The sequence below is a fragment of the Streptomyces sp. WG7 genome (assembly GCF_049975785.1).
GTDB lineage: Bacteria > Actinomycetota > Actinomycetes > Streptomycetales > Streptomycetaceae > Streptomyces.
The window spans coordinates 1-54700 of record NZ_JBNGGE010000048.1; the positions used below are offsets into that span (position 1 = coordinate 1).

The 54700-nt window shown below is 71.5% G+C and carries 56 protein-coding genes and 3 tRNA genes (1 of these 59 cut by a window edge); 22 read left to right on the plus strand and 37 right to left on the minus strand.

Annotated features, from left to right (window positions below; genetic code table 11):
• Positions 1-2981 (minus strand): PAS domain-containing protein (locus ACP4J0_RS31735; protein WP_426602171.1); only part of this gene is annotated, 2981 nt, incomplete at its 3' end.
• 202 nt (positions 2982-3183) lie between these two features.
• A complete protein-coding gene (locus ACP4J0_RS31740; RefSeq protein WP_426602172.1) occupies positions 3184-3648 on the minus strand; it encodes an SSI family serine proteinase inhibitor in 465 nt (154 codons plus the stop codon).
• 168 nt (positions 3649-3816) lie between these two features.
• On the opposite strand from ACP4J0_RS31740, the gene ACP4J0_RS31745 reads away from it, so the two are divergent.
• Together ACP4J0_RS31745 and ACP4J0_RS31750 are read left to right on the plus strand one after the other, a co-directional pair.
• Positions 3817-3907 (plus strand) — tRNA-Ser (locus ACP4J0_RS31745).
• 206 nt (positions 3908-4113) lie between these two features.
• Positions 4114-4186, plus strand: a tRNA-Arg gene (locus ACP4J0_RS31750).
• Between the two features lie 77 nt (positions 4187-4263).
• On the opposite strand, the gene ACP4J0_RS31755 is transcribed toward ACP4J0_RS31750, so the two are convergent.
• From ACP4J0_RS31755 to ACP4J0_RS31815, 13 genes are all read right to left on the minus strand, one after another.
• Positions 4264-5490: a site-specific integrase gene (locus ACP4J0_RS31755; protein ID WP_426602173.1), complete on the minus strand. Its 1227-nt coding sequence runs from the start codon at positions 5488-5490 to the stop codon at positions 4264-4266.
• Complete coding sequence (locus ACP4J0_RS31760; RefSeq protein WP_385629851.1) at positions 5487-5690, minus strand: helix-turn-helix domain-containing protein; 204 nt, start codon at positions 5688-5690, stop codon at positions 5487-5489. Before ACP4J0_RS31760 ends, ACP4J0_RS31755 begins: the two co-directional genes overlap by 4 nt.
• Positions 5687-7078, minus strand: a complete 1392-nt coding sequence (repSA, locus tag ACP4J0_RS31765; protein ID WP_426602174.1) for a replication initiator protein RepSA — start codon at positions 7076-7078, stop codon at positions 5687-5689. The genes ACP4J0_RS31760 and repSA overlap by 4 nt, the downstream gene beginning before the upstream one ends.
• Positions 7075-7740 carry an SAM-dependent methyltransferase gene (locus ACP4J0_RS31770; protein ID WP_426602175.1) on the minus strand — a complete coding sequence of 222 codons (666 nt, stop codon included), beginning with the start codon at positions 7738-7740 and terminating at the stop codon, positions 7075-7077. Before ACP4J0_RS31770 ends, repSA begins: the two co-directional genes overlap by 4 nt.
• A complete protein-coding gene (locus ACP4J0_RS31775) occupies positions 7740-7934 on the minus strand; it encodes a hypothetical protein (RefSeq protein ID WP_426602218.1) in 195 nt (64 codons plus the stop codon). The genes ACP4J0_RS31770 and ACP4J0_RS31775 overlap by 1 nt, the downstream gene beginning before the upstream one ends.
• Before the next feature lie 5 nt (positions 7935-7939).
• Positions 7940-8122, minus strand: coding sequence for a hypothetical protein (locus tag ACP4J0_RS31780; protein ID WP_426602176.1), 183 nt, complete (start codon positions 8120-8122; stop codon positions 7940-7942).
• 94 nt (positions 8123-8216) lie between these two features.
• Positions 8217-8762, minus strand: coding sequence for a GGDEF domain-containing protein (locus ACP4J0_RS31785; RefSeq protein ID WP_426602177.1), 546 nt, complete (start codon positions 8760-8762; stop codon positions 8217-8219).
• A 3-nt stretch (positions 8763-8765) separates the two neighbouring features.
• The gene (locus tag ACP4J0_RS31790) at positions 8766-9083 is read right to left on the minus strand and encodes a SpdD-like protein (RefSeq protein ID WP_426602178.1); all 318 of its coding nucleotides are present in this window, start codon (positions 9081-9083) and stop codon (positions 8766-8768) included.
• 19 nt (positions 9084-9102) lie between these two features.
• Positions 9103-9258, minus strand: a complete 156-nt coding sequence (locus ACP4J0_RS31795; protein ID WP_386824561.1) for a hypothetical protein — start codon at positions 9256-9258, stop codon at positions 9103-9105.
• A gap of 14 nt (positions 9259-9272) precedes the next feature.
• Complete coding sequence (locus ACP4J0_RS31800; protein ID WP_031017547.1) at positions 9273-9461, minus strand: mobile element transfer protein; 189 nt, start codon at positions 9459-9461, stop codon at positions 9273-9275.
• A gap of 19 nt (positions 9462-9480) precedes the next feature.
• Positions 9481-10158, minus strand: coding sequence for a DUF2637 domain-containing protein (locus tag ACP4J0_RS31805; protein ID WP_426602179.1), 678 nt, complete (start codon positions 10156-10158; stop codon positions 9481-9483).
• A 73-nt stretch (positions 10159-10231) separates the two neighbouring features.
• Positions 10232-11572, minus strand: a complete 1341-nt coding sequence (locus ACP4J0_RS31810) for an FtsK/SpoIIIE domain-containing protein (protein WP_426602180.1) — start codon at positions 11570-11572, stop codon at positions 10232-10234.
• A gap of 2 nt (positions 11573-11574) precedes the next feature.
• Positions 11575-11907 carry a hypothetical protein gene (locus tag ACP4J0_RS31815; RefSeq protein WP_385642369.1) on the minus strand — a complete coding sequence of 111 codons (333 nt, stop codon included), beginning with the start codon at positions 11905-11907 and terminating at the stop codon, positions 11575-11577.
• A 161-nt stretch (positions 11908-12068) separates the two neighbouring features.
• Here ACP4J0_RS31815 and ACP4J0_RS31820 point away from each other — a divergent pair, with 161 nt between their 5' ends.
• From ACP4J0_RS31820 to ACP4J0_RS31830, 3 genes are all read left to right on the plus strand, one after another.
• On the plus strand, positions 12069-12863 hold the full coding sequence (locus ACP4J0_RS31820) for a GntR family transcriptional regulator (protein WP_426602181.1): 795 nt from the start codon (positions 12069-12071) through the stop codon (positions 12861-12863).
• Positions 12860-13525, plus strand: a complete 666-nt coding sequence (locus ACP4J0_RS31825; protein ID WP_426602182.1) for a YdcF family protein — start codon at positions 12860-12862, stop codon at positions 13523-13525. The genes ACP4J0_RS31820 and ACP4J0_RS31825 overlap by 4 nt, the downstream gene beginning before the upstream one ends.
• Positions 13526-14350: 825 nt before the next feature.
• A complete protein-coding gene (locus ACP4J0_RS31830; RefSeq protein WP_426602183.1) occupies positions 14351-14590 on the plus strand; it encodes a hypothetical protein in 240 nt (79 codons plus the stop codon).
• A gap of 480 nt (positions 14591-15070) precedes the next feature.
• On the opposite strand, the gene ACP4J0_RS31835 is transcribed toward ACP4J0_RS31830, so the two are convergent.
• Positions 15071-16393, minus strand: a complete 1323-nt coding sequence (locus tag ACP4J0_RS31835) for a hypothetical protein (RefSeq protein ID WP_426602184.1) — start codon at positions 16391-16393, stop codon at positions 15071-15073.
• Positions 16394-16751: 358 nt separating this feature from the next.
• On the opposite strand from ACP4J0_RS31835, the gene ACP4J0_RS31840 reads away from it, so the two are divergent.
• Entirely contained in the window at positions 16752-18239 is a 1488-nt protein-coding gene (locus ACP4J0_RS31840) for a peptidoglycan D,D-transpeptidase FtsI family protein (protein ID WP_426602185.1), read from the plus strand.
• Between the two features lie 70 nt (positions 18240-18309).
• Here the strand turns inward: ACP4J0_RS31840 and ACP4J0_RS31845 are convergent, their stop codons facing one another.
• The gene (locus ACP4J0_RS31845; RefSeq protein WP_426602186.1) at positions 18310-18663 is read right to left on the minus strand and encodes a winged helix-turn-helix transcriptional regulator; all 354 of its coding nucleotides are present in this window, start codon (positions 18661-18663) and stop codon (positions 18310-18312) included.
• A 215-nt stretch (positions 18664-18878) separates the two neighbouring features.
• Between ACP4J0_RS31845 and ACP4J0_RS31850 the strand changes: the two genes are divergently transcribed.
• From ACP4J0_RS31850 to ACP4J0_RS31875, 6 genes are all read left to right on the plus strand, one after another.
• Entirely contained in the window at positions 18879-19784 is a 906-nt protein-coding gene (locus ACP4J0_RS31850) for a DUF2797 domain-containing protein (RefSeq protein WP_426602187.1), read from the plus strand.
• Positions 19785-20086: 302 nt separating this feature from the next.
• Positions 20087-20824: a response regulator transcription factor gene (locus ACP4J0_RS31855; RefSeq protein WP_030403173.1), complete on the plus strand. Its 738-nt coding sequence runs from the start codon at positions 20087-20089 to the stop codon at positions 20822-20824.
• Positions 20821-22368: a sensor histidine kinase gene (locus tag ACP4J0_RS31860; protein ID WP_426602188.1), complete on the plus strand. Its 1548-nt coding sequence runs from the start codon at positions 20821-20823 to the stop codon at positions 22366-22368. The genes ACP4J0_RS31855 and ACP4J0_RS31860 overlap by 4 nt, the downstream gene beginning before the upstream one ends.
• A 14-nt stretch (positions 22369-22382) precedes the next feature.
• Positions 22383-23777 (plus strand): glycosyltransferase, encoded by a 1395-nt coding sequence (locus ACP4J0_RS31865; RefSeq protein WP_426602189.1) that lies wholly within the window; start codon positions 22383-22385, stop codon positions 23775-23777.
• Between the two features lie 330 nt (positions 23778-24107).
• The gene (locus ACP4J0_RS31870; RefSeq protein WP_426602190.1) at positions 24108-25598 is read left to right on the plus strand and encodes an MFS transporter; all 1491 of its coding nucleotides are present in this window, start codon (positions 24108-24110) and stop codon (positions 25596-25598) included.
• A 57-nt stretch (positions 25599-25655) separates the two neighbouring features.
• A complete protein-coding gene (locus tag ACP4J0_RS31875) occupies positions 25656-26414 on the plus strand; it encodes a TetR/AcrR family transcriptional regulator (protein ID WP_426602191.1) in 759 nt (252 codons plus the stop codon).
• Positions 26415-26734: 320 nt separating this feature from the next.
• Here ACP4J0_RS31875 and ACP4J0_RS31880 read toward each other — a convergent pair whose 3' ends face one another.
• Together ACP4J0_RS31880 and ACP4J0_RS31885 are read right to left on the minus strand one after the other, a co-directional pair.
• The gene (locus ACP4J0_RS31880; protein ID WP_426602192.1) at positions 26735-27205 is read right to left on the minus strand and encodes a PPOX class F420-dependent oxidoreductase; all 471 of its coding nucleotides are present in this window, start codon (positions 27203-27205) and stop codon (positions 26735-26737) included.
• Positions 27206-27214: 9 nt separating this feature from the next.
• Positions 27215-27631, minus strand: a complete 417-nt coding sequence (locus tag ACP4J0_RS31885; RefSeq protein ID WP_426602193.1) for an STAS domain-containing protein — start codon at positions 27629-27631, stop codon at positions 27215-27217.
• 209 nt (positions 27632-27840) lie between these two features.
• On the opposite strand from ACP4J0_RS31885, the gene ACP4J0_RS31890 reads away from it, so the two are divergent.
• A complete protein-coding gene (locus ACP4J0_RS31890) occupies positions 27841-28590 on the plus strand; it encodes an ANTAR domain-containing protein (RefSeq protein WP_426602194.1) in 750 nt (249 codons plus the stop codon).
• Between the two features lie 18 nt (positions 28591-28608).
• The gene (locus ACP4J0_RS31895) at positions 28609-29310 is read left to right on the plus strand and encodes an ANTAR domain-containing protein (RefSeq protein ID WP_426602195.1); all 702 of its coding nucleotides are present in this window, start codon (positions 28609-28611) and stop codon (positions 29308-29310) included.
• Between the two features lies 1 nt (position 29311).
• Here the strand turns inward: ACP4J0_RS31895 and ACP4J0_RS31900 are convergent, their stop codons facing one another.
• The 3 genes from ACP4J0_RS31900 to ACP4J0_RS31910 all read right to left on the minus strand — a co-directional run bounded on the left by ACP4J0_RS31900 (position 29312) and on the right by ACP4J0_RS31910 (position 33302).
• Positions 29312-30133: a YceI family protein gene (locus ACP4J0_RS31900; protein ID WP_426602196.1), complete on the minus strand. Its 822-nt coding sequence runs from the start codon at positions 30131-30133 to the stop codon at positions 29312-29314.
• Between the two features lie 108 nt (positions 30134-30241).
• Complete coding sequence (locus ACP4J0_RS31905; protein ID WP_426602197.1) at positions 30242-32788, minus strand: MFS transporter; 2547 nt, start codon at positions 32786-32788, stop codon at positions 30242-30244.
• A gap of 13 nt (positions 32789-32801) precedes the next feature.
• Entirely contained in the window at positions 32802-33302 is a 501-nt protein-coding gene (locus ACP4J0_RS31910) for a MarR family winged helix-turn-helix transcriptional regulator (RefSeq protein ID WP_426602198.1), read from the minus strand.
• 272 nt (positions 33303-33574) lie between these two features.
• Here ACP4J0_RS31910 and ACP4J0_RS31915 point away from each other — a divergent pair, with 272 nt between their 5' ends.
• Positions 33575-33772 (plus strand): hypothetical protein, encoded by a 198-nt coding sequence (locus ACP4J0_RS31915; RefSeq protein ID WP_426602199.1) that lies wholly within the window; start codon positions 33575-33577, stop codon positions 33770-33772.
• Positions 33773-34132: 360 nt separating this feature from the next.
• On the opposite strand, the gene ACP4J0_RS31920 is transcribed toward ACP4J0_RS31915, so the two are convergent.
• From ACP4J0_RS31920 to ACP4J0_RS31935, 4 genes are all read right to left on the minus strand, one after another.
• Positions 34133-35071, minus strand: coding sequence for an RNA polymerase sigma factor SigF (locus tag ACP4J0_RS31920; protein WP_426522989.1), 939 nt, complete (start codon positions 35069-35071; stop codon positions 34133-34135).
• A 293-nt stretch (positions 35072-35364) separates the two neighbouring features.
• Positions 35365-36303 carry an RNA polymerase sigma factor SigF gene (locus ACP4J0_RS31925; protein ID WP_426602200.1) on the minus strand — a complete coding sequence of 313 codons (939 nt, stop codon included), beginning with the start codon at positions 36301-36303 and terminating at the stop codon, positions 35365-35367.
• Positions 36304-36484: 181 nt separating this feature from the next.
• On the minus strand, positions 36485-36778 hold the full coding sequence (locus ACP4J0_RS31930) for a Dabb family protein (RefSeq protein ID WP_426602201.1): 294 nt from the start codon (positions 36776-36778) through the stop codon (positions 36485-36487).
• Entirely contained in the window at positions 36778-36954 is a 177-nt protein-coding gene (locus tag ACP4J0_RS31935) for a hypothetical protein (protein ID WP_426522992.1), read from the minus strand. Before ACP4J0_RS31935 ends, ACP4J0_RS31930 begins: the two co-directional genes overlap by 1 nt.
• A gap of 731 nt (positions 36955-37685) precedes the next feature.
• Here ACP4J0_RS31935 and ACP4J0_RS31940 point away from each other — a divergent pair.
• The gene (locus tag ACP4J0_RS31940) at positions 37686-38144 is read left to right on the plus strand and encodes a hypothetical protein (RefSeq protein ID WP_426602202.1); all 459 of its coding nucleotides are present in this window, start codon (positions 37686-37688) and stop codon (positions 38142-38144) included.
• Positions 38145-38207: 63 nt separating this feature from the next.
• Here ACP4J0_RS31940 and ACP4J0_RS31945 read toward each other — a convergent pair.
• From ACP4J0_RS31945 to ACP4J0_RS31960, 4 genes are all read right to left on the minus strand, one after another.
• Positions 38208-38292: transfer RNA gene (locus tag ACP4J0_RS31945), tRNA-Ser, on the minus strand.
• A gap of 79 nt (positions 38293-38371) precedes the next feature.
• The gene (gene tadA, locus ACP4J0_RS31950) at positions 38372-38803 is read right to left on the minus strand and encodes a tRNA adenosine(34) deaminase TadA (protein ID WP_426602219.1); all 432 of its coding nucleotides are present in this window, start codon (positions 38801-38803) and stop codon (positions 38372-38374) included.
• Between the two features lie 89 nt (positions 38804-38892).
• Positions 38893-39441, minus strand: coding sequence for a hypothetical protein (locus ACP4J0_RS31955; RefSeq protein ID WP_426602220.1), 549 nt, complete (start codon positions 39439-39441; stop codon positions 38893-38895).
• Between the two features lie 288 nt (positions 39442-39729).
• Positions 39730-40056 carry a hypothetical protein gene (locus ACP4J0_RS31960; protein ID WP_426602203.1) on the minus strand — a complete coding sequence of 109 codons (327 nt, stop codon included), beginning with the start codon at positions 40054-40056 and terminating at the stop codon, positions 39730-39732.
• Positions 40057-40232: 176 nt separating this feature from the next.
• Here ACP4J0_RS31960 and upp point away from each other — a divergent pair, with 176 nt between their 5' ends.
• Positions 40233-40868, plus strand: coding sequence for a uracil phosphoribosyltransferase (gene upp, locus ACP4J0_RS31965; RefSeq protein WP_426602204.1), 636 nt, complete (start codon positions 40233-40235; stop codon positions 40866-40868).
• A 42-nt stretch (positions 40869-40910) separates the two neighbouring features.
• Here upp and ACP4J0_RS31970 read toward each other — a convergent pair whose 3' ends face one another.
• From ACP4J0_RS31970 to ACP4J0_RS31985, 4 genes are all read right to left on the minus strand, one after another.
• Positions 40911-41528 carry a LytR C-terminal domain-containing protein gene (locus ACP4J0_RS31970; protein WP_426602221.1) on the minus strand — a complete coding sequence of 206 codons (618 nt, stop codon included), beginning with the start codon at positions 41526-41528 and terminating at the stop codon, positions 40911-40913.
• A gap of 297 nt (positions 41529-41825) precedes the next feature.
• Positions 41826-42122, minus strand: a complete 297-nt coding sequence (locus ACP4J0_RS31975) for a type II toxin-antitoxin system VapB family antitoxin (protein ID WP_003999914.1) — start codon at positions 42120-42122, stop codon at positions 41826-41828.
• A gap of 214 nt (positions 42123-42336) precedes the next feature.
• On the minus strand, positions 42337-42930 hold the full coding sequence (locus tag ACP4J0_RS31980) for an HhH-GPD-type base excision DNA repair protein (protein WP_426602205.1): 594 nt from the start codon (positions 42928-42930) through the stop codon (positions 42337-42339).
• Between the two features lie 24 nt (positions 42931-42954).
• The gene (locus tag ACP4J0_RS31985; protein ID WP_426602206.1) at positions 42955-43683 is read right to left on the minus strand and encodes a siderophore-interacting protein; all 729 of its coding nucleotides are present in this window, start codon (positions 43681-43683) and stop codon (positions 42955-42957) included.
• A gap of 82 nt (positions 43684-43765) precedes the next feature.
• Here ACP4J0_RS31985 and ACP4J0_RS31990 point away from each other — a divergent pair, with 82 nt between their 5' ends.
• The 5 genes from ACP4J0_RS31990 to ACP4J0_RS32010 all read left to right on the plus strand — a co-directional run bounded on the left by ACP4J0_RS31990 (position 43766) and on the right by ACP4J0_RS32010 (position 49948).
• Positions 43766-45898 (plus strand): penicillin acylase family protein, encoded by a 2133-nt coding sequence (locus ACP4J0_RS31990; RefSeq protein ID WP_426602207.1) that lies wholly within the window; start codon positions 43766-43768, stop codon positions 45896-45898.
• Entirely contained in the window at positions 45891-46523 is a 633-nt protein-coding gene (locus ACP4J0_RS31995) for a GNAT family N-acetyltransferase (RefSeq protein ID WP_426602208.1), read from the plus strand. Before ACP4J0_RS31990 ends, ACP4J0_RS31995 begins: the two co-directional genes overlap by 8 nt.
• Positions 46520-47011, plus strand: coding sequence for a cupin domain-containing protein (locus ACP4J0_RS32000; protein ID WP_426602209.1), 492 nt, complete (start codon positions 46520-46522; stop codon positions 47009-47011). Before ACP4J0_RS31995 ends, ACP4J0_RS32000 begins: the two co-directional genes overlap by 4 nt.
• The gene (locus ACP4J0_RS32005; protein WP_426602210.1) at positions 47008-47817 is read left to right on the plus strand and encodes an SDR family NAD(P)-dependent oxidoreductase; all 810 of its coding nucleotides are present in this window, start codon (positions 47008-47010) and stop codon (positions 47815-47817) included. Before ACP4J0_RS32000 ends, ACP4J0_RS32005 begins: the two co-directional genes overlap by 4 nt.
• Positions 47818-48121: 304 nt before the next feature.
• Positions 48122-49948, plus strand: a complete 1827-nt coding sequence (locus ACP4J0_RS32010) for a copper resistance protein CopC (RefSeq protein WP_426602211.1) — start codon at positions 48122-48124, stop codon at positions 49946-49948.
• 50 nt (positions 49949-49998) lie between these two features.
• On the opposite strand, the gene ACP4J0_RS32015 is transcribed toward ACP4J0_RS32010, so the two are convergent.
• From ACP4J0_RS32015 to ACP4J0_RS32025, 3 genes are all read right to left on the minus strand, one after another.
• Entirely contained in the window at positions 49999-50625 is a 627-nt protein-coding gene (locus ACP4J0_RS32015) for a hypothetical protein (RefSeq protein WP_426602212.1), read from the minus strand.
• A 735-nt stretch (positions 50626-51360) separates the two neighbouring features.
• Positions 51361-54255, minus strand: a complete 2895-nt coding sequence (locus tag ACP4J0_RS32020; protein WP_426602213.1) for a phosphotransferase — start codon at positions 54253-54255, stop codon at positions 51361-51363.
• Positions 54256-54374: 119 nt separating this feature from the next.
• Positions 54375-54700 carry the 3' portion of a hypothetical protein gene (locus ACP4J0_RS32025; protein ID WP_426602214.1) on the minus strand. 436 nt of this gene lie beyond the right edge of the window, so the window shows 326 of its 762 coding nt (coding positions 437-762); the start codon falls outside the window, past its right edge; the stop codon is at positions 54375-54377.

The following is a 54700-nucleotide window of genomic DNA, read 5'->3' on the forward strand; positions in this document are numbered from 1 at the left end:
TGCGCGGGGCCGGCGGTGGCCTCGGCGGGCTGGGGCGCGGCCGCGTGGGGTGCGGGTGCGGGCGCCGGTGCGGCCTGGACGGGCACGCCCGGGCCGGCGGCGTGCTGCGGAGGGACGGGGGCTCCGTGCGCGGGTGGTGCCTGCGCGGGAGCACTCTGCACCGGACCACCCTGCATCGCCGGCGGCGCCGCTTCCTCGGCCCACGGACCGGCCCCGGCCCGGCGACGCCGGCCCGTGGGCGCCTCGGCCGGGTGCGGCTGCGGCGGGGTGTGGTCGTCGGCCTGGTCGTGCGGTACGGCGTCGTGCCGGCCCTCGTCGGGCAGGGCGCCGCTGACGGGCAGGGCGTCACCGCCGGCGGCCGGGCCGGGTACCTGGACCTGACCCGGGGGCGTCGCCGCGGACGCCACGGCCTCGGCCGTCCCGTGCGGCTCCGCCTCGTCGGAGGGCCGGTCCGCGTCGGCGGGCGGGAGGGCGAACACCTGGCGCGGTGCAGCTTCCTGCGCGGCGGCACGCTCGTTCGCGGAGGCCAGGGCGCGGCGCCGGCGCCCGGTCGGCTGGGACGCGTCGGGCGGGTCCGCCTCACCGGCCTGCGCGGGCAGCGCCGGGGGCAGCGCCTGCTGCTCCCCACCGTCCCGCCGCGCACGCCGGCCGTCGGGCCCGGGCATGCCCTGCGGCGGTACGGTCCCGCCGAGACCGGTGTTGGAGGCCGCGGCCCCTCCGCCGTGCTCGCCGGCCATGACGACGGCGCCCTCGGACACCCCGGCGGCCGCCTCCTGGGGCATGCCCCCGGCGGGGGCACCGGCGGCCTCCGCGGGCCGCCCGCGCCGACGCCCGGTACCGCCGGACCCCTCGCCCGGCGTCGCCTGTGCGGGAACCGGAAGCGGGGCCGACGCCTGGGCCTCCTCCCGCACGGCCTGAGCCTGCGCGGCCTGAGCCTGGCCCTGAGAGATCTGCCCTTGAGAGTTCTGCTCCTGGGCGATCTGCTCCGGGACGGTCTGCTCCTGAGCCTGGGCAGCACGCCGCCTGCGTCGCCCGGTCGGTGCGGCACCCCCGCCCTCGGCACCGGTGAGGCCCCCGCCTGCGCCCTCACCCGCAGCGCCCGTGACCTCGCTCTCCAGGAAGGCGTCGACGGACGCCCGCCGAGCGCGCCGCCGTCCGCCACCGGGAGCCGGCTCCTGAACGGCCAGGGCGTTGCCCGCACCCGCGGCACTCGCGCCACCCGTCGCCCCCTCGACCTCGGCGGCCTGCGCCGGTGCCTGCCCCGGATCAAGGGCGAGGACCTGGGCCTGGGGCTGGCCCTGGGCAGCGACGGCCCCCGCCCCACCCCCGATCGGCACCTCCAGCACGTACGCGCTGCCGCTCATTCCCGGCACCTCGTGCGTCTGCAGCACGCCACCGTGCGCCCGCACGATCCCGCGCACGATCGGCTCGTGCACCGGGTCTCCCCCGGCGTACGGCCCGCGCACCTCGATGCGTACGACCTCGCCGCGCTGCGCCGCCGCCACCACGACGGTGTTGTCCAGGTAGCCGCCCGTCGCCGACACGGGCGAGTTGCCGGTGGCGTCGACGCCCGCCACGTCCGCGACGAGGTGCGCGAGCGCGGTGGCCAGCAGCCGGGGATCGACCTCGGCCTCGATGGGCGGCGCGTGCACGGCGAACTGCACCCGCCCCGGCCCGATCAGTTCCACGGCCCCGTCGACACCGGAGGCGACGACGGCGTCGAGCATCACCTTCGTACGGGAGAGGTTCTCGTTGCCGACGTCGAGACGCTGGTAGCCGAGGACGTTGTCGATGAGCGTGGTGATGCGTGAGTAGCCGGCCGAGAGGTGGTGCAGTACCTGGTTGGCCTCGGGCCACAGCTGACCGGCGTCGTCCGACGCCAGCGCGGCCAGTTCCCGGCGCAGCTCGTCCAGGGGCCCGCGCAGGGAGTCCCCGAGGAGGGTGAGCAGCTGCTCGTGCCGGGCGGCGATCGCCTCGTAACGGTCCTTCTCCCGTTCACCGAGCGCGGCGTAGCGGTCGGCGTCCGCGGCGATCTCCTCCGCGTGCTTCTCCCGCAGCTCCTCCAGCTCATCCGCGTGCTGCCGGCGCAGCGCGGTCAGCTCGGAGGCGTGCTCCTCGGCGAGTCGCTCCCGTTCCTCGACGTGCCGCTGCTCCGCTTCCTCGTGCTCCTTGACCAGGGCGTCGTAGGGGCGCCGGTCGGTGAAGGTCATGACGGCGCCGACGAGCTGGTCCCCGTCGCGGACGGGTGCGGTCGTCAGGTCCACCGGCAGCTGGTCGCCGCTCTTGGCGAACACCACCTGCCCGCGCACCCGGTGCTTGCGGCCCGAGCGCAGGGTGTCGGCGAGCGGCGACTCGTCGTACGGGAACGGCGAGCCGTCGGCCCGCGAGTGCAGGATGAGGGTGTGCAGCTCACGGCCGCCGAGGTCGCTGGCCCGGTAGCCCAGGATCTGGGCGGCGGCCGGGTTGACGAGGACGATCCGCCCGTCGGTGTCGGTGCCCACGACGCCCTCGGACGCGGCCCGCAGGATCATCTCGGTCTGCCGCTGCGAGCGCGCCAGCTCGGCCTCGGTGTCGACGGTGCCGGAGAGGTCGCGGACGACGAGCATCAGCAGCTCGTCGCCGGCGTAGCCGTAGTTGTCGTAGGCCTGCTGGCCGGTCTCCAGGTTGGCGCTGGTGACCTCGACCGGGAACTCGGTCCCGTCGGTGCGCCGGGCGACCATCCGCGTCGGCTTGGTGCGCGCCCGCGGATCGATGTGGTCCGGCCGCCTCATGGACCCGGGGATGAGCCGCGAGTCGAACTGCGGCAGCAGGTCCAGCAGCCCGCGCCCGACCAGCGCGGTGCCCGGAGTCTCGAAGGCCTCCAGCGCGATGGTGTTGGCGTTGACGACGGTGCCGTTCGCGTTGACCAGCACCAACGCGTCGGGCAGCGCGTCCAGTATGGCTGCGAGGCGAGCAGCGCCTCGGGATGGCCTGCTGCTCACGAGACGCTTCCCTCCTGGTTACCGCACTTGCCGACCGCCTGGGCCATCTTGCCAATCGGCCCGCAACGTGTCACGCGAGGGAGTCTAAGGGTTGGGGCCCGGCGGGCGGCGTGGGATGCGAGGGAGGTCGCACGGGAAAGTGAAGCAGAACGTGTGACCGAGTGTCCTGTGCGTCGCCTCCCGGCGCCGCACAGGACCGGTTTCACGACCGCCCTGCCGACCCCATGTCCGGCAGCAGCGGCACCATGCGGTCCCAGCGGGAGATCCCGCAGCCGTCGCGGCGGTCGTACGTCGCGTCGACGGGGCGTCCGGCCCAGGTGCCCTTGACGTGCGCGGTGGCGGGACCGCCGTACTGCATGGTGCAGACGCTGCCCTCCGGGACGGGGGCGAAGACGTCCTGCCCCCACCGTGTGTCGCGCTCGAGGACGGCACAGGCGCCGTCCGGGTCGGGGTGGCTGCCGCCGTGGGGGTTGCAGAACAGCTCGTACGTGCCGTCCGCGCCCGCGCCGGCGTCCCGGACGGTGACCGTCAGGTGATCGAAGCCCGGTGCCCCGCCAGCGGCGGCGGCGGCCGGGTGCGCGGCGGACAGGGTGGCCAGGGTGACGGCGGACAGGGCGGCGGCACCGAGGATTCGGGCGGCGGCGGGAAGGCGAGTGACCTGGAACATGACCGGACTAACGCGCCGGAGCGCCGGACGTTGCGCGACCGGGCCGTAAGGGCTTTGCCCTGCGGCCCGCCCGCCTAGTACCGTAGGGGTCGATTGGTGACAGCGAGCTCAACTGTGTCATCATCGGCACGCACCACTCGCGCTCGTACGCGAAGGGTGATGTTGTCTGGAGGCGTCGCCTAGTCCGGTCTATGGCGCCGCACTGCTAATGCGGTTTGGGTCTTAAAGCCCATCGAGGGTTCAAATCCCTCCGCCTCCGCACCGATCACCGAAGCCCCGGCCCCAGCTGGCCGGGGCTTCGGTGCGTCTTCCGGGTCCGTGTGGTGGCTTCGATGGATCGTTTCCGCAGGTCACAAGGGGTGCGGCTAACGGATTTCACATGACGGCGGCAGTCATGTAATGTTCTTCCTGTCGCCGCGAGCGGGCCGGAAGGAACGGGAGCGGCGGTAAAACTGAACAGGACAAGCACTCGTAGCTTAACGGATAGAGCATCTGACTACGGATCAGAAGGTTGCAGGTTCGAATCCTGCCGAGTGCACACAGGTGAGAGGCCCCGGAGAGATCCGGGGCCTCTTGCGTTTCAGGGGCGTACAGCAGCGAAGTACAGCAACCGCATCACCCGGTACCGCCCATCGCGTCCGACAGCTTGCCGATCGCGGCCCGCACTTCTTCCTCGCTCGCTTCGGCGTAGACCTCCATCGTCATAGCGATCTGCGAGTGCCGCAGGATGCGCTGTGCCACCTTCGGGTGCACCTTCAGCGCCACCAGGAGCGAGCTGCATGTGTGCCGGGTGTTCCGCAGCGGGATCACCCGCAGGCCGGCGCGACGAGCCCGCAGGGCGAACATCCGGGTCATGTTGCCCGGCTCGATCGGGGTGCCGTACTTCGTGGTGAAGACGAGATCATGACTGTTCTGCCAGAGCTCCCCCGCGGCCTTCCGGTCCCCGATCTGCTGAGCACGACGCATCCGCAGCGCCTTGAGGCAGAGCGCCGGCAGGGGAAGGAAGTCGTCGGAGTCCTCGGTCTTCGTCTCGCGGTGCAGGATCTGGCGTCCGGCGCGCTGGATCTGGTGATCCACGTACAGCTCACCCCGCTCGAAGTCGACGGACTTCCACGTCAGGCCCAGGACCTCACCGCGACGCAGGCCGAGGCAGAGCACCAGGACCCAGGCGGCGAAGAGGTGATCCTCCCGCGCGGCAGCGTCGGTGAGGAACTGGCCCGCCTCGGCGACCGACCACGGCTTGATGCGGCGGCGCCGGGGCTTGGGCACCCTCACCAGGGAGGCGACGTTCTTGCTGATCTCCTCCTCAGCGACCGCGTGCGTGAGAGCAGCCCGCAGGGTGTCCCGGGCGGCCTGGATCACGCGGCGGGAAGGGTATGCCTCGCAGCACTCCCCGATCGCACAGCACCTCTGACGGGAGAGCTCACGCTTCGAGTCCTTGCCCTGAGCACAGCACTGGCAGACGCCAGCCAACTTGGTCAGCCACTCGCGAACATCGCGGACCGTCAGGCGGTCGAGCCGCTTCGCACCGATGTGGGGAATGATGTAGAGCCGCACGGAACCCTCGTACGAGACGTACGACAGGGGAGCCAGGTTCGGCTTGACCACCGAGTCGAGCCAGTAGGAGAGGAACGCGGCTACCGTTCGGTGGCGTGTGGTCACAGGGCCGCGCTTGGCCTCTGCGTGGAGGGCGAGCCACTTCTCGTGGACCTCTTCCCGGGTCTTGCCGTAGGCGTACTTCCGAGCCCTCTTGCCGTCTGGCTTGGTCACCCAGACGTAGGCCGCGTACCCGTTCTTGTACGGGTAGATGGAGCCCTCACCGTTGCCGCGCTTGCCGCTCACGCCGCCTCCTCAGCCTGCGAGACGACGCGCTCCACGTACTCATCCACCCAGGCCGGGAGGATGCGCCGGTTGCGGCCGACCTTGACCGATCGGATCTCCCCGGTCAGGACGAGCATCTTCGTCTTGGACAGGCCGAAGTCGAGCATCTCGGCAACTTCCGCTGTGGTGTACCACTTGCGCGTGATCACAGCCGTGGTCATGTAGCACTTCCTTCCAGGTCGAGCAGGGCGGGTAGTTCCTCGCGGGCGGTTTCGCGGTTGTGCTGGATGTCGCGGCGGATGTTGGCGGCGAGCCAGGATTCGCCGGGGGTGTGGCCGTGGCCGGCGTAGGACCAGTGGGCGAGGGTGAGCGTGGTTGCTTCCTCACCGTCGGGGTCGGGCAGGCCGAGAACGGCGCGTTGCTGGGCGGCGCGGTAGTCGGCGCGGGTCTGGCGCAGTTCGCCGAGGGTGGTCGAGTAGCGCCGGGACTTGGTGGAGAAGTGGCCGCGGAAGCCGAGCATGTGGGCCCAGTCGCGGAGCTTGCGGTCCGGGTAGAGCGCGTGCAGGTCGAGGCAGGCCGCGATGAGCCGGGCCGGGTGGTCGGCGACGCCGAGAAGGGCCAGGGCCTCTTTGTTGCCGATGCGGCGGTCCACGGTGCCGGTGGTCTCGGCAGCCTTGGTGGCGTACTTGGCGACGTAGGAGGCAACGGCCTGTTCGGTGATGTCCTCGCCGTCCCCGAAGGCGCGGATCGGGCGTACGTCGAGCTGCGTGCCCCACCGAAGGGTGCGGGCCGGCTGGTCCCCGGACGCGTCCACGTCGACTTCCACGCGGGCGGCGGCGGCATGGATGGCGTCGGTGAGCAGGTCGAGGGTGGCCCACGCGGGCGGGGGGTCGTCCGGCCCGTCGGGTCCGTCGAAGCGGATCACGGCGTGGAAGTGCACCGCCCCGCGCTTCTGGTACTCGGCGACCTTGCCGAAGGACACCCGGGACTGCTCCTTCGCGTCCTTCTGCGTGAGCCCGGCGCGCTTGGCGATCTCTCGGCGCAGGTAGATCGTGAAGTAGCGCCACAGCTCGGAGGCGTGGTTGTTCCACAGCACGGCGCCCGCGTAGTCGTAGGCGTCCGCGTCGAGCGGTGTGCCCAGCTCGGGGGCGTCCTCGGCGTGGCGGGTGCCGCAGCGGCAGGGCCGGTTGCCGGGCCGATTGTGGACCGGGCCGAACGAGGGGGCGGTGAGGGTGGCGAACACCCGCGGGTGGTCCCGGATCGTGTGCGGGGTGCCCTTGGCGGGGTCGCCGACGAGGCCGGCGCGGATGAGGTGGTAGGTGTCGCCGGCGTAAGTCCAGGCGCAGGCGGGGCAGCGGGAGGCCCGCCGGTTGCCGCAGGCGAGGCGGAGCCGTCCGCCGGGTTCGGTATCGGTCGAGTAGGAGTGCAGGACCTGCCCGGTGGCGGCGTCGCGGGTGACCGTGGAGCCGGTCAGGTGGATGGGGTCGGAGCAGCCTCCGGTGCGGCGGATCTGGTCTTGGATGCGGTCGAAGCCGGGGGACCCGGCCAGCCTCAGCACGTCGGCGAGGGTGGCCGGGTCCAGGCCCGCCATGGTGGCGGTGTCGTTCACGCGGCGACCTCCAGCAGGGAGGCGTAGAGGGCGGTGCCGATGTGTTCGGTGTAGGCGGGCGGGATGCACTCGCGGATGCCGTCGCGGCTCATCCAGGGCACGCCCATGTCGTCGCGGGCTTCCTGGACGCCGGAGAAGTTGCCGACGTAGTGGGCGAAGTGCCCGGCGGCACGGGGGCGGCCCATCTTGGTCAGCGGCGCGGTGTGCCGCGGGTGGCGGGGTGTTGTGAAGGTGAACCCGCCACCGGTCTCGAACAGGCGGTGCCGGTAGGTGCGCATACCGAACGCGGCAGAGCACAGGGTCACCGGCTCGTGCAGCTCCGGGGCCGCGTCTTCCACGTTCTCGATCACCCACGGCCGGCCGGTGGCTTGCAGGGCGGCGCGGGTGGGGGCGATCAGGTCGGGGTGTTCCCGGTGCTGGATGCGCTGGGCGAGGGTGTAGCGCTGGCACGGGGGCGAGGCGTGGATGAAGTCGAACTCCGCGCCGTGCTCGCGGACGAAGGCGAGTGCGTCAGCCTGGACGAAGGAGAAGGGGTAGCGGGGCTGCGGGGCAAGGTCGACGCCCACGATGTCGAAGCCGGCGAGGTGGTAGCCCATAGAGGCGCCGCCCTGGCAGCAGAACAGGTCCAGCACCCGCAGACCGTTGGGAAGTGCGGCATGCATCACTTGCCCCTCTGGCTGTGAGCGGAACCGTGATTGGCCTCCCACCCCTGGACCAGGAGCTGGACCTGTGCGTCACCGGTGGCGGTGGCGGAGGCGCCGCAGTGGCAGACGGCGGAGCCGGTGGCGGGGGCGTCCGGGGAGGGCTTGATGATGTGCAGGCCGGGGGCGGTCTGCGTCGGGGTGAGGTCGCCCATCGTCGTCACCGCCCGATGCGGTGCAGGTTGGCGGCGGGGGCGGTGGTACCGGTGCCCTTACAGGCCGGGCAGATGATCTGGAGGGTGGCGCGGGTGCCGTCGGTGTGGCGGGTGCCGGTGGTGATAGCGGCGGTGGCGAAGCCGTCGCAGTCGCGGCAGACGCGCGTGTTCTGGGCGTGCTGGGGCATGATGGGGCTTCCCTTTCGGGTCCGTTGGATCTGGATTGGGTGCAGGCGCCCGGAGCGGCGGAAGTTTGGCGACCGAGGCCGCTCCGGGGGCCGTTCAGTTGTGGACGTTGCGCCTTCCGTGGCCCTTGGCCGCGTACATGCCGGCGTCGGCCGCGGACAGTGCGTCGGTGAGGGCGGGGACCGGCAGGTCGGAGCGGTGGCATAGCCCGACCGAGGCGGAGACCGGCAGAAGGTGACCGTCGAAGGCGACAGGCCGGCGGAGGGCGGCTTGCAGCGCGGTCGTGCCGGGGGTGTGGGCGGGGTCGGTGACGATGGCGGCGAACTCGTCTCCGCCGAGGCGGGCGGCGATGCCGTGGCCAGCGCACCAGTCGCGCAGTCGGCGGGCGGTCGCGGTGAGGACGGCGTCACCGGCAGCGTGGCCGTGCGTGTCGTTGATGGCCTTGAAGTCGTCCAGGTCGATCAGGACGACGAGCGCGGCCGGGTTCCTGGCGAGCAGGTGTTCGGCGCGGGTGGTGAATCCAGCGCGGGTGTGCAGGCCGGTCAGCGGGTCGCGGCGGGCGGTGGCCAGGCGGCGCAGGAGCAGGCTGCCGTGCAGGGCCCAGCCGAGGGCCGGTAAGGCGGCGGCGATCACGGTTTCCATGGCTCACCGTCCCTTGTGCATGTCGTTGACGAGCAGGCGCAGGACGACGGCGACCAGGGCGACGGAGACGCCGGTGATGGCGACCGCCAGGAGCATGGAGACCAGGACTGCGCCGACGACGAGGACCACGGCGGTCCCGCCGCCGACGAGGGCGAGGGCGGTGCCGGGCGTGACCTGGATCGTGGGCCGGGACGGAGCGGGGGCGGTCGGGGCCGGCGGCGGTGCCGGGTTGCCGGGCGTGATGCTGGTCGGTTCGACCACGGTGGGCGAGGTGACCAGGCCCGTGGGCTGGGGCATGGTCGGGAGCTTGGGGCGGAACATGGGCGGATCTCCCTTCGGGTTACTTGATGGCGGTTTCGATGACCGGAGACAGGAGGCTGTCGGCGAGGAGGTAGCCGCCCAGGAGGAGCACGGCCACCAGCCACCAGGGCGGGCGGATGAGCTTGATGCCCAGGAAGCCGACGACGAGCAGGGCGAGCCAGAGCGGGACGTCCATGACGCGGTGTCCTCCTACGCCTTGCAGCGGTGGGTGCGGGCGGCGAGTTCGGCGGCGGAACGGTCGTGGTAATCGGCGGAGAAGCCGCAGCGCGGGGCCGTGCAGGCGGCGGTGTGCATCTCGCGGCCCCGGCCGTCGTAGTAGGTGCCGACCTGCACGGGCCCGATCCGGATCCGGTTGCGGAAGCGGCGGTAGACGCTCATGGATGGATCTCCTTCCTGGTCAGGTGAGCTGGAGATGGGCGGCGATCGCGTCGGTCATCTGCGCGGGCAGACCGAGCCGGGCCGAGAGAACGTCGGCGGACATCGGGGCACCGGTCGACGCCTGGTGCGCGTCGGCGAGCTTGCGGGCGTGATCCAGCAGCGCAGCCGGAACCGCGGGCGCGGTGGGACCGGGCTGTGGCGGTGCCGGGGCCAGCTGCGGAGCGGCAGGCGCCGGGGGCGGGACGGGCGCGGGGGTGTCGTCGCGCGTGACGTCGACTTCCAGCGGGGCGTCCGACTCGTCGTCCACAGGCTGTGCAGGAGCAGGGCCGGGCTTGTCGGTGGGGGTGTGGACCAGGAGGGTTCCGCCGAGGAAGGCCAGGGCGGGCCAGCCGGCGACGAGGATGCGCAGCCAGTCGGGCACGTTCTGGAGGTCGAGGAGTCCGGCGGTCGCGACGTTCGCGCCAAGCGAGGCGAACAGGGCGATGAGGAACCAGGTCCAGGCCGAGCGGTCCCGGCGAGCCGTGCGCAGCCGACGCCACGCGGCGACTAGGAGCAGGTCGACGGAGACCGGGTAGGCCCAGGCTTTCCACCCGGACTGACCGGCGGCTTCGGCCAGGTCGTGCAGATGGGCGAAGGACAGCGCGCCGGCGATGACGGCCTGGACCAGTACGGCATCGATGCGGATCGAGCGGGGCATGGGGGCACCTCCCTTCGAAGGGGGTTGGGCCGGGGGCGGGCGGGGAGCGTGTCCGGCCGCCCAGTCCCGGCAGTCAGTCGGTGACGGGGCGAGGCTTGACCAGCGACGGACCGGCCGCCGGCACCTCGGTGGGCACGAGGGGCCGGAAGGGGTCGAGGGCGGGGAAGTCCGGGACCAGGTGGGCGAACTCCCGGCAAGCCGCGACCACTTCCGCGCGGGAGGTGTGCGGGGTGCGGATCTTCGACCAGCCGCCCGTGGAGTCCACGGCGACAGCGGTGCCAGGGCGGTCCATCGGGATCAGACCGGCAACCGGTACGGCGTCCGGGGCCACGTCGGCCAGTCCCATTTCGGCGGTCTGCTTGTCATTGACCCGGTGCACCACACGGCCGGTGAGCTGGGCACGGAGCATGGTGGCGCCCTTCCCCAGTTCGGAACCGAACCGCTGCCCGCAGATCTCCAGGTAGATCCCGACCGCGCGGGCCATCTGCGCCAGCCGGATCAGGGCCGTGACGATCCGCTCGCGGCGTTCCTCGTCCTTCTTCGCCGAGATCAGGAACAGTTCCGCCACCTCGTCGACCAGGACGACGACCGGCACCGGCCGCAGGTGTTCGGGCAGCTCCCACACGTCCGAGACACCGTGGCGGCTCAGCAGGTCGAAGCGGTCTTCCATCTCCGCGACCAGGACCGCGAGCAGGGAAGCGGCATCATCGGGGGTGGTGACCAGGGCCGACAGCCGTGGAGCGAAGGCGGACTGTTCCACCCCGCGCTTGCAGTCGATGCCGACCAGTGCGACCGGCAACTGGGCCAGGCCCTTGATCAGGTTGCGCTGGTACATCGACTTGCCCGAGTGGTTGGCGCCCAGCGTCAGCGCCATCGGGGCTTTGCGGTAGTCCCGCTCGAACGCGGTCCCGTCCTCCCGCAGTGCCACCGGCACCACCAGATCGTGCGGGGCGGCGTTGCGCGGCATCCGCACCCGGCGCAGCACGTCATGGCCGGTCATGCGCAGTTCCACGAACCCGGGCTTGGTCTCGACCACGGTCACGGAGTGCACACCCCAGGCGTGCCGAAGCCGCTCGGAGGAGGCCATCACGTCGGCGGGTTCCAGGCCGGCCGGAAGCCGCAGAGTCACCCGCAGCCCGGTCGACGTGGGCCGGACCCGGCGGATCTTCGGCGGTACCGGCTGCACCTCACGGCGGGCGACGTTGCGCGTCATGAACGCCCGCAGGCCGGACGGCTGAACCGTCAGCCCGCACACGTCCATCGTCGACCGGTACGAGAAGGTGAACCGCCCCCAGGCGAGCGGCATGCCCACCAGCGACCAGTAGACCCGCGGGGCCCGTACCTTCGCGTAGCCGAGACCGCCGGCGCCCGCTAACGCCCCCGTGGCCTCCAGCCACATCGTCAGGTCAGCCATGATCAGGCCGCCGGGGTGATCGCGACCGCGCGGAACGAGATGCCGTGCCGCTTCTGGCCGTTGAACTCGTTCTCCCAGTCCCGCGCCTTGAGGCCGTGGACCTTGACGGGCGTGCCCGGCACGAGGTTCTCCGGGTAGCCGTTCTCCGGAACGGTCACCTGGTAGAGGTTGCCCTCCCCCTCGTCCGAGACCAGCAGGCCCACGGTGGACAGCCCCAGGCTCGGGTTGTCCCGGTCCATGGCCCGCTCACCGGTCTTCTTGTTCGCCATCTTCGGTTCCGGCGCGGTCGCCACGAACACCACGGCGGTCGAAAGGTCGATCTTGAACGACGGCATGAGCACTCCCTGTTTCCAAGCTTTGGAGCAGCCCAAAGAAGGCCTGTCCTTCCCGCTGTCCTAGGACTGCGGTGGGCTTGGCAAGACTGTGGCACGCAGTCCTAGGACTGTCAACAGTCCTGGGACTGTGCTTGACTGGACTTGTTGAGAGGAGTCATGCAATGGCGCCCAAGTGGCGGGAGCTGGCGGACAAGCTGGCTGAACAGATCAAGAGGGGTGAGTACGCCCCCGGCCAGCAGCTCCCGCAGATCAGGGAGCTGGTCGCAGCAGGCGAGGGCAGCAAGTCCACCGTCCACCAGGCCTACAGGGCTCTTGAGGCAGAGGGCTTGGTGACCTCATCTCGCGGCCACGGAACCGTGGTGCGTGAGCACGTGCCTCTTAAGCGACTCGGCATCGCCAGGTACGACAAGGCCAAATGGCGGGACAGCGACGAGGTCGCTTTCATCGCGGACCGTGTGGCTTCCGGACGGGGGTACCGCCGGAACGAGCAGACTCAGACGGTCAGCCGTGTCGTAGCCCCACCGGAAGTGGCAGCCGCTCATGGACTACCGGAAGGCGCCGAGGTCTACGCCCGCGCGCGGCTGGTGAAGGAAGGCGATCAGCCGACGCACACGTTGACCAGCTACTACCGGCCCGAGCACGTCGAAGGAACTCGACTGGTTGACCCCACGCCAGGGCCCGCCGGCCGAGGCGGAGGGTTCCGCGTGCTGTACGACGCCGGTTACGAGATCGACCACATGAAGGAGCGACTTTTCGCCCGTGCTGCCACACCGGATGAGGTGAAGCAGCTCCAGCTGCCACCGGGCGAACCGGTCGTCGAGCTTCATCGGACGACCTACACGGCCGCGGGCATCGTCGTGGAGTACGCCATCGGGGTACACGCGGCATCGCGCTTCGCGTGGGAGTACGACTTCAAAGTGCCCGACTCGGCGAAGGACAGGGAAGGCGAGCAGTGATCTCGGCACGGGACTGGGCGGACGCCCGGCGCGTATGGGACTACCACCAGATGGGCCACACACCCCGGCCGTGCTCGGTCGCCGTCGGGCTTGGTAGTCACGATCTGGGCGTGGCCGACACGGCGGTGAGCCTGTACAAGCGCGGCATGGCTCCCCTGCTCCTGTTCACCGGTGCCACCAGCCCCACGACGCGGGAGCGTATGCCCCGTGGTGAGGCCGTCCACTACCAGGAACGGGCAGTGGAACTCGGTGTCCCCAGTACGGCCATCCTCGTAGAGCCGCGCGCCCGCAACACAGGTGAGAACATCCGCTTCTCGCGAGAGCTGTTGGAGAAGGAGAGGATCGAGGTTGCCTCGGTGCTCCTCATCAGCAAGCCCTACGAGGAGCGGCGAGCGTACGCCACCGCACGCAAGCTCTGGCCGGCGGTCGAGGTCGTCAGCGCTTCCGCTCCCATGACGCTCGACGAGTACGTCGACTCCATCGGTGACGCCCGGTTGGTGATCGACATGCTGGTTGGTGCGCTGCAGCGACTGATGATCTATCCGGAGCAGGGATTCATGATCAGCCAATCAGTGCCCCCCGACGTGCTGGACGCGTACGAGCGCCTTTGCGAAGCCGGATTCACGAGCCGCCTCCTGGCTACTGACGCGCCTTCGTCTTGACCCGAACCGAGCGAGAGCTGTTACAGGTTTCTCTACCTCATCAAGGGCCCGCGCGAGGCGCGGGCAGGCCCCCTTGGGCCGACCCCTCTGCGCCTTCGGCGCCGGGGCCGGCCCATGGGGCCGCAGCGAAGCAGCGGCCCGAGGGTAGAGACCGCATAGCGTGCGACGGTCAAAGACGATGCCTCCGGCGGGGGATCGGCCGGCACCGGGATGGAGGGGGCGCCGTTGCCGACCGCGGGCACGTTGGGGCGTGCGTGGGGTGCTCCCATCCCGTACACCATCGACCCAGGCAGAGCCGAGCAGACGCGGCCCAGGGGCGTCAAGGTCGTTCGTACAGTGGCGCGCTCCACCTTGACGCCCCTGAACCACGCCTGCTCCACGGTGTGTGGGTCGACGGCGTACGGGATGGGAGCTGGGGGAAGTGGTGGGAGCCGGTAAGGCACAGCCTGCGAAGGCCGTGAATTGAGTGACCTTAGTCACTCTATTTACAAGGGGTTTGCCCAATAAAGTCCGATGTGACATGAGGTTATCGCACGCGGTGCACACGTCGATTGTCAGTGGCGTGTGATAAGCGGCTGCGTTCTTGCTGGTCAGCGAGCTAGCGTGCGCGTGCTCAACTTCGCTTGAGTCTGCCCGAGTTAGTGATGGGTGGTGCGCCCTGTTCGACAAGGAGACTTGATGGCGAACGGCACCTACTGTCGGAGCCGTGCCATACCGTTAGAGCAACAACACCGAAGGACGCGCCCGCCTTTGGTAGAGGATCCGGGCGCGCCCTTCTGATAACCGAGGAGGACTATGCCCATCCCGGGTCTCGGTGGACTGTCGGTGCTTGACACCCACCTGCTTGCAACTCTCGCACGAGGGACTGACAGCCGCAAGAAAATCATGCTCTCGTTGGCTGTTGGGCTGGCATGTGTGATCAACGGTGACACGATGACCGGCGTTCTGCGACAAGCCACTTGGCTGGTGATCGCGGTGATCGCTTTGCTCATCGTTCAGACGGTTGCTGGACACCTTCCGCAGCCTCGTGTCAAGCCCGCTCAGACGCCTGACATCAACGGCTGACACCAGCAGCCGCGTACGGACGCGGATCGGGGCGCACGGCAGCGGCCAGTGTCTAGTGGTCGAACAGCCGAACATCGAGTTTGCTCGGGTGCCCCGATCGACCTGATAAGGATGAGGCCGACGCAGCCGGTGGCAGTACAGCAGTGAGGTACAGCAACCACAGCAACCGGCCCCGTCCGGTGGCGCCTTTGAGAGGCCAGAGCGCGACCGGTATGACCCTCACCGACCGATCCACATAGAGCTACGGATCAGAAGGTTGCAGGTTCGAATCCTGCCGAGTGCACATCGGATCAGAGGCCCCGTGGATCACTCCACGGGGCCTCTGATTTTTGTTTCACAGTCCTTGTCGCACGGTATTCGCCTCGCGATCTGTGTCCCTCGCGGCCTGTGTCCCGCAGCCTGTGCCGCACAGCGGCGCGGGCCGGCCGCCCGGACCGAGTGCACGGGACGGTGCCCCGGGTCCGGGCGGCCGGCTGCGCGTCAGGCGTTCGCCGCGGCCTTGCGGCGGCGGATGGCGAAGACCGTACCGGCGCCGAGTGCGACCGCGACGGCGCTCGTGACGGCGAGCGGCGCCATCGCGGAGGACGTGCCGGTCTTGGCGAGGTTGCCGGCGGTGTCGGCCCCGGTGGCCTGTGCCTGTGCCTGTGTCTGCGCCGGCTGCTGGGGCGCGCCGCCCTGTGCGGAGGGGCCCGTGCCCGTGCCCGTGCCGGGGGCCGCGGTGTCGGGCCGCTTGTCGTCGTTCCCGCCGGGCCGGCCGGGCGTGGCCTCGTCGACCGCACCGGGCTTGCTGCCCGCGGGCAGGATCTTGAACTCGTAGCGCTTCATCGGGCCGTGGACGCACGGCTTGTACGCGTCGGAGGCGTCACTGGCGAACAGCGCGAGGGCGTCGGTGGCCCGGGCGGCGGAGTCGATCCGCATCCGCAGCCGCACGTCGCTCCGCCCGCCCGGCTTCAGGGTGCCGACGGGACCGATGTGCTCGGGCCCGTCACCGGTGAGGGCCTGCCAGTCGGAGCCGGTGGACCACTTCACCTCCAAGGGGTTCTTCCCACCGCTGTGTTCACCGGTCGCGTGGACGAACACCAGGGGGTCCACGGTCAGTGTGCGCTCGGTGCCATTGGTCACGCGCAGGGTGAAACCGACGGTGGTGCCCGCGACGACTTCGGACGGCAGCCCCGTCACGAGTGAGGTCAGGCCGTTCTCCCGGATGCATTTCCTGGCGGCTTCGAGTGCCTTTTCGGCGGTTTCCCTGGCCGTGCTCGCCTTGTCGAGGGCCGCCGTGAGCAGACCGTACTCACGGGTGGCCGCCACCCTGGCGTCGCTCAGCGCGGTGTTGGCTTCCTCGGCCGTGATGTCGGCCTCCTGCTGGGCCTTGACCGCTGCCACCAGATCGGCTTCGGCGGTTTCGAGGGCCTTTCGCGCCGCGGCCCTGTCGGTGTCGTTCCCGGCCGCTTCGAGCGCGGCCTCGGCGTCCGCGACGGCCTGCTCGGCAGTGGTCCTGGCGGCCGCCGCGTCCTTGGCCGCCTTGGCGGCGGTGATCGTGGCCGCCTTGAGCGGGTGCGTGTCGGAACCCAGGGAGTCCAGGGTGGCCTTGAGGTCCTTCAGTCCTTTCTCCTTGGCGGCGACGGCGTCCTCGTACGCCTTCCTCGCGTCGGCGGCGGCCTTTTCCAGCTCCGTGTACGTCGGCTGGTTCTGTATCTGCGCCGCGGGCTTCCCGGCGGCGAGGGCCGGAGCGGCGGTGAACAGCGCGACGGGCGTGGTCACCGCGACGGCGGCGGCCACAGCGAGGCAACGGCGAAGCTTCACTGAGAACCCTTCCCTGGTGGGAGAGAAAAAGGAGAACGGCCGCGGGAAAAGCGTGTGCGGGCAGTCTGAATGATTCGAATAGTTTATAGCTGAAGTGAAAGAAAGGTGCTCCTTTTTGTTCGGGCTGCGGTTATTCTTGGCGATTCCCTTCCGGGTAAACTGGACAGGCGGGGATGGTTGTTCACCGGAGCCGCGTTCTTTGTGTGACTCATGTCACTCGCCCTCAATCGTCGGGAATTCGCGCGGGAGTTGACGGCAGCCCTGGCGGCGCTGAGGGCGCTTGGTGTGTTTAGGGTGTGCGCATGCTGCGACGACGCATCTCCATATCCATCCGGCCGAGACTCGGTGGGGGCACCCGGTGAACAAGCCGCTGAGGGCCGTGGCGATCTTCTGTGGGCTGCTGGTGCTCGGCCTGCTGATCCGCGCGAACTGGCTGCAGTACGTCCGGGCCCCGGAGCTCGCCTCGGACACGAAGAACCGGCGGGTGCAGATCGAGCAGTTCTCCACCCCGCGCGGAGACATCGTCGTCGGTGGCCGGGCCGTCACCGGCTCCGCCGAGACCGAGGGCACCGACCTCAAGTTCAAGCGCACCTACGTCGACGGGCCGATGTACGCGCCGGTGACGGGGTACGCGTCGCAGGCCCAGGGCATGACGCTGCTGGAGAAGACCTACGACTCCATCCTGACCGGCAAGGACGACCGGCTGGCGTTCCAGCGGTTCGCCGACATCGTCAGCGGCGAGGGCCGGCGCGCCGGCTCCGTGGTCACCACCATCGACCCGAAGGCGCAGAAGGCGGCCTGGAAGGGGCTGACCGACCTGAAGGGAGCCCGGGGCGCCGTCGTCGCCCTGGACCCGGCGACGGGGAAGGTGCTGGCTCTGGTCTCGGCGCCCTCCTACGACCCGTCGACGTTCTCGGGCGGCACCTTCAACGAGTCGGACCGCTTCGTCGCGCTCACCAAGGAGAAGAGCAAGCCGCTCGCCAACCGCGCGCTGCGCGAGACCTACCCGCCGGGCTCCACCTTCAAGATCCTCACGGCGGCCGCCGCGCTGGAGCACGGGGTGGTCAGCGACATCGACGCCCGCACGGACGCCGCATCGCCGTACAAGCTGCCGCAGTCGACCAACAGGATCGGCAGCGAGGCCGGTGACGCCGTCTGCGACAAGGCCTCGATGAAGGTCGCGATGCAGCACTCGTGCAACAACGTCTTCCTGGACGCCGCCTCCGAGCTGGGGCAGGACAAGATGCGCGAGACGGCCGAGAAGTTCGGCTTCAACGAGGACGTCTACTCCGACGACTTCGGCGACCTGCTCGCCACCAAGAGCCTGTACCCCGAGAACCTCGACAAGCCGGGCACCGCGCTCACCGGCATGGGACAGGGCAGCCTCACCAGTACGCCGATGCAGATGGCCATGGTCACCGCCGCCCTGGCCAACGACGGCAAGCTGATGCAGCCCTACATCGTCGACGAGGTCAAGGGACCGGACCTCGGCACGCTGGAGAAGACCGAGCCCGCGGTGATGAGCGAGGCGGTCTCCGCCGAGACCGCGCAGAAGGTCCAGCAGATGATGGAGTTCACCGCCAAGGAGGGCAGCGCCAAGCGTGCCCTGATCGACGGCATCACGGTCGGCGGCAAGACCGGTACCGCGCAGCGCGGTGTCGACGTGGACGACGAGGTGCCGTACGGCTGGTTCGTCTCCTACGGCAAGAAGGACGACGGGTCCTCCGTCGCCGTGGCCGTCTTCATCGATCCGACCGAGATGGACATCTCCCGTTCGGACATCTCCGGTGGCCGCCTCGGTGCGCCCATCGCCCGCAGCGTCATGGAGGCGGTGCTGAAGTCGTGACGCCACCGGGGTTCGGGGTGAGTACGGCGAGTACGGCGAGTACGGAGTAGTGGGGCGGGTGGCGGGTGCGTCAGGCCTTCGTCGCGTCGTATGCGGCGCGGGCCTGCTCGACCGCCGCCATCCGCCGCTCCGTCCACCGTGCGAGGTCCCGGACCTGTTCGGCGGCCTCCCGGCCGAGGTCCGTGAGGGAGTAGTCCACGCGGGGCGGGATCACGGGCTTGGCGTCCCGGTGGACCAGACCGTCGCGCTCCAGCGTCTGCAGGGTCTGGGCCAGCATCTTCTCGCTGACCCCGCCGATCTCCCGGCGCAGTTCGCTGAAGCGGTACGAGCGGTCCAGCAGCGCGATCAGGGCCAGGGTGCCCCAGCGGCTGGTGATGTGCTCCATGACCAGGCGCTCGGGGCACATGGTGTTGCTTGCTGCCATGGCCGTACGTTACTTCGGGGCCGGCACCCTCGACCGGCCGGCGGAGCCGTTCCAGGCGCCGGCCGACCGCGGTCCATGCCGAGCCGCGTCGCATCGGTGTACGTCCGCCAGGTCCGACGTACACCGAGCCCGGCCCCGGCTTCCACGTCGCCGAGCGGGATGAGGGCAGGCGGCGCGTAGGGCGTTGTCAGTGGCTCCCCATACCCTCGACAGCGATGGCACAGGCATGGAAATGCGCGGGGCTGCGGTGGGCGGCGGACGGTCCCGTGCTCGCGTGGGCCGGGGGGCGGCGCAGCGCGCTGCCCCGGGGGAAGCGGGTGGCGTTCGCGGTCGCCGAGGGGGGTGTGCGGACATGTGTGGGGGCACGGGGGCACGCGTGTCCGGTGCGGGCCGGTGTGCCGGGGCGCAGTACGGGGGCGCGGTGCGAGGAGTGCGCGCGGCTGGACCGGGCGCACTCCGTGGCCGCCGACACGATCGCGGACGATCCGCGGCCGTACCGCGTGTACCTGGCGTGGTTCGGGCCGGGGCTCGTCAAGGTGGGGATCACCGCACAGGAACGGGGAGCCGCCCGGCTGCTGGAGCAGGGCGCGGTCTGTTTCAGCTGGCTGGGCAGCGGGCCGCTGATGGCCGCGCGGCGGACCGAGGAACTGCTGCGCGCAGCACTGGGCGTGCCCGACCGGATCCCGTACGCCCACAAGCGCGCGGTGCGGGCCGGGCTGCCGGCGTCCGAGGAGGGGCGGGCGACCGAGATCGCGGAGCTGCACGCGCGGGCGGTGGCGCTCGGCGGCTGGCCGGAGTCGCTGACGCCGGAGCCGTTCCGGGGTGTGGACCACGCGGGTGTCTTCGGGCTCGACGCGGGTGCGTTCGGAGCCGACGGGGTGGCGGGCCGCGGGCCGGCCGCCGTGGGGGAGGTGGCCGAGCTGGTGGCGGGCGGGGCGATCGGGGGGGAGCTGGTGGCGGCCGCGGGGCCGGATCTGCACCTGGCGACCGAGCGCGGGGTCGTCGTGCTCGATACGCGGCTGATGACCGGGTGGGAGCTGGTGTCCGCAGAGGGGCGGCCGTGCGCCGTGCCCGTGCGGGAGCTCAAGCGAGCGGCTGGAGTACAGGACGGGCTGTTCTGACCTTGTCCGGCGGCTCCTTGCGCCGGGGAGGCGTCCGGGAGGCTCCTGGGAGGTGCCCGGGAGGGAGTGCCCCGGAGTGCCGGGCGCGATCGTGCCTCGGTGGCCTCGGTGGCCTCGGTGGCCTCGGTGGCCTCGGTGGCCTCGGTGGCCTCGGTGGTCTCGGTGGCCTCGGTGGCCCCGGCCGTCGGAACGCTGACCGGCCCTGGTCGACGGGAGCTGGCTGAGAGGCCCCTGTGCGTTTCTCAGAGAAATCACAGCTTGGGGAAAGGGCGCTCTCAGAGCGCCCCGACATGGTGTCCGTTATGACCACGACCTCGCCCCAGGGGCGCACCGAACTGCTGAGGCCGGACGGGAGCCCCGTCCGGGTGCTTGTGGTGGACGACGAGCTGTCCATCACCGAGCTGCTGTCCATGGCCCTGCGCTACGAGGGCTGGCAGATCCGCAGCGCCGGGGACGGACACGGTGCCGTCCAGGCCGCGCGCGAGTTCCGGCCCGACGCCGTCGTCCTGGACATGATGCTGCCCGACATGGACGGGCTGAGCGTGCTGGGGCGGCTGCGCCGCGACCTGCCGGACGTGCCGGTGCTGTTCCTGACCGCCAAGGACGCGGTCGAGGACCGGATCGCCGGGCTGACCGCCGGCGGGGACGACTACGTCACCAAGCCGTTCAGCCTGGAGGAGGTCGTCGCCCGGCTGCGCGGGCTGATCCGGCGCTCCGGTGCCGCCGACCGGCGCTCCGACTCCGTCCTGGTCGTCGGCGACCTCACCCTCGACGAGGACAGCCACGAGGTCACCCGGGGCGGCGACGGCATCCACCTCACCGCCACCGAGTTCGAACTGCTGCGCTTCCTCATGCGCAACCCGCGGCGCGTGCTCAGCAAGGCGCAGATCCTGGACCGGGTCTGGTCGTACGACTTCGGCGGGCAGGCCAACGTCGTCGAGCTGTACATCTCCTACCTGCGCCGGAAGATCGACGCCGGACGCGAGCCGATGATCCACACCCGGCGCGGTGCCGGTTACCTGATCAAGCCCGCGGCGTGAGCGTGCGGCGACGACCGCGGCCGAGAACCCTGAGGACGCGGCTCGTCGTCGCGTCGGTGGCGCTGATCGCGGTGGTGTGCGCGGTGATCGGCACGGTGACGACGGTGGCGCTGCGGTCGCACCTGTACGACCAGTTGGACGGGCAGTTGCGCGAGGTCGCGATGCGGGTGTCCGGTTTCGGACCGCCCGGTGATCCCCAGGCCGGCGGCGGCGACCCGCAGCGGGTGGACCTCGGCGAGTTCGTCAGGCACGGTCCGCAACCGCGCCGCACGGTCGTCGCCGAAGTGCGGGACGGTGTCGTCGTCGACGCCATGTACGGCAGGGAGGACGAGGAGAGCACCGACGTCAGCCGCACCACGGCGGTCTCCCTCAGCGAGACGCAGCGCGCCGCGCTCGCGTCCGTCTCCCGGGACGGAGGCGCACACACCGTCGAGATCCCCGGCCTCGGCGACTACCGGGTGGAGTACCGGAACGGGTACTACGCCGCCGTCCCGACCTCGGACGTCACCGGCACCATCAACACCCTGATCCTCGTGGAGGCCAGCGTCACCGCCGCCGGTCTCATCGCCGCCTCCCTCGCCGGGACCGTCATCGTCGGCGTCGCCACCCGCCCCCTGCGCAAGGTCGCCGCCACCGCCACCCGGGTCTCCGAACTGCCGCTGCACGCGGGCGAGGTGAACCTCGACGAACGCGTCCCGGAGTCCGAGTGCGACCCGCACACCGAGGTCGGCCGGGTCGGTGCCGCGCTCAACCGGATGCTGAACCACGTGCACGGCGCGCTGCACGCGCGGCAGGAGAGCGAGACGCGGGTACGGCAGTTCGTCGCCGACGCCAGCCATGAGCTGCGTACGCCCCTCGCCTCCATCAGCGGGTACGCCGAACTCACCCGCAGGGGACGGGAACAGGTCGGCCCCGACACCCGGCACGCGCTCGGACGCATCGAGTCCGAGGCCGGGCGCATGACCCTGCTCGTCGAGGACCTCCTCCTGCTCGCCCGCCTGGACGCCGGGCGGCCGCTGCAGTTCGGGCAGACCGACCTCGTACCGCTCGTCGTGGACACCGTCAGCGACGCCCGCGCGGCCGGACTCGACCACAACTGGCGGCTCGACCTGCCCGAGGAACCGATGGTGGTGTCGGCGGACGCCGCCCGGCTCCAGCAGGTGCTGGTCAACCTGCTGGGCAACGCCCGCAACCACACCCCGCCCGGTACGACCGTCACCGCGCGGGTGCGGCACAGCGGCGGGTGGCTGTGCGTGGACGTCGAGGACAACGGGCAGGGCATCCCGGCCGAGTTGCTGCCGCACGTCTTCGAACGGTTCGCGCGCGGCGACTCCGCGCGGTCCCGGACGAACGGCTCGACGGGCCTCGGGCTCGCCATCGTGCAGGCCGTGGCCACCGCGCACGGCGGTGGCGTGACGGTCGACAGCGTGCCGGGCCGGACGGTGTTCACCCTGTACCTGCCCGCCCTCCCGGCGCGGCGCGGCGCGGCGTCGCACTCACAGGCACAGCACAGTCCCACCACACGGGTGCGACAGGGGACTTGAGAAGAGTCGGTCCCATGCGAACCGACTCTTCTCCCGGCTCCCTGCCGGCACGGGAGCACCTCCCGGCCGCAGGAGCCGGTACGCCAGTCCTGGACGTAGTGATCCCCGTCCACAACGAGGAGAAGGACCTCCGGCCGTGCGTCCTGAGACTGCACGAGCACCTCACGCGGACGTTCCCGTACGCCTTCCGCATCACGGTCGCGGACAACGCCTCCACCGACGCCACCCCGCACGTGGCGGCGCGGCTGGCGGCGGAGCTCGCCGAGGTCACGTCCTTCCGGCTGGAGCAGAAGGGGCGGGGCCGGGCCCTCGGAACCGTCTGGTCGGCCTCGGACGCCCCGGTCCTCGCCTACATGGACGTCGACCTGTCCACCGACCTGAACGCGCTGCTGCCGCTGGTGGCGCCGCTGATATCCGGGCACTCGGACCTCGCGATCGGCTCCCGGCTCGCCCGCAGCTCACGGGTGGTGCGCGGCGCCAAGCGGGAGTTCATCTCCCGCTCCTACAACCTCATCCTGCGCGGCTCCCTCCAGGCCCGCTTCTCCGACGCCCAGTGCGGGTTCAAGGCGATCCGCCGGGACGTGGCCCGGGTGCTGCTGCCGCTGGTGGAGGACACCGGCTGGTTCTTCGACACCGAGATGCTGGTGCTCGCCGAGCGCGCGGGGCTGCGGATCCACGAGGTGCCGGTCGACTGGGTCGACGACCCGGACTCCACCGTGCACATCGTGCGGACGGCGACCGACGACCTCAAGGGCGTGTGGCGGGTCGGCAAGGCGCTGGCCACCGGTTCGCTGCCGCTGGACCGGCTGGCGCGGCCCTTCGGCGACGACCCGCGCGACCGCGACCTGAAGGACGTACCGCAGGGGCTGGCCCGGCAGCTCGTCGGCTTCTGTGCCGTCGGTGCCCTGTCCACCCTCTTCTACCTGGTGCTCTACAGCGGCTTCCGCCACTTCGGCGGCTCGCAGCTCGCCAACGCGCTCGCCCTGCTGGTCTCGGCGGTCGCCAACACCGCCGCCAACCGGCGGCTGACCTTCGGGGTGCGGGGCCGCGGCGGCGCGGTGCGGCACCAGGCGCAGGGGCTGGTCGTCTTCGGCATCGGTCTCGCCCTGACCAGCGGTTCGCTCGCCGCCCTGAACGCGGCGAGTGCCGACCCGGACCACTCCACCGAGCTGGCGGTGCTGATCGCCGCCAACCTCGCGGCCACCGTGCTGCGCTTCCTGCTCTTCCGCGCCTGGGTGTTCCCGGACGCGCCGCCCACCGTGGACGCGCCACCGGTCACGGAAACGCCGGGACACGGTGTCCGGGAACCACTGAACCCGGATTCCTCCCGCGCCTGGAGCGACGCGACCGTGCGGCTGCGGCCGGTGCGCCCCCGCCCCGCCGACACCGACCCGAGGGACGGACGATGACGACGCACCACGACCCGACGGTGCCCGCGGGGGACACGCGTCCCCCGGACGGCGGGGACTGGGGGCCGCCGGTGGCGCCGGTGGCGCCGGTGGCGCCGCCCGAGCCCGGCCCGTCCCGGCGGCCGCGCCTGCGAGGACTGTGGCGAGGCCGCCCCGAGGACCCCCGCCGGGTCCGGCCGCCTTCCTCGGCCTGCTGCTGGCCACCGGCCTGCTCTGCCCAGGAGGTGACGGCCGGCTCGGCCACCTTCTGCGACCTCACGCAGCCGACGACGGCCTGACCCGGGAAGACCATGCTGTACAGCGTATAAGGGCCCCTATACGCTGTACAGCATGACGACGTCCTTCCAGGAGCGGGAAGCCGCGCCCACGGTCCAGGGCCACCCGCAGCGCTGGCTGATCCTCGGTGTCATCAGCCTCGCCCAGCTGACCGTGGTGCTGGACAACACCGTGCTGAACGTGGCCATCCCCTCGCTCACCAGCGAGCTGGGCGCGGCCACCTCGGACATCCAGTGGATGATCAACGCCTACTCCCTCGTGCAGTCCGGCCTGCTGCTCACCGCGGGCAGCGCCGCCGACCGCTACGGCCGCAAGAAGATGCTGGCCACGGGCCTCGCCCTGTTCGGCCTGGGCTCCCTGGCGGCGGGTCTGGCGGAGACCACCGGGCAGCTGATCGCGGCGCGGGCCGGGATGGGCGTCGGCGGCGCGCTGCTGCTGACCACCACGCTCGCCGTGGTCATGCAGATCTTCGCGCCCGCCGAGCACGCGAAGGCGATCGGCATCTGGAGCGCGGTCAGCGCGCTCGGCTTCGCGTGCGGGCCGCTGATCGGCGGATTCATGCTCGACCACTTCTGGTGGGGCGCCATCTTCCTGATCAATCTGCCGGTCGTGGCGCTGGGCCTGGCCGCGGTCGTGACCCTGGTCCCCGAGTCGAGGAACCGGCAGGGCGACCGCCCCGACCTGATCGGTGCCGTGCTCTCCACGATCGGCATGTCCGCGCTGGTCTACGCGATCATCTCCGGCCCCGAGCACGGCTGGACGTCGGGCAGGGTGTCGGCCACGGCGGCCGTCGCGGTGGGCGTCCTCGCGCTCTTCGCGTACTGGGAGAGCCGAATCCCGTACCCGATGCTCGACCTGGCCTTCTTCCGCGACCAGCGGTTCACGGGCGCGGTGGCGGGGCTGGTGCTGATCACCTTCGGGATGGGCGGCGCGCTGTTCCTGCTCACCCAGCACCTGCAGTTCGTGCTCGGGTACGGCCCGCTGGAGGCGGGGCTGGCGACCGCGCCGCTGGCGCTGACCGTGGTCCTCCTGAACTTCTCCGGGGTGGCGGCGAAATGGCTGGCCAGGCTGGGTACGCCGGTGGCGGTGCTGCTGAGCATGGTGCTGATGTCGGCGGGCCTGGTGGCCATCGCCACGCTCACCGGTGAGGGCTACGCCGGCACGCTGCTGGGCCTGCTGCTGATCGGCGTGGGGTGCGCGCTCGGCAACCCGGCCATGGCACACGCGATCATGAGCTCGATTCCGCCGGCCAAGGCGGGGGTCGGCGCGGGCGTCAACGGTACGTTGGCGGAGTTCGGCAACGGGCTGGGCGTGGCCGTGCTGGGCGCGGTGCTGAACTCGCGGTTCGCGGCGCTGGTGCCGGTGGCGGCGGCGTCCTTGCCGGCGGCGCTGGCCTCGGCGGAGGGCGAGGCGGAGCGGGACCGGGTGATCGACGCGTTCTCCTCCGGGCTGGAGCGCAGTCAGCTGGTGGGAGCGGTGGCTGTGCTGCTCGGCGGTGTGGTCGCGGCGGTGCTGCTGCGACGGGCGGAGAAGGAGAACGCCTGAGGGGTGAGTGCGGGCGGGCCGACCGGCCGGCGGATGACGAGCGAGGAGAATGGGCGCATGGCGAAGGCAGGGCGGCAGGGGCCGCGGGCCAGTGTCTGGCTGGCGGGTGAGGGCCGTCGGAGCGGGCGGCGCGGCGGGCAGCCGTCCGGACTGGACCGGGAGCGGATCACCGAGGTCACCGTCCGGTTGCTGGACGCCGAGGGCCTGGCCAAGTTCTCCATGCGCCGGCTGGCCGCCGAGCTGGACGTCACCGCGATGTCCGTGTACTGGTACGTCGACACCAAGGACGAGCTGCTCGAACTCGCCCTGGACGCCGTCTTCGGCGAGCTGCGCCACCCCGGCCCGGAGGCCGGCGAGGACTGGCGCGGGCAGCTGCGCACGCTGGCCCGGGAGAACCGCAGGCTGCTGGTGCGCCACCCCTGGCTGTCCCAGCTGACCGGCACCTACCTGAACATCGGGCCGCACTCGCTGGCCTTCTCCCGGGCCGTGCAGGTCGTCATGCGCCGCAGCGGTCTGCCCGCGCACCGGCTGACCGGTGCCATCTCCGCCGTCTTCCAGTTCGTCTACGGCTACGGAACCATCGAGGGCCACCTCCTCGCCCGGGCGGCGGGCAGCGGCCTGAGTCCGGACGAGTACTTCCAGGCCTCCATGAGCGCGGTGGCCCAGTCGCCGGACATCGCGGACGTCATCGAGGAGTCCCGGGAGCTCATGTCGGCCCGCGGCGGCGACACGGTCGGGGAGATGCTGGACCGGGACTTCGAGTTCGCGCTGGACCTGCTCGTGGCGGGCATCGAGGCGATGGTCGAACGAGGGTGACCGGCTCCGGGACAGGTCCCCGGTCCCGCACTCGGTCCCGGTCCCGGTCCCGGTCCCGCACCCGGTCCCGCACCCGGTCCCGGTCCCGGTCCCGCACCCGGTCCCGGTCCCGGTCCCGGTCCCGCACCCGGTCCCGGTCCCGGTCCCGCACCCGGTCCCGGTCCCGGTCCCGTGCCGGGTACCCGTGTGACAGGCCCTCGTGCCCGGCTTCGTGACGGATCCCGTGACAGGGGCCCCCGTGCCCAGTCCCGTGTCCGGCCCTGTGACAGGCCCCCGTGCCCGGTCCCCGGCCCACGCGCCCGGTCCCTGGCCTCCCTCGGTCAGTCGTCCGACGCCAGCCGCGCCGGGAAGCCCCCCGTCGCCACCGGACCCCACTTCTCCGGCGTCACCCGAATGATCGACTTGCCCTGCTTCACCATGGCCCGCCGGTACTCGTCCCAGTCGGGGTGCTCACCGGCGATGTTGCGGTAGTACTCCACGAGCGGCTCCACGGCGTCGGGCGTAGCGATGACCTCCGCCGTGCCGTCGATCTGGACCCAGGGGCCGTTCCACTCGTCGCTGAGCACGATGAGGCTGACCCGCGGGTCCCGCTGCGCGTTGCGGGTCTTGGCCCGCTCCGGGTAGGTCGAGACCACGATGCGGCCGGAATCGTCGACCCCGCAGGTCAGCGGCGATCCCTGCGGGCTGCCGTCGGCCCGCCGGGTCAGCAGGATCGCCCGGTGCCGGGGGCGTACGAAGTCCAGCAACTCGTCCAGGGAGACGCGGGTGTTCGTCGCGATGTTCGGTGCCATGCCGTCAGCCTAGGCCGTGCTCCCGCTGCCCGCCCCGCTGCCGGGCCCGTCCGCCGCACCGCTCTCCGGAAGCAGGGCCTCCGTGAGGCTGTCGTACACCGGTACGTCCCGGCGCAGGCCGGAGAGTTCCAGGATGCGGCTCGGTACGCCCTTCGGGGCGGCCACCACGCGCAGCCGGGTGCGGGTGGGCAGGCGTCGGCGTACCCGGTCGAGGAGGCGGACGCCCTGGGAGTCCATGAAACGGGTCGCGGTCAGGTCCAGGACGAGGACGCGCAGACCGTCGGAACGGTGGTCCACCGCGGCCATGATCAGAGGCAGCAGCCCCGTGGCGTTGCAGAAGTCGATCTCGGGGGGCAGCGCGAGCACGGCGTAACCGGGCGGATCGCACGGCTCGCACGGTGGGGGGAGGAAGGTCACGTCACTCACCTGACAGACGTCCGCCGGCTTCCGGTCGAGGCCGCTTCCTGACCCTTCTCCCATTTCATCACGCCGGTGACGGGGTACGGAAGGCGTCCGCCCGGTCCTTCGGCCGGGCGTCACCGTCACGCAACCAAGCAGCTAAAGTGCTGTTCGTCCTGTGCTCGCAGTCGGGAATGTGCTGCGGAGCTCTCCTGCGCACGGCCGTTTGGCCGCGCATGCCGAAGAGGTTCGTGGTGGCTGCGTCCGAATTTACTGATTTGCCGCGTTTTCCGGCGGGCTTCGAGCTGGCCGAGGCCCTGACGGCGGCGGCGCGGCAACTGCACGGGACGGGCACCCCGGACGACACCCTGAACACCGCGGTCGCGCTGGCGGTGCGCCTGCTGCCCGGCGCGGAGCACGCGGACATCTCGGAGGTCCAGCGGGGCAGCCGGCTGCGCACACTCGCCTGGACCGACGACGTCGTACGGTTCGCGGGCGAGTCCCGGGCCGGAGCACGCGAGCCGCACCCGGACTGGGAACGCCTCTGGACCACCCCCGTGGTCCGGATAGACGACAGCGAGTCCGGCGGCGGCGGCAACGCCCTGTGCGGCCTCGGTCTCCGTTCCGCGCTGTCGCTGCGGCTGCGCGCCGACCGGCGCCGCCTGACCGTGCTGACGGCGTACGCCCGCAAACCACAGGCCTTCGACGAGGACGCCACCCGCATCGGCCGGCTGTTCACCGCGCACGTCTCCCTCGCCCTGGATTCGGCGACCGTGCGCGAGCAGCTCACCGAGGCCATGCGCACCCGGGACCTGATCGGCCAGGCCACCGGCATCCTCATGGAGCGGCTGGACATCGACGCGGCCGGCGCCTTCGACTCCCTGGTGAAGGCCTCGCAGCGGGAGAACGTGAAACTGCGCGACCTCGCCCGCCGCATCGTCGACGCGAACACCGGAGCCGGGGGACGAGGCGTGAGCGAGCGGTGACGGGATATCCGTACGGCCATGACCTCGGAGATCCCTGACACGCTCGACCGTGCGATAGCGCGCAGCCAGGGCCTCGACACCCTCCTGCGCGACCTGACCGACCGGGCGGTCGTGCAGGTGCCCGGCGCCGTCGCGTGCTCGGTCACGGTGAGCCGCGCCGACCGGCTGATGACCCTGGCGGGCAGCACCGGCCTGCCCAGCGGCCTGGACCTGCGGCAGTACGAGAACGGCTCCGGCCCCTGCGTGGACGCCGCCGAGACACAGAGCGCCCGGTATGCCCCCGACCTGGCGACGGAGACCCGCTGGCCCGCGTACACGGAGTACGCGCTGGCCACCGGCGTGCGCTGTGTACTGGCGCTGCCGCTGGCCGTCGAGGGCGAGACGGGCGCCGCCCTCAACCTCTACGGCACCGAACCCGACGCGCTGGCCCAGGGCCTCGACGCGGCCCGCGTCTTCGCGGAGCGGGCCGCGCACGCCGTGAACGAGGCCCTGCGCCTGGAACGGCAGCAGGCCTCGGCGGCCGACGTGCGCACCGCCCTGCTCTCCCGCAGCGTCATCGACCAGGCGGTCGGCATGCTCATGGCCCGGGAGCGGATCGACGCCCACCGGGCCCTGGACCGGCTGCGCCGGGCCTCGCAGCACCGGAACGTCAAGCTCCGGGACCTGTGCGGCGAGCTGGTGGCCCGGGCGTCCGGCGGCGCCTCACGCGGCCGGCAGTGACTCAGGCGGTGGGCAGCGACTCCCCCTGGACCGCCTGGATGTCCAGCTCGACCCTGAGCGTCGTACCGATGGCGGCGATGCCGGCCTGGAGGACCTGGTTGTAGTTCATGGCGAAGTCCTCGCGGCGCAGCTCCGTCGTGGCGCGGAACGCCGCCCGGGTGCCGCCCCAGGGGTCGGCGCCGGTGCCGAGGTAGGCCAGGTCCAGGTCGACCGGGCGGACGACACCGTGCAGGCCCAGCTCGCCGTGGACGGTCCAGCGGTCGGGCCCGGCCTCCGACACCCCGGTGGAGCGGTAGGTGATCTCCGGGAACCGCTCGACGTCCAGGAAGTCGGCGGAGCGCAGGTGGGTGTCGCGCATGCCGTTGCCGGTGTCGACGGAGGCCGCCTTGATCACCGCCTCCACCCGGGACTTGGTGACGTCGTCCGGCGCGATCTCGACCGTGCCGGCGAACTCCGTGAACCGGCCGTGCACGCTGGAGATGCCCAGGTGCTGGGCGACCGCCGCCACGCTGGAGTGCGCCGGGTCGACGGTCCACGGCCCGGGCGGCGGCAACTCGGTGCCGCCCTGGCGGGCCAGCGTCACGGTGCCGACCTCGGCCCGGCCGCTCGCGGTGACGAGCGCGCTGGACGCGGCCGGCGCGTAGCCGACGGCCGTGACGATGACGGTGTACGCCCCCGGCGTCAGCGGGGTGGTGTCCCGCACGGTGCCCTCGGTGTCCGCCTCGGCGCGCAGCACCTGCGTGCCGGTCATGTCGGTCACCGTGACGACCGCGTGCGACACGGCCCATCCGTCCCGCGTTCGGATCCTCGCGGTCAGTCCCATCCCGTTTTCTCCCTGCAAAGGCTCAGAAAGTGTCATAAACAAACCGGCCCGTGGTGGGCGGGCGCACCTCCGCTCAGAGCGCGCTCGCCACCACGGGCCGGGGTCTCGCTACTCGCCGGGGTGGGCGAGCTCGATGTCGTGGCCGTCGGCACCCGGGCCGGCGACCGTCAGGGACGTCGCCACCGGCGGGTAGCCGGTCGCGATGACGGTGTACTCACCGGCGTCCAGGTCGGTGAAGGCGTACGCCCCGTCCGCGCCGGTGGTGGCCGTGCCGACCACGTTGCCCGCCGCGTCGACGAGCGTGACGCGGGCGTCGGCCAGCGGACCGTGCGGCGCCCGCACGACGCCCTGGACCTGCGCCCCGGCCTGCAGGTCGACCTCGACCCGGGTGACCCCGGTGCCGCCGACCTCGATGGGCAGGGCGCGCGGCCGGTAGCCGGCGGCGTTCACCGCGACGGTCACCGTGCCCGGCACCAGTTCGGCGAAGGAGAAGTCGCCCTGGTCACCGGTGGCGGCGGTGGCCAGCAGGTCCCCGCGCACATCGGTCACGATCACCATCGCGTCCTTGACCGGCAGCCCGTTCTCCACGGCCCGGACCAGGCCGGTCAGCCCGCTGGTGCCGCTGAGCAGGATGTCGTACGCGACCGGCTCGTCGTTCACGACGATCGTCGAGGCCTGCGGCTGGAAGCCGTCGGCGGAGGCGATCAGGACGTACGATCCCGCGCCCGGCACGTCGACCGCGTAGGAGCCGTCGGCCTGGGCGACCGACCGGCCGAGCTGCCGGCCCGCCAGCGAGATCAGCGTGACGGCGGCCTGCGGGACCGGCGCCGACTCGGCGCCGCGGACGAAGCCGCGGACCGCGATGCCACCGGAGACGGGCGCCTCCGGCGCACCGGAGCCGGTCGCCGTGGCGACGGCGGCGAGCCGCTGCGTCGTCTCGGGCTGGAGACCCCGGTCGGCGACCGAGGTGGCCGCCGTCGCACCGGCCGGAACCGGCTCCGGCGTGACGCGGGTGGCCTCGGCCGGGGCCGGGGCGGCCGGGGAGGCGGTCCCGGCGGTGGCCTCCGCGGCCTGGGCCAGGGCGCCCGAGGTGCGCAGCGGGACCTCCTTGATGAACAGCGTCACCAGGAAACCGAGCAGCGCGATCGGCGCGACGTACAGGAAGATGTCGGCGATGCCGTGCCCGTAGGCGCTCTCCAGCCATTCGCGGATACCGGGGGGCAGCAGGTCCATGTCGGGGATCGCGCCGCTGCCGGAGGCCTTGGCGGCCGCCGCCTGCTCCTGCGGGCTGAGCGAGCCGATGGTGTCCGAGGCGTAGTGGCTGATCCGGGTCGACATCACGGAGCCGAGCACCGAGACGCCCACCGCGCCGCCGAGGGACCGGAAGAAGGTCACGACGGAGGAGGCCGCGCCCAGGTCGCTCGGGGCCACCTGGTTCTGCGTGCACAGGACCAGGTTCTGCATCATCATGCCGACGCCGAGGCCCATCAGCGCCATGAAGATCGCGATGTGCCAGTACGGGGTGTCGTACCGCATGGTGCTGAGCAGGCCCAGGCCCGCCGTCAGCAGCACACCGCCGGCCAGCAGCCAGCCCTTCCACTTGCCGGTCTTGGTGATGATCTGACCGGAGACCGTGGACGAGATGAACAGGCCGCCGATCATCGGGATGGTCATGACGCCCGACATGGTCGGGGACTTGTCCCGGGCCAGCTGGAAGTACTGGCTGAAGTAGACGGTGCCCGCGAACATCGCGATACCGACGAACAGCGAGGCCAGCGAGGCCAGCGTGATGGTGCGGTTCCTGAACAGGCGCAGCGGGATGATCGGCTCGCTGGCCTTCGACTCGACGAAGAGGAAGATCAGCGTCAGCACGATCGCGCCGCCGACCATCGCGCCGGTCTGCCAGGACATCCAGGAGTACTTGTCGTCGGCGAAGGTGACCCAGACGAGCAGCAGGCTCACGGCCGCGGTGACGAAGAAGGCGCCGGCCCAGTCGACCTTGACCTTCCGCTTGACCACGGGCAGGTGCAGCGTCTTCTGCAGCACGACCAGCGCGAGGATCGCGAAGGGCACGCCGACGTAGAGGCACCAGCGCCAGCCGAGCCAGCTGGTGTCGGTGATGACGCCGCCGAGCAGCGGACCGCCGACGGTCGCGACGGCGAAGGTCGCGCCCAGGTAGCCGGAGTAGCGCCCGCGCTCACGCGGGGAGATCATCGCGGCCATGATGATCTGCGCCAGGGCGGCCAGACCGCCGGCGCCCAGGCCCTGAATGCCGCGCGCGGCGATCAGCATCCCGGGGTTCTGCGCCAGGCCGGCCACGACGGAGCCGATGACGAAGACGATCAGGGCTATCTGGACCAGGGCCTTCTTGCTGACCAGGTCCGCGAGCTTGCCCCACAGGGGGGTGGAGGCGGTCATCGTCAGCAGCGAGGCCGTGACGACCCAGGTGTAGGCGCTCTGGCCGCCGCCGAGGTCGCCGATGATCTCGGGCAGGGCGTTGGTGACGATGGTCGAGGACAGGATGGCGCAGAACATGCCGAGCAGCAGCCCGGACAGCGCCTCCATGATCTGCCGGTGCGTCATCGGAGCGTCTCCGGTGGAGCCTCCCCCGTGCTTGGCATGAGCCCGCACACCGGCTGGTGTGGTCGTTGCCATGGACTTCCTTTGCTTACGTGGTGGTCGCGGGTGTACGGGTGGACTGTTCGTCCCCGGACGGTGCGGGTGGCCGGGGAGCGGGTCCCCGGCAGTCGTCGAAGCTGGCCCTGAGGCGGGCCATGAGCCGGGAGAGCTGGCCGACCTCGTCGTCGGACCAGTCGCTCAGCCGGTGGGCGAGCATCTGGCTGGTCCGCTCGGCGATGTCGTCGAGCCGTCCCTGACCTTCGGGCGTCAGGCGCAGGATGCGCGAGCGCTTGTCCGCGGGGTCGGGCGACCGTGCGATCCAGCCCCGGTCGGCGACGTGGGCGACGTGGCGGCTGGTCACCGACATGTCCACGGCGAGCAGCTCCGCGAGCTTGCTCATGCGCATGTCCCCGTGGCGGCCGAGCAGTGTCAGCACGGCGACGGACCCGCTCGGGCAGTCGGGCGGCAGCAGCCGTCCCATCTCCCGTTTCACGGCGCCGAAGGCGCTGAACTGGCGGATCAGCTCCTCGTACTGAGCCTTCTCGGCCATGCGCACCTCCCGTTTTGTTGCTTAGGGCAACCATAGGATCGGTTGGTTGCTACAGGCAAATAAAAACGGTCATCCCGGCATAAAAAGTTGGCAAAGGCAAGTATTGCGATAGTAAACGCGCAGGTGGCGGGCGGTGGGCGGGCGGCCGGGCGGACGGTGGGCGGGTGTCCGGCGTCCGGCGGGCGGACGGTGGGCGCGCGACGGGCAGGGCCAAGGGGACTCGGGAGCCCCGCACTTGGGCCGCATCGGCGGATTCGCTAGTGTCTCGGCCCATGGCTAACAACCAGGGCCCCCAGGGCAATAACGACCCCGCAGGCAGCACCCAGATGTTCCGCGCCTTCGTCGACGACGCCCCCCAGTCCCGCCAGGCGGCCCCCGCCGCCTCCTCCGGGCCCCGCGTCGGCCTGATCATCGGCATCGTGGCCGTCGTGGTGATCGTCGCGGCCGTGGCCTGGCTGGCGCTGAAGTAGAACCGGCGCCGGAGTGGACCGGCGGTGAAGCAGACCGGCGCGGAGCGGACCGGTCCCCCGAGGGTTACGGGCAGGAGCGGACGGACCGGGCCGGGCCGGGCTGGGCCGGTCCGGAAGGCCTCGGTGCGGAGCGGGGACCGGCTCGGAGGGCTCGGCACCGGGGCGGACGGGCCCGGAGGGAGCCGGCGCCGGAGAGCGGCACCCGCACCCGCCCGGCACCGCCCCGCACGGACACGTACGGATACGGCATGCGACGGCGACCGCCGCGGCACCCCCGAGGTGCCGCGGCGGTCGCCGTCGCATGCCGTCGTGCGCGCTCCTGCGCGCTCTGCGCCGTCCGGTCGCCGTCCGGCGCCGGACTCAGTCGGAGATGAGGCCCTCGCGCAGCTGAGCCAGGGTGCGGGTCAGCAGGCGGGAGACGTGCATCTGAGAGATGCCGACCTCCTCGCCGATCTGCGACTGGGTCATGTTGGCGAAGAAGCGCAGCATGATGATCCGCCGTTCCCGCGGCGGCAGCTTGGCCAGCAGCGGCTTCAGGGACTCGCGGTACTCCACACCCTCCAGCGCCGTGTCCTCGTAGCCCAGGCGGTCCGCCAGCGACCCCTCGCCACCGTCGTCCTCCGGGGCCGGGGAGTCCAGCGAGGATGCGGTGTAGGCGTTGCCGACCGCGAGGCCGTCGACGACGTCCTCCTCGGACACGCCCAGCACCGCGGCCAGCTCGCCGACCGTCGGCGAGCGGTCCAGCTTCTGGGAGAGCTCGTCGGTGGCCTTCGTCAGGGCCAGGCGCAGTTCCTGGAGCCGGCGCGGGACGCGCACCGACCACGAGGTGTCGCGGAAGAACCGCTTGATCTCGCCGACCACCGTCGGCATGGCGAACGTCGGGAACTCCACGCCCCGTTCGCAGTCGAAGCGGTCGATCGCCTTGATCAGGCCGATGGTGCCGACCTGGACGATGTCCTCCATCGGCTCGTTGCGGGAGCGGAAGCGCGCGGCGGCGTAACGCACCAGCGGGAGGTTGAGCTCGATCAGGGTGTCCCGGACGTAGGCGCGTTCCGGGCTGTCCTTGTCGAGGGCGGCGAGCCGCAGGAACAGGGAGCGGGACAGGGTGCGGGTGTCGATGGCCTCCGTGGCCGGAACGGCCTGGGCCGGCACGGCGTCGAGGTTCGGCACGGCGTCGAGGTTCGGTACGGCTTCGATGGCCTGTGCGTCATCGACGGGGCCGAGCGCCTCGAGCGTGTCGGGTGCGGTCTCGCTCTCAGCGAGCGCGAGCACCTTCGAGCTGCCCTGGTCTGCGGACATGCCACCCCCTTTGGGTCGCGGGACGGTCACGGCGAACGCTCCCACGCCGGGAACGCAGCCTCCACCTGAATACCGGAGCCGGAGCTCCGGCAAACGCGTCTCCGGCAGAATGTCACATGTCGGCAACGCGCTGTAGTGACATGTCGACATCCGAGACGCGAATACCCCCTGGAAACAGGGGGTCTGACGGTCTTTCGGCCCGATTCCACCCGCAACGGCCCTGGTGAGCGATTCGCTCTCACCGGTGACACCTGGATCGCGCTTTCGATATGCGCGAAGGCCGTGTACGGAGACTACGTGTCGATCCGGTTCGCGGACCTCAGTCGCTGGAAACTACGCGCCAGTAGTCGCGAGACGTGCATCTGGGAGACGCCGAGTTCCGCACTGATCTGCGACTGGGTGAGGTTGCTGTAGTAGCGCAGCAGCAGAATGCGCTGTTCGCGTTCCGGGAGCTGGACGAGCAGGTGCCGGACCAGGTCGCGGTGCTCGACCCCGTCGAGGGCGGGGTCCTCGTAGCCGAGCCGGTCGAGCAGCCCGGGCAGCCCGTCGCCCTCCTGCGCGGCCTCCAGCGAGGTGGCGTGGTACGACCGTCCCGCCTCGATGCAGGACAGCACCTCCTCCTCGGTGATGCGCAGCCGCTCGGCGATCTCGGCGGTCGTGGGGGAGCGCCCGAAGGCGGTCGTCAGGTCCTCGGTCGCGCTGTTGACCTGCACCCACAGCTCGTGCAGCCGACGCGGTACGTGCACCGTGCGGACGTTGTCGCGGAAGTACCGCTTGATCTCGCCGACGACGGTCGGCATCGCGAACGTCGGGAACTGCACGCCCCGCTCCGGGTCGAAGCGGTCGATGGCGTTGATGAGCCCGATGGTGCCGACCTGGACGACGTCCTCCATCGGCTCGTTGCGGGAGCGGAAGCGGGCGGCGGCGTAGCGCACCAGCGGGAGGTTGGCCTCGATGAGCGCCGCGCGTACCCGGTCGTGCTCCGGGGTGCCCGGCGTGAGGCCCTTCAGTTCGCCGAAGAGCACCTGGGTCAGGGCCCGGGTGTCGGCGCCCCGGCTGCGCTGCGGCGCGGCTTCCCGCGCGGGCGACTCCTGGGGTTGCGCGGCCTGTGCGGCCTGTGCGGCCTGTGTGGCTTGTGTGGCTTGAGTGGCGGCCTGGGCGGCTGGTGCGGCGGCCTGGGCGGCCTGTGTGGGCGGTGCGGGCGGTGCTTGAGGCGCAGTACTGGCCGGCACGGTCAACTCCACCTCGTGATCCGTCAACTCTTCCGTAAGTCATCCGTCAAAAGCGGTCATAGCATCACAAGACATGTGCACTGTGTGCAAGCACCGCATAACGTCGTGTTGAGTGAACGCGGGCGTGGACGCGAAGCGGCCCCGCACCGGGCACGGTGCGGGGCCGGAGCGCTGCTGCGGGCTAGAACTCGTAGTCGGCGATCACCCAGGTGGCGAACTCCCGCCAGAGCGCGACGCCCTCCTGGTGCGCGGGGTGGTCGATGTAGCGCCTGAGGGCGTCGGTGTCGTCCACGGCCGAGTTGATGGCGAAGTCGTAGGCGATGGGCCGGTCACTGATGTTCCAGGCGCACTCCCAGAACCGCAGCTCCTCGATCCGGCCGCCGAGCGCCCGGAAGGCCTCGACGCCCTTCACGACGCGCGGGTCGTCGCGCTCCACGCCCTCGTTCAGCTTGAACAGCACCAGGTGGCGGATCATCACTTTCCTCCGTTGGCGGCCCAGGTCATGAAGTCACCGACGGCTGCCGCCGCGTCGGATATGCCCTCGAAGCCGATCTGTACGTAGTCGGCGGCCTTCGCCGGATCCGTGATGATCACATAGAGCACGAAGACCACGAGTACGTAGACGGCGATCTTCTTCGCGTTCACCGCCATCGCGGCCTCCCTGCTGCCGGTTCCTCCAGGCCTTCTGCGCCGGCGGCGAGTGTAACCTTTCTGCGTTTCTCCCCTCACGGGTACTCAGGGCACTCAGGTCTCTCCGGTGCTCCCGCTCCCCGTTGCCGGTCAACGCCATGGCAGGGCCGGGTGTGGCCGGGCTGCCCAAGGCCGCGGGGCGGGGAGCGCCCCGCCGGCGTCTGCACCGGCGTGACCCAGGCCGCGTACACGGGGCCCGCCGCATGCGAGACACCCCCCCTGGTCCGTGGCGCCACGCGTACAGCCGTGAACGGGTGCGGACGGCTTGAACGAGGCGGAACTTGAACGAGGCGGAAAGCGATACGGAGCGTCCGCCGGCGTCCGCCGGCGTCCGCCGCGTACTGCTGCTCCGCGCCGGGAAGCTCCAGCCCGGTACGGCATCTCGATCGAAGACGCGGCGCGTCCGACATCGACCTGCGTCACGCGGCCTGTCAGAATCCGGGCTCTTCCAGGATCGAGCGACAGCGCCCGCCGGTAGCAGGCGCCCAGAGAGCCTCGCTCATTCCTCCCGATTCCCAGCAGGCTGTCGAGCGGCACGGCAGTGTGAAGGCATGGATGCGGAGACGGTGGCGCTCGTGTCTGCCGGGGTGGGGCTCGTGGGGGCGATGGGAGGAGCCTTGATCGGAGGCATCGCCGCTACACGTGGAGCTCGCATGGGGGCGGAGACAGCGGCGAGGGCTACGGAGAAGCAAGTGCGGGAGCAGGCTCTCAACGAGCATGAACACTGGCTGCGCGAGCAGCGACTACAGGCGTACAGGGCCATGTTGGTCGCGTTCGACGAGTACGCCCTCGCCACCACGCAGATGAGCCAGATGCTGGGCAGGCCCAGAACGGACACTGATCCGCGAACAGTCGACATCGGAACTCCGGCGAACGGGGTCACGAGCGCTCGAATGCTGATCATGATGCTGGGCCCGGAAAGGGTTCGTGATCCGGCTACTCAGCTGTGGGAACGGGTGTATCACAGCTATCACAGCCTCTCGAAGTGGCGAAAGGCGTTCATGACGGGGGATGACGCATCGGCCGAACAGGCTCGGGCCGACTGGAGTCGCCTGAGCCAGATGGGGAGCTTCCATGCCGCCTTCGTTCAGGCGGCGACCGAAGCTGTGGCCGACCCACGGCCAAGCAACGGAGCGCCCACTCCGCCGTAGACGGCAACCGGTACGGAGCAACACGAAGGGCCCGGTCTTCCGACCGGGCCCTTCGTCTACCTGCGGTAGCGGAGGGATTTGAACCCTCGGTGACTTGCGCCACACTCGCTTTCGAGGCGAGCTCCTTCGGCCGCTCGGACACGCTACCGAGAGAGACCTTACAACAGAGTGCGGCGTGGTTTGAAATCGGTTCTGGACGGGCCTGGCATCGGCTCGGCAGGTGCCGGTCAGCGGTCGCGGAAGAAGTCCGTGAGCAGCCGGGCGCAGTCGTCCGCGAGGACGCCTTCGACCACCTCGGGACGGTGGTTGAGGCGCCGGTCGCGCACGACGTCCCACAGGGAGCCGGCCGCGCCCGCCTTGTCGTCGCGGGCGCCGTAGACGACGCGGTCCACGCGGGACTGCACGAGCGCGCCCGCGCACATCGTGCACGGCTCCAGGGTGACGACGAGCGTGCAGCCGGCCAGCCGCCACTCGCCGAGTTCCGCGGCGGCCCGCCGGACCGCGAGGACCTCGGCGTGGGCCGTGGGGTCACCGGTGGCCTCGCGTTCGTTGTGCCCGGCCGCCAGCACGGTCCGGCCGTCCGGTGCCAGCACGACGGCTCCGACGGGGACGTCCCCGCCCCGCGCGGCCCGCCCGGCCTCGGCCAGGGCGAGCCGCATCGCCGCCCGCCACGGGTCGCGCACCGGGTCGGGTACCGGGGCGGGCGGGCCGGAACGTTCCGGCGGTTCTTCTCCCACGTCCTGTGCGGTCAGCGGACGGTCTCCAGTACCTCGGAGGCGCCCAGGTACTCGGCGATCTCGCCGACCGCGTCCCCGGACATCGAGCGCAGTTCCTTCTCGCTCATGCCGAGGTCGTCGAGGATCTCCGCGTCACCGACCGGGCCGTGCGGCACGGACTCACCGGTGCCGGCGGCCGCGTCACCGCCCGCCCCGTCGTCCTCGTCGTCGTCCTCGGAGTTCCCGTCCTCCGTGCCGTCGAGGTCGAGGGCGTCGAGGTCGTCGCCGTCGTCACCGGGTTCCCGGCCGAGCAGCTCGTCGGTGAGCAGGATCTCGCCGTAGCTGCTGCGGGCGGCCGCGGCGGCGTCCGAGACGTAGATACGGGGGTCCTCCTCGCCGTCCACCCGGACGACTCCGAACCACGCGTCCTCCTGCTCGATCAGCACGAGCACCGTGTCCTCGTCGGGAGAGGCTTCCCGGGCGAGGTCGGCCAGATCCGACAGGGTCTCCACATCGTCGAGCTCTGTGTCGCTCGCTTCCCACCCGTCTTCGGTGCGCGCGAGCAGTGCGGCGAAGTACACCGTGACTCTCCCACTGGTCATAGGCGTGCCGGTTGGAGGTCCCCCCGGCGGAGGCTGCGGGCGGGGGAGCGGTGCTCCGAGCCCACCCACTCGGAATCGTGGCAGAAACAAGGCCCTCAGGGGACGTCTTCGGCGCCCTGTGTCCGGCTGTTTCGACCGGGTTCCGGGACTCGTCGCCGCCACGTGCGGATCGTACGCGGATTCTCGCGGCGCCCGGGTACGTCCGTCGTCGTAACGTCGGCGCGGCGTGTGATCTTCCCCGGCCGGGCCGGGGAAACGCCGGGGGAGCTACCAGCGGAAGGTGCGCATGCGCATCGCGTGGCGCAGCCGGGCGGCCTTGGCGCGGCGCGGCTGGACGCGGTCCCGCAGCTCGCGGGCCTCCGCCAGGTCGCGCAGGAACTGGGCGCGGCGCCGTCGGCGCTCGGCGTCCCCCTCCGGCTCCGCGCTCCGCTCCGTACCCTGCTGGGTACTCCGCTCGGTACTCTGCGGCGCACTCCGCTCCGTACTCCGTTCCGTACTCCGCTGCGTACGGAGTTTTGCGTTCCGCTCCGTCACGTGCCCCGTCCCCGGTTCCTTGCCGGGGGACGGCGTGTCGTGGAAGTCCCGGTCAGGCACAGTCTCACCACCCAGCGTCCGTTCCTCCCACCTTCCCCCGGTCGGGCGGTTTGACGCGGGCGACCGGGCGGAGTGTGATCCGGAACCGTGATCGGGAGCGGTGATCGGGAGCCGTGATCAGGGGCTTTCCCGCCGCGGGGACGCCGGTCTCCCGGGGCCCGGTTACTGTGGGGGACATGCGTCTCCACGTCGTCGACCACCCCCTGGTCGCCCACAAGCTCACCACGCTGCGCGACCAGCGCACCGACTCCGCGACCTTCCGACGTCTCGCCGACGAGCTGGTCACCCTGCTCGCCTACGAGGCCACGCGCGACGTGCGCACCGAACAGGTCGACATCCACACTCCGGTCTGCCAGACCACCGGTGTCAAGCTCTCCCACCCGCGCCCGCTGGTGGTGCCGATCCTGCGGGCCGGTCTCGGCATGCTCGACGGCATGGTGCGGCTGCTGCCGACCGCGGAGGTGGGCTTCCTCGGCATGATCCGCAACGAGGAGACGCTGGAGGCGTCCACGTACGCGACCCGGATGCCGGAGGACCTCTCCGGACGCCAGGTGTACGTCCTGGACCCGATGCTGGCCACCGGCGGCACGCTCGTCGCGTCGATCCAGGAGCTGATCAAGCGCGGCGCCGACGACGTGACGGCCGTGGTGCTGCTCGCCGCCCCAGAGGGCGTCGAACTCATGGAGCGTGAGCTGGCCGGCACCCCGGTGACGGTCGTGACGGCCTCGGTGGACGAGCGTCTCAACGATCAGGGCTACATCGTGCCGGGCCTCGGCGACGCCGGCGACCGGATGTACGGAGCGGCCGAGTAGCACGCTCCGGGCCTCCGGGCCCGGTCGAACCCATACGGCTGCTCAGCAGCTCTTCTTCTCCACGGCGGGCGTCGGCCGCGGTGCGGCCAGCCCGGCCAGCGCCGCGTCGGCGTCCGCCTTCTTCGCCAGTCCCTTGAAGCCGTCGCCGATGATCAGGTCGACGCTGGTGTCCTTGCGGGCCGCGTCGGTACGGCGGTCCGCGGCGGGGAGCTGGGTGCCGAGCACGGGCAGGGACGTCTTCAGGGTGGCGGCGGCGCCGAGCAGGACGCCCGTGCCGCCGACCTTCTTGTCGTACTCCTTGGACGCGTTGCCCACGTCGCCGACGCGGAAGCCGCGCTTCTTCAGCTCGTCGGCGGTCTTCTGCGCGAGACCGCTGCGGGTCGTCGCGTTGAGCACGTTGACGGTGACCTGGGCCGGCTTCGGCACGGCCACCGCGGCGGGCGAGGCGCTCGCCTTGGCGGTGGTGTCCGAGCAGGCCGCGGCACCGGCCGCCGACGCCTTGTCGCCGCCGGTGAAGACGTCGATGAGCTGCAGTGTGCCCCAGCCGAGCACTCCGACCACGGTGACGCAGGCGACGCCGGCGAACGCGAGCCGGCCGCGTCGCCGGGCCGGTCGCATCCGCGGGTACTTGTCCCCCGTGATCTTGTACTGGCCGCCCATGCCAGGGGGAGTGAGCATGCTCATGGTCGCAGCGTAGTGCGCTTGGACGTCGATGCCTATTAAATGATCAGTTGACGTTCCGGCGTTCGGTGAAATGCAACCCGAACGGGGCAAGCCGGAGTGTCGCGAGGGTCGCCAAGGTCACGCCAGGCCAGGTCAGGCCACGCCAGGCCAGATCAAGGCCAGGGCCAGGGCTGGAGGGCACGGGCCGGGCGCGGGGCGAGGCCGGGGTACGGCGCGAGGCCGGGCATGGCGAGAGGCCGGGCATGGGCGCCCCGGTCCCGACCCCGGCCCCGGTCAGTCGAGTTCGAGGACCCGGGCGTGCAGCACCTGGCGCTGCTGGAGCGCCGCGCGCACCGCGCGGTGCAGGCCGTCCTCGAGATACAGGTCGCCCTGCCACTTCACGACGTGCGCGAAGAGGTCGCCGTAGAAGGTGGAGTCCTCGGCGAGGAGGGTCTCCAGGTCGAGTTGGCCCTTGGTCGTCACGAGCTGATCGAGGCGGACCGGGCGCGGCGCGACGTCCGCCCACTGCCGGGTGCTCTCCCGGCCGTGGTCGGGGTACGGCCGGCCGTTTCCGATGCGCTTGAAGATCACACGGAAAGCCTACCGGCCAAGACGTCGCGGGCGCAGCCACGGCGCCGGAGTGCGGCGCTGGAAAAGACGCCGCAAACAGGGGCAAACAGGAGTCAGGGGACGAGGGGCCGGGGGCCGGGGGGCCGAAGTGGGTGACGGGCCGCCTCGGGCCGGCGGATCCCGGGCCCGGGGTTCGGGCTCGGGGTTCGGGCTCGGGGTTCCGGGCCCCGTCCGGCTACTTGCCGGAGGCCTTCGCGGCCTTCGCCGCGGCTTTCATCTCCTGTTTGTGGGCGCGGACCTTGGTCAGCGACTCCGGCCCGGTGATGTCGGCGACGGACCGGAAGGACTTGGGTTCGCCGTAGGCGCCGGCGGCCTCCCGCCAGCCCTCCGGCTGGACGCCGAGCTGCTTGCCGAGCAGGGCGAGGAAGATCTGGGCCTTCTGCTTGCCGAAGCCCGGCAGTTCCTGGAGCCGCTTAAGGAGCTCCCCACCGGTGCCGACGCCGCGCCAGACGGCCTCGGCGTCACCGTCGTAGGTGTCGACGAGGTACCGGCACAGCTGCTGGACGCGCCCCGCCATCGAGCCGGGGTAGCGGTGCACCGCCGGCTTGTCGGAGAGCAGGGCGGCGAACGCCTCGGGGTCGTAGGCCGCGATGTCGTGCGCGTCGAGGTCCTCCGCGCCCATGCGCCGGGCGATGGTCGACGGGCCCTTGAACGCCCACTCCATGGGGACTTGCTGGTCGAGCAGCATGCCGACCAGCGCGGCGAGCGGGCTGCGGCCGAGGAGCTCGTCGGCCTCGGGGTCCTGGGCGAGGTGAAGTGTGACGTCCATGCTCCGATGATCGCGCGCGCGGGCTCAGGTCGCGCGCCAGTACCCCAGCGCGTTCACCCGCTGCTTGGGCAGCCCCAGTTCCTTGCGGGCGTACGAGGCCAGCGCCCGGGTCGTCGCCGTGTCGCAGGCGATCCAGACGTACGGCTCGGGGGTGGACGCCAGCAGCTCCGGCAGGGCCTCCTTCACCTGTGCGACCAGGTGGGCGCCGGCGTCGCGGCGCGGGACCGTGCGGACCTCGTGGCGGTCGGGGTCGGTGCGGAAGGGCAGGCCGTCGTCCGTGCCGCCGCCCTCGAACCAGATCGTCGCGGGGACCGGCCCCAGCGCGTCGAGGAGGGAGTTGAGGGCGGGCAGGGACGCCGGGTCCGCGACCGCGAAGAGCCGGGAGGGGAGCGGCTGGGGGACGTCGAAGCCGGTGCCCTGGACCGTCGCCTCGACGGTGTCACCCGGTTTGGCCGCCCGGGCCCAGTCGCTCGCGCACCCCTCGTGCAGGGCGAACTCCATGGCGAAGGTGCCCGTCGCGGGGTCGGGGTCGACCAGTGTGTACGCCCGCTGGTGCGGCTTGCCAGCGTTCTCGAACCACAGCCGCACCCACATCGTCGGGTGGACGCCGGTCGCCGCCAGCATGCCGCCGTCGGTCAGCCGCAGCCGCCGGTAGTGCGGGGTCACGTCCTCGGCGTCCGTCACGGTGAACGCGAAGTCCTTCGCACGCATCAGTCTGAGGACCGCGCCCTCCCAGCCCCGCCCCTGCCCCATCGTTTCTTCACCCTTCGCGTACTATTCGCCCACGACGATTGACTTAGGTGAGCCTAACCTAAAGGAAAGTAGGGGCACAGGGGTGAGCGCCGAGACATACCGCGACGCCTGGGGGATCCCGCACCTGCGCGCGGACAGCGCGGGCGAACTCGCCCGGGCCCAGGGCCGGGTGACCGCCCGTGACCGGGCCTGGCAGCTGGAGGTCGAGCGGCACCGCGCGCAGGGCACCTCCGCGTCCTTCCTGGGGCCCGCGGCACTGCCCTGGGACCGGCTCGCCCGGCGGGCCCGGCTCGCGGACACCGCCCGCCGCTGCTTCACCGCGCTGGAGGACAAGGACCCGGAGACGGCCGCCTGGGTCCGGGCGTACGTCGACGGTGTGAACGAAGGGCTGGCCGAGGGGCTGGCCGAGGGGCTGGCCGAGGGGCCGGCCGAAGGGCCGGCCGAGGGGTCCGGAGGCGGCGGGCCCGCCCCCGAGTTCGCGCGCACCGGCCTCGCCCCCGGCCGCTGGGAGCCCTGGACCCCGCTCGGCATCTGGCTCGCCGCACACATCCTTTTCGCCGGCTTCCCCGCCAAGCTCTGGCGCGAGCACATCACCGCGCACCTCGGCCCGGACGCCGTCGCCCTCTTCGCCGCCGACGGACCCGGCACCGTCGGCAGCAACGGCTGGCTGGTGAGCGGCGAACGGACCGTGACCGGCCACGCGGTCATCGCCGGCGACCCGCACCGCTTCATCGAGGACCCCGGCGTCTACCAGCAGATCCACCTGTCCTGCCCGGAGTTCGACGTCGTCGGCCTCGCCGTGCCCGGCGTCCCGGGCATCGCCCACTTCGGCCACACCGGCACCGTCGCCTGGGCCATCACCAACGCCATGGCCGACTACCAGGACCTGTACCGCGAGCGGCTGCGCCGCACCGGCGCCGGTGTCGAGGCGCTCGGCCCCGACGGCACCTGGCACCGCGCCGCCCGGCACACGGAGACGATCCGGGTCGCGGGGGAGGACGACGTGGAGGTCGAGGTCATCGAGACCGACCGGGGCCCGGTCATCGCCGGCGGACCCGAGGGCCTCGACGACGGCACCCCCACGGCCCTCAGCCTGCGCTACCCGCCCCGGGTCACCGCCGACCTCGGCTTCGGCGCCCTGCTGCCGCTGCTGCGGGCCCGCCGGGTCGCCGACGTGGACCGGGCCCTGGACGCGTGGGCCGAGCCGGTCAACGTCGTGCAGGCCGCCGACACCGAGGGCGGGGTGCTGCACCGGGTCGCGGGACGCGTGCCGACCCGGTCCACGGCCAACGGCCTGCGCCCGGTGCCCGCCTGGGAACCCGGCCACGAGTGGACCGGCTGGCACACTCCGCCCCGCGCCGGACTCACCGACGGCGTCGCCGTGATGGCCAACCAGCGCGGCCCGGCCGGCCCGCTCGGCGTCGAGTTCGCCCCGCCGCACCGCGCCGACCGCATCACCGCCCTGCTCGCCGGGAAGGAACGCTGGTCGGCCGCCTGCATGCCCGCGATCCACACGGACACCCACCTCGCCTCGGCCGCCCCCCTCCTGGACCACCTGGCCACCCTGGACGCCCTGACCGCCGAGGCCGCCGCCCTGCGCGACCGCCTCCTCGCCTGGGACCGGCGCATGGACGCCGGCAGCACCGACGCGGCGGCGTACGCGGCCGTACGCGGAGCGGTCGTACGCCGGTTGGCGGCGCACCCGGTCCTCGCCGCGGCGTCCGTGCCACCCGCCTACCCCGAGGTGCTGCTGCCGTGGCTCGCGCTCGTGCCGCGCGTCGGCTACGCCCTCGAACACCTGCTGCGCGCCGACGACCTGTACGGCATCGACCGCCCCGCGGCCGTCCGCGCGGCACTGGAGGAGGTGGCCGCCCGCCCGCCCGCGGGCACCTGGGGCGACACCCACCGCCTCGCCCCCTGGCGGGCGCTGCCGGACACCTCCCCCGAGGAGGAACCCGGCCTGTCCGGCGACCACGACTGCGTGCTGTGCACCTCCGCCGTCCCCGGCCTCACCGACCGCGCCGCCCGCGGCCCCGCCGCCCGCTACGTCTGGGACCTGGCCGACCGCCAGGACAGCGGCTGGGTGGTGCCCCACGGCGCCCGGGGCGTCCCCGGCACGCCCCACCACCGCGACCAGCAGCAGCTCTGGCTCGACGGCGAACTCGCCCCGGTGATCACCGACTTCGCCCGGCTCACGAAGGAAACCGATGACTGACCCGCACACGCCCGCGTCCCCTTCCCCGTACGCCTCCCGCGTCCCCGTCCACGAGCAGGAACTCGACGGCTTCGGCACCGTCCGCGTCCTCCCCCTCGACGCCGCCGCCGACGCCGCCGTGATCCACGGCTGGGTGAGCGAGGAGCGGGCCGCCTTCTGGGGCATGAACGGCCTCACGCGGGACCAGGTCGCCGGGATCTACGCCCACATGGACACGCTCGACACCCACCACGCCTTCCTGGTGGTGAAGGACGACGCGCCCGTCGCCGTGTTCCAGACCTACGACCCCGAGGCCGACCGGGTGAGCGAGTGCTACGACGCCGAACCCGGCGACATCGGCGTCCACCTGCTGCTCGCCCCCGCCGGCACCGAGGGCGCGCGGCCCGGCTGGACCGCCGCGCTGGCGGGGGCCCTCATGGCGTACGTGCTGCTGGGGCTGGGCCGGAAGCGGATCGTGGTCGACCCGGACGTCGGCAACGAGAAGGCCATCGCCCGCTTCCTCAAACAGGGTTTCACCCCCGGACCGGCGGTCGTCCTGCCGGAGATCGACCTGCCGGACGTGTACCTGCCGGAGAAGAAGGCGCAACTCGCGTTCCTCCGCCGGGAGGTAGCGTTCCCGGGGTGACCTCCCCGCCGACCGCCGAGGACCTGATCGCGCACTACGCGCTGGAGCCCATCCCGCGCGAGGGCGGCCTGTTCCGGCGTACCTGGGCCGGCCCCGAGCGCCCGGACGGACGCCCTGCCGGCTCGGCCATCGTGGCCCTGCTGACCGCCCGTCCGGGTGACTTCTCCGCCCTGCACCGCCTGCCCACCGACGAGGTCTGGCACTTCTACCTCGGCGATCCGCTGGAACTGCTGCTGCTCCCACCCGACGGCGGCGCCCGTACGGCCGTGCTGGGACCGGACGTCCTGGGCGGGCAGCACGTGCAGTTCACCGTCCCCGCCGGAACCTGGATGGGCGGCACGGTGGCGGCGGGCGGCGCGTGGTCGCTCTTCGGCTGCACGATGGCACCCGGATTCACCTACGGGGACTACGAGCACGGTGACGCGGCCGACCTGACGGCGCGGTATCCGTCGGCGGCCGAGCGCATCGTGGAACTGTGCCGGCCATGAACCTCCTCGACGGCCAGGTCGCCCTGGTCACCGGCGCGGGCGGCGGCATCGGACGGGGCATCGCCCTGCGGTTCGCCGAGGAGGGCGCGGCGGTCGCGGTGCACTGCCGTACGGCGGTGGAGGCGGCGCGGGACGTCGCCGCGCGGATCCGGGAGCGGGGCGGGCGGGCCACGGTCCTGCGGGCCGACCTCACCGACGAGGACGCCTGCCGGCGCCTGGTGGAACAGGCCGCCGACTGGGGCGGGGGAAGCGGGGGACGCGGTGGAGGCGATGGACGCGGTGGCACCGGGGCACGGCTGACGGCACTGGTCAACAACGCGGGCGTGCAGCCGCTGCGGGACCTGCCCGGCATGACGGCCGCCGAGTGGCGGACGGTCGTGGACACCAACCTCACCGGCGTCTTCGCGTGCACGCAGGCCGCCGCCCGGATCATGCGGGACCAGGACGACGGCGGCACGGTCACCCACATCGCCTCGATCGAGGCGGGCGCCCCCGCACCCGCCCACGCGCACTACGGCGCCTCCAAGGCGGCGGTCGTGGCACACGCCCGTTCCGCGGCGCTGGAGTACGGCCCGTGGGGAGTCAGGGTCAACACCGTCTCGCCCGGCCTCATCGACCGGGACGGGCTCACGCGGGCCTGGCCGGAGGGCGTACGGCGGTGGCGTGAGGCGGCGCCCACGGGACGGCTCGGGCGCCCGGAGGACGTGGGCGACGCGTGCGTGTTCCTGGCGTCGCGGCTGGCGTCCTGGGTCACCGGCCACGACCTCGTGGTGGACGGCGGGGTGACGGCACGCCCGTCGTGGTGAGGGCCCGGTCCGGCATCGGGTGAGTCCCGGCGCGTCTCCGGGGTGTCCCGGGTGCGTCTACGGCGCGTCTCCGGTCGGCTCTGGTGCGTCTCCGGTGCCGTCCCCGGTCGGCTCCGGTGCGTCCCCGGTGTGTCCCCGGGGCGTCTCCGGTGAGCGGGGTGGCGCCCGCGTCCGTACGTATCCCCGAGGCAGTGGGCCCCGACGACGGAGATGCGACGTGAGGTGTGGTGACGGTGCGCGCACTGGAGGCCGGGGACGAGGGGGCCGTGGAAACGGACGGGGCCGACGGGGAGCCCAGGGGCCGGTGCTGCTGGGCACCGTGCTGGTCCTGCTCGGCCTCGCCCTCGGCCTCGTCCTCGGAGGCGCGGAACCGGCGTCCGCCCACGCCGCCCTCCGCTCCACCGACCCCGGCGACGGCACCGTCCTCCAGCGCGCCCCCCGCCACGTCACCCTGACCTTCACCGAGTCCGTCGGCCTGCGCGACGACTCCTTCCGCGTCCTCGACCCCGGCGGCCACCGGGTACGCACGGGGGAGGCCGGGCGCGCCGGCGGACGTTCCGACACGGCCCGCGTCGCGCTGACGGGCGAGCTCGGCGAGGGCACCTACACCGTGGCCTGGCGGGTGGTGTCGGCCGACAGCCACCCGGTCTCCGGCGCCTTCACCTTCTCGGTCGGCAAGCCCTCCACGACGACCGCCTCCGTGGACACCGGTCCCACCGAGGACCCGCTCACCGCCACCCTCCACAAGATCGCCCGTTACCTCTCCTACCTCGCCGCCGCCCTGCTCATCGGCACCGCCGCCTTCGTCGCCCTGTGCCGCCCGCCGGACCCCGCCCCGCTGCGCCGGCTCCTGCCGGCGGGCTGGTGGACCCTGCTGGGCGCCACCGTCGCCCTGCTCGTGCTGCGTGCCCCGTACGAGGCGGGGGCGGGGCCGTCGGCGGCCCTGGACGTCGCCGCCCTCGGCGACACGGTGGCGACCCGGCCCGGTGTGCTGCTGCTGGTCAGGCTGGCGCTGCTGGTGCCGGCCGGGCTCTTCCTCGCCCGCGTGACCCGCGGCGACCGACACCGGCAGCGCACCCCCCTCGCCACCGCGGCGGGCACCGCGACGGCCGTCGGCCTCGCCCTGACCTGGGCCGCCGCCGAGCACGCGTCCGCCGGGATCCAGGTGCCCGTCGCGATGGCGTCCTCCGTGCTGCACCTGCTGGCCACGGCGGTATGGCTCGGCGGTCTCGTGGCCCTGCTCACCACCCTCCGCTCCTCCCCGGACGCCGCCACGGTCGCACGCTTCTCCCGGACCGCCTTCGCCTCCGTGAGCGTCCTGGCCGTCACCGGCGTCTACCAGTCCTGGCGCGGCCTCGGCTCCTGGCCGGCGCTCACCGAGACGACGTACGGCAGGCTGCTGCTCGCCAAGCTGGCCGGGGTGGCCGTACTGCTGGCCGCGGCGGCGGTCTCGCGACGGTGGACGACCGCGTGGGCGACGGCGGGGGCGCGTGCGGAGACGGCCGTACGCGCGGACGTACGTGAGCGGACACCGGAGCCGGCGGGCGGACCGGCGGGCGGACCACCGGCCCGGGCGTCGGAACCGTCCGAGCCACAACCGTCCGAACCGGAGCCGTCCGAGCCGGAACCGCCCACCGACGTGGCCGCCCACCACCGAGGGCTGCGCCGGTCCGTCGTGGTGGAGGCCGTCGTCGCGGCCGTCGTCCTGGCGATCACGGCCGTGCTCACCGGCACCCCGCCGGGCCGGGCCGCGGACGAGGCGGCACGGGCCGTACCGGCGGGCGGGGTGCTGCCCGCCTCCGTCACCACCGTCCCCATCGACATCGGCACCTCCGGCCGGGGCACGGTCCAGATCACCCTGGACCCCGGCCGCACCGGCGACAACGCGGTGCAGGCCGTGGTCTTCGGCCCCGACGGCAGCCTGGCCGCCGTACCCGAACTGCGCCTCTCCTTCACGCTGCCCGACCGCGCGGTCGGGCCGATCACCGCGGAACTCGTCGACCGGGGCGGTTACTGGAGCGCCAACTCCCTCACCCTGCCCCTCCCCGGCACCTGGACGATGAGGACGACGGTCCGGGTGTCGGAGACCGACCAGGTGAGCGAAACGCGGCGGATACGGATCGAGCGGTAGCGAGTCGGCGCACCGCACCGCACCGCGCAGAGGTGCCGGGCACCACGTTCTCAACCTGGAGGAGGCCCGGTCTCAACTTTGTAATAGACGGTGTAATCCCAACGATTTTCCGGATCAGAAAAGCGCAACGGAAGGTGATCATTCCCTGCTATCTCAAACCATTCAGATGCCGGCTGATGCATCAATTTGACGCCAAGAGAGTCGAAAGATCCCCTCAGGGCGGGCAGGGCCTTCCAGAGCATGGGCTGAACTCTTTCCGAGAACAACTCCATGATTGTGCGCCCCAATTCGGGCTCACTTATTCCAAAGGAAAATCCCGTATCTATCGCGAACATCACGAGCTTGTGGAGCCCGGAGGTCACCGCGTCGGACCCCTCTTCCCACTGACTCGCACCGAAGTCCGTAGCGTAGATATTGAGCGCCGCAAGGGTTATGTCGACATTGTCGGTAGGTCCTACCGTACCTTGGAAGAGTAGACTCTTGGTGGTGTCCTCCGTGCCAACTCGCATCGGCATCAGCTCAGTTCGGACCGGCCGGATTGAATCCTCGCATTCACTCTGCGTCCTCCCGGACCAGCTGCCACCCACAATGGCGAGGTTGTCCCCGCCGGTCCAGTCTTCTGTCTTGCTGCACTGGATGCTCTGCAGATAAATACTCAGCAGGCGCTCATCTGTCATTGATCCCACCTCGCATTGACCGAGGTCAAAATGAAGTGCACTGCCGGGGCGCACCCACGGCTCCAGAAGAACACGCACGCAGTGCCCTCGCATCTCGGGAGCGGCGAATGAGTGCAGACACACTGTTTCCCTGTACCCCGTACCCCGTACCGTTCAGCGCCTCATTCGCGGCGGTTCCGGCAAGGAGTTTTCCGGTCTCGCCCCTGGAATTCCGGCGGACGCGGCAGACGGCGTCGCCGGGTGGTCGCACGGGACAACATCCTTGGAGGCCGCGCGGATCCTCCTCGATGCGTCAGTCGACGTGGCCGCCCATGCTGCCCGGCGCTTCGGCGCGGGCAGCATGGGCGGCCACCGGCGCATGCGGGCGGGCCGGTCGCCACTCGACGATCCCCGCCCGGGAACCGCGACCACGCGGCGTGAGCCCCATCACCCTCGAGCCGGCGCTTGCCGCACCCAACGCTGCGGGCGTGGACACGTCGAAGGGCCCCACCGCGAACGGTGGGGCCCTTCGACATCGTGCCCGGTGAGGCACTGGCGGAGGATACGAGATTCGAACTCGTGAGGGGTTGCCCCCAACACGCTTTCCAACTGTTCGTATGGGGTTCGGGCGGGTTCGCGGGCATCCTGACCTGCGGCGCAGTGGTAGTGGATCGCTCAGATGAACACTCCCGGACGCCACGAATGCAACCCGAACTGCAACCCTGGCACCTTCGCGCAACCCCCAGGCATCTGGGGCTAGCTGCCGGAGGTCGCGCCTTCGGCATGCTCCACCAGCACATCTGCGACATCCGCCGCTAGCAGGAAGGGCAGGTGCCGGTTCACCTGGTCCTCGTGGTCGCGGTAGCGGGCGAACGGCAGCAGGGACGCCAGCAGGGCCCACTGGTACTCGGCCTCGCCGAACGGCCAGTTTTTCTGCTCGCAGCCCTTGAGGATGGCGCGCAGCTTTGCGATGCACAGCAGCACCCGCCGCACGTCCGGGTCCACGTCCTCCGGGATGTCCGGCTCCCACATGGCCGTGCCGCGCAGCGACCCGACGAACCAGGAGCGCACCTGGAGGAGTTGCTCATGATTCCAGGAGAACGTCCGTGACCACAGGGCGGACTCGAGGCGAGCGAAGTCCTTGCAGATGTGCCCCTGGTGGGTGGTCTCGAAATCGATGACGTAAAGATCGGGATGCCGGCCGTCCGGTCCGCTAGCCAGGACGTTCTCGCCGTGGAGATCGCCGTGGCAGACACAGGTTAGATAGGAGGCCGTCGTGACACCGTACTGCTGGTCGTACAGGAGACCCTCGAAGAGGGCGTCGGTTCCGGCGTCCCGCTCGCCGATCTCCGCCATGTGGGCGACCAGCCACAGCGGGTTCGTGACGGACTCGTAGCCGGGAGCGGCGGCGAACGGGCTGGAGCCGAGCGCGGAGTTCTCCAGCAGGTGCCCGAGCCTTCGGTGCCACCAGGGCAGTCCGCCGTCGATGCCGAAGACGTCGGCGACCTCGGGCAACCGGAAGTGTTCCAGCTCGGATTCCGCGTTCTTGCCCGGTGCGTAGCTGGTTAGCTCGAAAGCGGCCGGACGCAGGGCCGGATACTCCCCCCGCAGGTCGCCGATGGTCCGCTGGGCCTGGCTTAGCCACGGGCCGAGCGCGTCCATGAAGACCTCCTTGATGACCGGCTGGAGCGCGTCTGGGTCCGCGGTGCGCACCCAATCCCGCAGTGTCTTCGGTTCGTCGCGGTGCCGGAAGACGTAAGAGGTGAAGATGCCCTGATAGAGATCGCCGTTGCTGCTGTTGGCGATGGTGGTGCTGCCCACGACGCACTTGCTTGCCCGGTACACCGGCCGCAGATACGCCTCCGCAAACCGGTCGAAGTTCTCCTTCTCCCTGCGTACCTTGGCCACCTCGTCGATCTTCAGCACACCGACCGGGCCGAAGCTGTCGAGGGCGAGGAAGGTCGGCACGGGCCGTCCGGCGAACAGCGCGCCCTGGACCATGGTGCCCTGCGGGCCCGGGGCCAGCTCGGCGGCGATGCCCTGGAGCAGGCGGTTAGAGACCTGTACGGACGCGTCCTGGTCGCCCATGGACAGCAGGCCGGCGGTCGTGGCGGCACCGGAGTCCCAGGGGTTCCTTGCGACCCGCACCATGCGGATCGTGGCCAGCATGTCTCGGCTCGCCTTGCGCCAGAAGGCGAGCGCCTCCTGCCGCTCCTCCGGGGTCTCCGTGTCGCCGTAGGAGCCCGTGGAGGAGTACAGCAGGTCGAGCAGGCGGTCCAGCCGGTCGGCCTTCCAGCCGGACAGCTTGAGCAGGGTGAGCGCGACGCTGCTGCGGTGCTGGTTCTCCTCGGTCCAGCGGTTGAGGACCCGGGCCGCCCAGTACTCGGCATAGATGTGCCGGTCGGCGAATCTGGGGTCCTGGATCAGTTCGTTGAAGCGCAGCTCCTTGGGGGCGGTCGGGTCGGGGCCGCCCACGAGTAGATGGATGCCGATGGCGTGCCGCAGCCAGCCGTAGACGTACGGAACGCGGTTCAACTCGGGGTCGTGCAGTTCGCCGAGTGCCAGCAGCACCGCCGTCTCGGTGACGTCCAGCAACTGTTCGCGCTTGGCCTCGTGGTATCGGTAGGAAATCTGGATGAGCTGGAGATAGCCGAGGATATCGGCGAGGGTCTGGTAGCCGCTGGAGTGCCAGTGGCCTTCCACGGCGTAGTTCCAGAGCGCGCTGGCCAGCCAATGCTGGCGCAGCGCCCGGACGTCGACCACCGTGTTGCCTTTGGCGTACGACAGCATCTCCGAACGGCAGGTGCTGCGTGCGTCCTTGGCCCGCTGGTGCAGTGCCTGGGCGTCGTCGCCGGGCACGGAGACGAAGGTGAGGAGGCCGGGCAGCTCCTGCAGGTCCTCGTCGAGGACCGGGAGGAGCGACTCGGAGGGGACGGAGGCGTGTCTGCCGAACAGTTCGGTGATGCGCGCTCCCAGCTCCGCCGCCAGCTGCCGAACCGTGTCCTCGTCGGGCTCGCCGGACCGCCAGTTTCCGAGGAGCGTGTCCCAGTCCCGGGTCGGGTTCATCTGCGGGAGGAACCGGGAGGCCGCGACGCCGACGGTGGCCGTCTCGCCCCCGGTGGCCACCGAGACCGCGACGCCGCCCCCGGCGTCCGCCGCCGCTGCCACCGTGGAGGTGGCGCCGCCCTCGGATGCCGTGGCCGGGGCGGGGGCCTGCTGCGGCAGCCGGCCGGCGGAGGCCGTACCGGAACTCGCTCCGGGGCCTGGTGCCGGTCCTGTCCCTACAGTCGGGGAGGGCACCGGACCGAGTTGTTCCAGCCGCTTCTGGCATTTCTCGATCGTCGGCGTGTACCGGCCGTCGTCGTTTCGCTCGAACTCCAGGAGCAGGACGGCGAGTTCGAGTAACTCACGCGCCCGCGCGACGTCCGTCCGCATGTAGTACTCGGCCACGGTCGACGCGCCGTTAGCGATGCGGTACCCGGGAACGTACGGGTAACCGTTAGCGAGTTGCTCGCGCGTTCTAAGTAGACCCTCGCGCGCCTTGCGCAGGTGCGCCTCCCGCGACGGCATCGCCTGGAGCGCGTCGTCCAGCGCCCTCTCCAGCGTGTCTGCTGAGTGCTGGAGAACTTCCCTGGTTACACCGCCGGTCACCTGTGCCCCCTCAAGATTTGTGCGTGCGCGACTTGTTGACGTCGTGCACGTCTTGGTCGTCAAATCCCAGCAGAGCAGCGGAGCCGCCGCCATCAGTTCGGACAAAGGCACCCACGGAGTCAGCTCGCGGGGTGGAGATCCTCGCGGTAGCGCCGGTTACCGACCAGGAAGGCGGACTGCGGCAGCACCACATGGGCTCCCGCCCGGCCGAGCGCTATCTCCCTGCGGGTGGCACTGATGACCCCAGCCTCCGTTTGCTCGTTCGCGAGGGCGACCAGCGCGGAACGCAGTTCCTCGGCCTCGGGCCGGTCCGTCAGGAGGTCGTACACCTCCAGGAACCGAAGCTGTCGGTACGTCTCCCCCGCCACCTTCATGGGGCCGTCGATGACGCGTCGGACATGCTGGAACGCCACGGCTAGGGCGAGGTCCGCCAGCTCCTCGTGCC

Excerpts from the sequence above, each read along its gene's own strand:
- ACP4J0_RS31760 (WP_385629851.1), bottom strand. The coding sequence starts at position 5,690 with ATGACCACGGCTGTGATCACGCGCAAGTGGTACACCACAGCGGAAGTT.
- ACP4J0_RS31910 (WP_426602198.1), bottom strand. The coding sequence starts at position 33,302 with ATGGCCGAGAAGGCTCAGTACGAGGAGCTGATCCGCCAGTTCAGCGCC.
- ACP4J0_RS31875 (WP_426602191.1), top strand. The coding sequence starts at position 25,656 with ATGGCGAAGGCAGGGCGGCAGGGGCCGCGGGCCAGTGTCTGGCTGGCG.
- ACP4J0_RS32005 (WP_426602210.1), top strand. The coding sequence starts at position 47,008 with ATGAACCTCCTCGACGGCCAGGTCGCCCTGGTCACCGGCGCGGGCGGC.
- ACP4J0_RS32015 (WP_426602212.1), bottom strand. The coding sequence starts at position 50,625 with ATGACAGATGAGCGCCTGCTGAGTATTTATCTGCAGAGCATCCAGTGC.
- ACP4J0_RS31820 (WP_426602181.1), top strand. The coding sequence starts at position 12,069 with ATGGCGCCCAAGTGGCGGGAGCTGGCGGACAAGCTGGCTGAACAGATC.
- ACP4J0_RS31920 (WP_426522989.1), bottom strand. The coding sequence starts at position 35,071 with ATGTCCGCAGACCAGGGCAGCTCGAAGGTGCTCGCGCTCGCTGAGAGC.
- ACP4J0_RS31850 (WP_426602187.1), top strand. The coding sequence starts at position 18,879 with ATGGCACAGGCATGGAAATGCGCGGGGCTGCGGTGGGCGGCGGACGGT.
- ACP4J0_RS31855 (WP_030403173.1), top strand. The coding sequence starts at position 20,087 with ATGACCACGACCTCGCCCCAGGGGCGCACCGAACTGCTGAGGCCGGAC.
- ACP4J0_RS31770 (WP_426602175.1), bottom strand. The coding sequence starts at position 7,740 with ATGCATGCCGCACTTCCCAACGGTCTGCGGGTGCTGGACCTGTTCTGC.
- ACP4J0_RS31890 (WP_426602194.1), top strand. The coding sequence starts at position 27,841 with ATGCCGAAGAGGTTCGTGGTGGCTGCGTCCGAATTTACTGATTTGCCG.
- ACP4J0_RS31780 (WP_426602176.1), bottom strand. The coding sequence starts at position 8,122 with ATGCCCCAGCACGCCCAGAACACGCGCGTCTGCCGCGACTGCGACGGC.
- ACP4J0_RS31795 (WP_386824561.1), bottom strand. The coding sequence starts at position 9,258 with ATGGACGTCCCGCTCTGGCTCGCCCTGCTCGTCGTCGGCTTCCTGGGC.
- ACP4J0_RS31980 (WP_426602205.1), bottom strand. The coding sequence starts at position 42,930 with ATGGACGTCACACTTCACCTCGCCCAGGACCCCGAGGCCGACGAGCTC.
- upp (WP_426602204.1), top strand. The coding sequence starts at position 40,233 with ATGCGTCTCCACGTCGTCGACCACCCCCTGGTCGCCCACAAGCTCACC.
- ACP4J0_RS31740 (WP_426602172.1), bottom strand. The coding sequence starts at position 3,648 with ATGTTCCAGGTCACTCGCCTTCCCGCCGCCGCCCGAATCCTCGGTGCC.
- ACP4J0_RS31880 (WP_426602192.1), bottom strand. The coding sequence starts at position 27,205 with ATGGCACCGAACATCGCGACGAACACCCGCGTCTCCCTGGACGAGTTG.
- ACP4J0_RS31970 (WP_426602221.1), bottom strand. The coding sequence starts at position 41,528 with ATGGGCGGCCAGTACAAGATCACGGGGGACAAGTACCCGCGGATGCGA.
- ACP4J0_RS31785 (WP_426602177.1), bottom strand. The coding sequence starts at position 8,762 with ATGGAAACCGTGATCGCCGCCGCCTTACCGGCCCTCGGCTGGGCCCTG.
- ACP4J0_RS31805 (WP_426602179.1), bottom strand. The coding sequence starts at position 10,158 with ATGCCCCGCTCGATCCGCATCGATGCCGTACTGGTCCAGGCCGTCATC.
- ACP4J0_RS31905 (WP_426602197.1), bottom strand. The coding sequence starts at position 32,788 with ATGGCAACGACCACACCAGCCGGTGTGCGGGCTCATGCCAAGCACGGG.
- ACP4J0_RS31930 (WP_426602201.1), bottom strand. The coding sequence starts at position 36,778 with ATGATCCGCCACCTGGTGCTGTTCAAGCTGAACGAGGGCGTGGAGCGC.
- ACP4J0_RS31985 (WP_426602206.1), bottom strand. The coding sequence starts at position 43,683 with ATGGGGCAGGGGCGGGGCTGGGAGGGCGCGGTCCTCAGACTGATGCGT.
- ACP4J0_RS31895 (WP_426602195.1), top strand. The coding sequence starts at position 28,609 with ATGACCTCGGAGATCCCTGACACGCTCGACCGTGCGATAGCGCGCAGC.
- ACP4J0_RS31865 (WP_426602189.1), top strand. The coding sequence starts at position 22,383 with ATGCGAACCGACTCTTCTCCCGGCTCCCTGCCGGCACGGGAGCACCTC.
- tadA (WP_426602219.1), bottom strand. The coding sequence starts at position 38,803 with ATGCGGCTCGCCCTGGCCGAGGCCGGGCGGGCCGCGCGGGGCGGGGAC.
- ACP4J0_RS31845 (WP_426602186.1), bottom strand. The coding sequence starts at position 18,663 with ATGGCAGCAAGCAACACCATGTGCCCCGAGCGCCTGGTCATGGAGCAC.
- ACP4J0_RS31800 (WP_031017547.1), bottom strand. The coding sequence starts at position 9,461 with ATGAGCGTCTACCGCCGCTTCCGCAACCGGATCCGGATCGGGCCCGTG.
- ACP4J0_RS31810 (WP_426602180.1), bottom strand. The coding sequence starts at position 11,572 with ATGGCTGACCTGACGATGTGGCTGGAGGCCACGGGGGCGTTAGCGGGC.
- ACP4J0_RS31935 (WP_426522992.1), bottom strand. The coding sequence starts at position 36,954 with ATGGCGGTGAACGCGAAGAAGATCGCCGTCTACGTACTCGTGGTCTTC.
- ACP4J0_RS31790 (WP_426602178.1), bottom strand. The coding sequence starts at position 9,083 with ATGTTCCGCCCCAAGCTCCCGACCATGCCCCAGCCCACGGGCCTGGTC.
- ACP4J0_RS31815 (WP_385642369.1), bottom strand. The coding sequence starts at position 11,907 with ATGCCGTCGTTCAAGATCGACCTTTCGACCGCCGTGGTGTTCGTGGCG.
- ACP4J0_RS31915 (WP_426602199.1), top strand. The coding sequence starts at position 33,575 with ATGGCTAACAACCAGGGCCCCCAGGGCAATAACGACCCCGCAGGCAGC.
- ACP4J0_RS31775 (WP_426602218.1), bottom strand. The coding sequence starts at position 7,934 with ATGGGCGACCTCACCCCGACGCAGACCGCCCCCGGCCTGCACATCATC.
- ACP4J0_RS31870 (WP_426602190.1), top strand. The coding sequence starts at position 24,108 with ATGACGACGTCCTTCCAGGAGCGGGAAGCCGCGCCCACGGTCCAGGGC.
- ACP4J0_RS31900 (WP_426602196.1), bottom strand. The coding sequence starts at position 30,133 with ATGGGACTGACCGCGAGGATCCGAACGCGGGACGGATGGGCCGTGTCG.
- ACP4J0_RS31995 (WP_426602208.1), top strand. The coding sequence starts at position 45,891 with ATGACTGACCCGCACACGCCCGCGTCCCCTTCCCCGTACGCCTCCCGC.